Source organism: Pectinatus brassicae (genome assembly GCF_014201835.1).
Classification (GTDB): Bacteria; Bacillota; Negativicutes; order Selenomonadales; family Selenomonadaceae; genus Pectinatus; species Pectinatus brassicae.
Window position 1 is genome coordinate 1 of sequence record NZ_JACHFH010000005.1, and the last position, 57,671, is coordinate 57,671.

51 protein-coding genes, 2 other RNA genes and 2 riboswitches (1 of these 55 running past the window's edge) are annotated in these 57,671 nt (G+C 36.7%); of the genes, 36 read left to right on the forward strand and 17 right to left on the reverse strand.

Going from position 1 to position 57,671, the window contains the following annotated elements:
• Window positions 1-143: 143 nt before the first annotated feature.
• A complete protein-coding gene (locus HNR32_RS02690) occupies window positions 144-428 on the forward strand; it encodes a hypothetical protein (protein WP_183859416.1) in 285 nt (94 codons plus the stop codon).
• A gap of 44 nt (window positions 429-472) precedes the next feature.
• Here HNR32_RS02690 and trhA read toward each other — a convergent pair whose 3' ends face one another.
• On the reverse strand, window positions 473-1,114 hold the full coding sequence (trhA, locus tag HNR32_RS02695) for a PAQR family membrane homeostasis protein TrhA (RefSeq protein WP_183859418.1): 642 nt from the start codon (window positions 1,112-1,114) through the stop codon (window positions 473-475).
• Window positions 1,115-1,414: 300 nt separating this feature from the next.
• Here trhA and HNR32_RS02700 point away from each other — a divergent pair, with 300 nt between their 5' ends.
• The gene (locus HNR32_RS02700; RefSeq protein ID WP_183859420.1) at window positions 1,415-2,356 is read left to right on the forward strand and encodes an AEC family transporter; all 942 of its coding nucleotides are present in this window, start codon (window positions 1,415-1,417) and stop codon (window positions 2,354-2,356) included.
• Between the two features lie 60 nt (window positions 2,357-2,416).
• Entirely contained in the window at window positions 2,417-3,175 is a 759-nt protein-coding gene (locus HNR32_RS02705) for a tRNA threonylcarbamoyladenosine dehydratase (RefSeq protein WP_183859422.1), read from the forward strand.
• Window positions 3,176-3,250: 75 nt separating this feature from the next.
• Here the strand turns inward: HNR32_RS02705 and HNR32_RS02710 are convergent, their stop codons facing one another.
• From HNR32_RS02710 to HNR32_RS02725, 4 genes are read right to left on the reverse strand one after another with little or no spacing between them, the layout of a single operon-like run.
• Window positions 3,251-3,748, reverse strand: a complete 498-nt coding sequence (locus tag HNR32_RS02710; protein ID WP_183859424.1) for a cob(I)yrinic acid a,c-diamide adenosyltransferase — start codon at window positions 3,746-3,748, stop codon at window positions 3,251-3,253.
• A 14-nt stretch (window positions 3,749-3,762) separates the two neighbouring features.
• Window positions 3,763-4,191: a nucleoside-diphosphate kinase gene (gene ndk / locus HNR32_RS02715; RefSeq protein WP_183859426.1), complete on the reverse strand. Its 429-nt coding sequence runs from the start codon at window positions 4,189-4,191 to the stop codon at window positions 3,763-3,765.
• Window positions 4,184-4,717: a gamma carbonic anhydrase family protein gene (locus HNR32_RS02720; RefSeq protein ID WP_183859428.1), complete on the reverse strand. Its 534-nt coding sequence runs from the start codon at window positions 4,715-4,717 to the stop codon at window positions 4,184-4,186. The genes ndk and HNR32_RS02720 overlap by 8 nt, the downstream gene beginning before the upstream one ends.
• 12 nt (window positions 4,718-4,729) lie before the next feature.
• The gene (locus tag HNR32_RS02725; protein ID WP_183859430.1) at window positions 4,730-5,110 is read right to left on the reverse strand and encodes a universal stress protein; all 381 of its coding nucleotides are present in this window, start codon (window positions 5,108-5,110) and stop codon (window positions 4,730-4,732) included.
• Window positions 5,111-5,219: 109 nt separating this feature from the next.
• Between HNR32_RS02725 and HNR32_RS02730 the strand changes: the two genes are divergently transcribed.
• Complete coding sequence (locus HNR32_RS02730; RefSeq protein ID WP_183859432.1) at window positions 5,220-5,369, forward strand: hypothetical protein; 150 nt, start codon at window positions 5,220-5,222, stop codon at window positions 5,367-5,369.
• Window positions 5,370-5,445: 76 nt separating this feature from the next.
• Here the strand turns inward: HNR32_RS02730 and feoB are convergent, their stop codons facing one another.
• The 3 genes from feoB to recJ form a co-directional block, all read right to left on the reverse strand.
• On the reverse strand, window positions 5,446-7,335 hold the full coding sequence (gene feoB / locus HNR32_RS02735) for a ferrous iron transport protein B (protein ID WP_183859434.1): 1,890 nt from the start codon (window positions 7,333-7,335) through the stop codon (window positions 5,446-5,448).
• A gap of 41 nt (window positions 7,336-7,376) precedes the next feature.
• Entirely contained in the window at window positions 7,377-7,631 is a 255-nt protein-coding gene (locus HNR32_RS02740; protein ID WP_183859436.1) for a FeoA family protein, read from the reverse strand.
• Between the two features lie 131 nt (window positions 7,632-7,762).
• Window positions 7,763-9,733 (reverse strand): single-stranded-DNA-specific exonuclease RecJ, encoded by a 1,971-nt coding sequence (gene recJ, locus HNR32_RS02745; protein ID WP_183859438.1) that lies wholly within the window; start codon window positions 9,731-9,733, stop codon window positions 7,763-7,765.
• A 307-nt stretch (window positions 9,734-10,040) separates the two neighbouring features.
• Between recJ and HNR32_RS02750 the strand changes: the two genes are divergently transcribed.
• The 6 genes from HNR32_RS02750 (at window position 10,041) to ftsH (ending at window position 16,227) form a co-directional block, all read left to right on the forward strand.
• Window positions 10,041-11,162: an MGDG synthase family glycosyltransferase gene (locus HNR32_RS02750; protein ID WP_183859440.1), complete on the forward strand. Its 1,122-nt coding sequence runs from the start codon at window positions 10,041-10,043 to the stop codon at window positions 11,160-11,162.
• A 44-nt stretch (window positions 11,163-11,206) separates the two neighbouring features.
• Window positions 11,207-11,482: an FtsB family cell division protein gene (locus HNR32_RS02755; protein WP_183859442.1), complete on the forward strand. Its 276-nt coding sequence runs from the start codon at window positions 11,207-11,209 to the stop codon at window positions 11,480-11,482.
• A gap of 127 nt (window positions 11,483-11,609) precedes the next feature.
• Complete coding sequence (locus HNR32_RS02760) at window positions 11,610-12,068, forward strand: S1 RNA-binding domain-containing protein (RefSeq protein ID WP_183859444.1); 459 nt, start codon at window positions 11,610-11,612, stop codon at window positions 12,066-12,068.
• Between the two features lie 68 nt (window positions 12,069-12,136).
• Window positions 12,137-13,516, forward strand: a complete 1,380-nt coding sequence (gene tilS / locus HNR32_RS02765; RefSeq protein ID WP_183859446.1) for a tRNA lysidine(34) synthetase TilS — start codon at window positions 12,137-12,139, stop codon at window positions 13,514-13,516.
• A 113-nt stretch (window positions 13,517-13,629) separates the two neighbouring features.
• The gene (hpt, locus tag HNR32_RS02770; protein ID WP_183859449.1) at window positions 13,630-14,166 is read left to right on the forward strand and encodes a hypoxanthine phosphoribosyltransferase; all 537 of its coding nucleotides are present in this window, start codon (window positions 13,630-13,632) and stop codon (window positions 14,164-14,166) included.
• Window positions 14,167-14,253: 87 nt separating this feature from the next.
• The gene (ftsH, locus tag HNR32_RS02775) at window positions 14,254-16,227 is read left to right on the forward strand and encodes an ATP-dependent zinc metalloprotease FtsH (protein WP_183859451.1); all 1,974 of its coding nucleotides are present in this window, start codon (window positions 14,254-14,256) and stop codon (window positions 16,225-16,227) included.
• A 154-nt stretch (window positions 16,228-16,381) separates the two neighbouring features.
• On the opposite strand, the gene HNR32_RS02780 is transcribed toward ftsH, so the two are convergent.
• The 4 genes from HNR32_RS02780 to HNR32_RS02795 all read right to left on the reverse strand — a co-directional run bounded on the left by HNR32_RS02780 (window position 16,382) and on the right by HNR32_RS02795 (window position 21,072).
• The gene (locus HNR32_RS02780) at window positions 16,382-17,842 is read right to left on the reverse strand and encodes a pyruvate carboxylase subunit B (protein ID WP_183859453.1); all 1,461 of its coding nucleotides are present in this window, start codon (window positions 17,840-17,842) and stop codon (window positions 16,382-16,384) included.
• 230 nt (window positions 17,843-18,072) lie between these two features.
• On the reverse strand, window positions 18,073-18,657 hold the full coding sequence (locus HNR32_RS02785) for an ANTAR domain-containing response regulator (protein ID WP_183859455.1): 585 nt from the start codon (window positions 18,655-18,657) through the stop codon (window positions 18,073-18,075).
• A 4-nt stretch (window positions 18,658-18,661) separates the two neighbouring features.
• Window positions 18,662-20,083, reverse strand: a complete 1,422-nt coding sequence (locus HNR32_RS02790; RefSeq protein ID WP_183859458.1) for a sensor histidine kinase — start codon at window positions 20,081-20,083, stop codon at window positions 18,662-18,664.
• Window positions 20,084-20,409: 326 nt separating this feature from the next.
• Window positions 20,410-21,072, reverse strand: a complete 663-nt coding sequence (locus HNR32_RS02795) for a C40 family peptidase (protein WP_183859460.1) — start codon at window positions 21,070-21,072, stop codon at window positions 20,410-20,412.
• 13 nt (window positions 21,073-21,085) lie between these two features.
• Window positions 21,086-21,218, reverse strand: a riboswitch (cyclic di-AMP (ydaO/yuaA leader).
• A gap of 481 nt (window positions 21,219-21,699) precedes the next feature.
• On the opposite strand from HNR32_RS02795, the gene ileS reads away from it, so the two are divergent.
• Entirely contained in the window at window positions 21,700-24,810 is a 3,111-nt protein-coding gene (gene ileS / locus HNR32_RS02800; protein ID WP_183859462.1) for an isoleucine--tRNA ligase, read from the forward strand.
• A gap of 64 nt (window positions 24,811-24,874) precedes the next feature.
• Here ileS and HNR32_RS02805 read toward each other — a convergent pair whose 3' ends face one another.
• Complete coding sequence (locus HNR32_RS02805) at window positions 24,875-25,912, reverse strand: PocR ligand-binding domain-containing protein (protein WP_183859464.1); 1,038 nt, start codon at window positions 25,910-25,912, stop codon at window positions 24,875-24,877.
• 221 nt (window positions 25,913-26,133) lie between these two features.
• Between HNR32_RS02805 and HNR32_RS02810 the strand changes: the two genes are divergently transcribed.
• The 15 genes from HNR32_RS02810 to HNR32_RS02880 all read left to right on the forward strand — a co-directional run bounded on the left by HNR32_RS02810 (window position 26,134) and on the right by HNR32_RS02880 (window position 42,176).
• Window positions 26,134-26,589 carry a CtsR family transcriptional regulator gene (locus HNR32_RS02810; protein WP_183859466.1) on the forward strand — a complete coding sequence of 152 codons (456 nt, stop codon included), beginning with the start codon at window positions 26,134-26,136 and terminating at the stop codon, window positions 26,587-26,589.
• Window positions 26,590-26,591: 2 nt separating this feature from the next.
• Window positions 26,592-27,131, forward strand: coding sequence for a UvrB/UvrC motif-containing protein (locus HNR32_RS02815; RefSeq protein ID WP_183859468.1), 540 nt, complete (start codon window positions 26,592-26,594; stop codon window positions 27,129-27,131).
• A gap of 11 nt (window positions 27,132-27,142) precedes the next feature.
• On the forward strand, window positions 27,143-28,213 hold the full coding sequence (locus tag HNR32_RS02820; protein ID WP_183859470.1) for a protein arginine kinase: 1,071 nt from the start codon (window positions 27,143-27,145) through the stop codon (window positions 28,211-28,213).
• A gap of 5 nt (window positions 28,214-28,218) precedes the next feature.
• Window positions 28,219-30,744: an ATP-dependent Clp protease ATP-binding subunit gene (locus HNR32_RS02825; protein ID WP_183859473.1), complete on the forward strand. Its 2,526-nt coding sequence runs from the start codon at window positions 28,219-28,221 to the stop codon at window positions 30,742-30,744.
• Window positions 30,741-30,884 carry a hypothetical protein gene (locus HNR32_RS02830; protein WP_183859475.1) on the forward strand — a complete coding sequence of 48 codons (144 nt, stop codon included), beginning with the start codon at window positions 30,741-30,743 and terminating at the stop codon, window positions 30,882-30,884. Before HNR32_RS02825 ends, HNR32_RS02830 begins: the two co-directional genes overlap by 4 nt.
• Before the next feature lie 119 nt (window positions 30,885-31,003).
• Window positions 31,004-32,365, forward strand: a complete 1,362-nt coding sequence (radA, locus tag HNR32_RS02835) for a DNA repair protein RadA (RefSeq protein WP_231038229.1) — start codon at window positions 31,004-31,006, stop codon at window positions 32,363-32,365.
• A gap of 268 nt (window positions 32,366-32,633) precedes the next feature.
• Window positions 32,634-33,749 (forward strand): PIN/TRAM domain-containing protein, encoded by a 1,116-nt coding sequence (locus HNR32_RS02840; protein WP_183859479.1) that lies wholly within the window; start codon window positions 32,634-32,636, stop codon window positions 33,747-33,749.
• Between the two features lie 97 nt (window positions 33,750-33,846).
• Window positions 33,847-34,614 carry a 2-C-methyl-D-erythritol 4-phosphate cytidylyltransferase gene (ispD, locus tag HNR32_RS02845; RefSeq protein WP_183859481.1) on the forward strand — a complete coding sequence of 256 codons (768 nt, stop codon included), beginning with the start codon at window positions 33,847-33,849 and terminating at the stop codon, window positions 34,612-34,614.
• 2 nt (window positions 34,615-34,616) lie between these two features.
• Window positions 34,617-35,090, forward strand: coding sequence for a 2-C-methyl-D-erythritol 2,4-cyclodiphosphate synthase (gene ispF / locus HNR32_RS02850; protein WP_183859483.1), 474 nt, complete (start codon window positions 34,617-34,619; stop codon window positions 35,088-35,090).
• 69 nt (window positions 35,091-35,159) lie between these two features.
• Window positions 35,160-36,623: a glutamate--tRNA ligase gene (gene gltX, locus HNR32_RS02855; RefSeq protein ID WP_183859485.1), complete on the forward strand. Its 1,464-nt coding sequence runs from the start codon at window positions 35,160-35,162 to the stop codon at window positions 36,621-36,623.
• A gap of 81 nt (window positions 36,624-36,704) precedes the next feature.
• Entirely contained in the window at window positions 36,705-37,430 is a 726-nt protein-coding gene (gene cysE, locus HNR32_RS02860) for a serine O-acetyltransferase (protein WP_183859487.1), read from the forward strand.
• Window positions 37,431-37,434: 4 nt separating this feature from the next.
• Complete coding sequence (gene cysS, locus HNR32_RS02865; protein WP_183859489.1) at window positions 37,435-38,865, forward strand: cysteine--tRNA ligase; 1,431 nt, start codon at window positions 37,435-37,437, stop codon at window positions 38,863-38,865.
• Window positions 38,862-39,347, forward strand: a complete 486-nt coding sequence (locus HNR32_RS02870) for a Mini-ribonuclease 3 (protein ID WP_183859491.1) — start codon at window positions 38,862-38,864, stop codon at window positions 39,345-39,347. Before cysS ends, HNR32_RS02870 begins: the two co-directional genes overlap by 4 nt.
• Before the next feature lie 6 nt (window positions 39,348-39,353).
• Window positions 39,354-39,453, forward strand: a riboswitch (THF riboswitch).
• Between the two features lie 62 nt (window positions 39,454-39,515).
• Window positions 39,516-40,010 carry a folate family ECF transporter S component gene (locus tag HNR32_RS02875; protein WP_311636348.1) on the forward strand — a complete coding sequence of 165 codons (495 nt, stop codon included), beginning with the start codon at window positions 39,516-39,518 and terminating at the stop codon, window positions 40,008-40,010.
• A 138-nt stretch (window positions 40,011-40,148) separates the two neighbouring features.
• Complete coding sequence (locus HNR32_RS02880; RefSeq protein WP_183859493.1) at window positions 40,149-42,176, forward strand: methyl-accepting chemotaxis protein; 2,028 nt, start codon at window positions 40,149-40,151, stop codon at window positions 42,174-42,176.
• A gap of 165 nt (window positions 42,177-42,341) precedes the next feature.
• Here the strand turns inward: HNR32_RS02880 and ssrA are convergent.
• Window positions 42,342-42,694, reverse strand: a transfer-messenger RNA (tmRNA) gene (gene ssrA, locus HNR32_RS02885).
• A 445-nt stretch (window positions 42,695-43,139) separates the two neighbouring features.
• On the opposite strand from ssrA, the gene dhaL reads away from it, so the two are divergent.
• Both dhaL and HNR32_RS02895 read left to right on the forward strand, forming a co-directional pair.
• Complete coding sequence (dhaL, locus tag HNR32_RS02890) at window positions 43,140-43,760, forward strand: dihydroxyacetone kinase subunit DhaL (RefSeq protein WP_183859495.1); 621 nt, start codon at window positions 43,140-43,142, stop codon at window positions 43,758-43,760.
• 265 nt (window positions 43,761-44,025) lie between these two features.
• Entirely contained in the window at window positions 44,026-44,178 is a 153-nt protein-coding gene (locus HNR32_RS02895; protein ID WP_183859497.1) for a hypothetical protein, read from the forward strand.
• A 302-nt stretch (window positions 44,179-44,480) separates the two neighbouring features.
• On the opposite strand, the gene mdh is transcribed toward HNR32_RS02895, so the two are convergent.
• Window positions 44,481-45,413 (reverse strand): malate dehydrogenase, encoded by a 933-nt coding sequence (gene mdh / locus HNR32_RS02900; protein ID WP_183859499.1) that lies wholly within the window; start codon window positions 45,411-45,413, stop codon window positions 44,481-44,483.
• 216 nt (window positions 45,414-45,629) lie between these two features.
• Window positions 45,630-47,213, reverse strand: a complete 1,584-nt coding sequence (gene serA / locus HNR32_RS02905; protein WP_183859502.1) for a phosphoglycerate dehydrogenase — start codon at window positions 47,211-47,213, stop codon at window positions 45,630-45,632.
• A 333-nt stretch (window positions 47,214-47,546) separates the two neighbouring features.
• Here serA and HNR32_RS02910 point away from each other — a divergent pair, with 333 nt between their 5' ends.
• The 6 genes from HNR32_RS02910 (at window position 47,547) to HNR32_RS02935 (ending at window position 55,596) form a co-directional block, all read left to right on the forward strand.
• Window positions 47,547-48,839 carry a TolC family protein gene (locus tag HNR32_RS02910; RefSeq protein ID WP_231038228.1) on the forward strand — a complete coding sequence of 431 codons (1,293 nt, stop codon included), beginning with the start codon at window positions 47,547-47,549 and terminating at the stop codon, window positions 48,837-48,839.
• A complete protein-coding gene (locus HNR32_RS02915) occupies window positions 48,836-49,954 on the forward strand; it encodes an efflux RND transporter periplasmic adaptor subunit (protein WP_183859504.1) in 1,119 nt (372 codons plus the stop codon). Before HNR32_RS02910 ends, HNR32_RS02915 begins: the two co-directional genes overlap by 4 nt.
• A gap of 26 nt (window positions 49,955-49,980) precedes the next feature.
• Entirely contained in the window at window positions 49,981-50,679 is a 699-nt protein-coding gene (locus tag HNR32_RS02920; protein ID WP_183859505.1) for an ABC transporter ATP-binding protein, read from the forward strand.
• Window positions 50,669-51,886: an ABC transporter permease gene (locus HNR32_RS02925; protein ID WP_183859508.1), complete on the forward strand. Its 1,218-nt coding sequence runs from the start codon at window positions 50,669-50,671 to the stop codon at window positions 51,884-51,886. Before HNR32_RS02920 ends, HNR32_RS02925 begins: the two co-directional genes overlap by 11 nt.
• Before the next feature lie 122 nt (window positions 51,887-52,008).
• Window positions 52,009-53,934, forward strand: a complete 1,926-nt coding sequence (locus HNR32_RS02930; RefSeq protein ID WP_183859510.1) for a peptidase U32 family protein — start codon at window positions 52,009-52,011, stop codon at window positions 53,932-53,934.
• A 372-nt stretch (window positions 53,935-54,306) separates the two neighbouring features.
• Entirely contained in the window at window positions 54,307-55,596 is a 1,290-nt protein-coding gene (locus tag HNR32_RS02935; RefSeq protein ID WP_183859512.1) for an aspartate aminotransferase family protein, read from the forward strand.
• Window positions 55,597-55,633: 37 nt separating this feature from the next.
• Here HNR32_RS02935 and HNR32_RS02940 read toward each other — a convergent pair whose 3' ends face one another.
• A complete protein-coding gene (locus HNR32_RS02940; protein ID WP_183859514.1) occupies window positions 55,634-56,011 on the reverse strand; it encodes a methylglyoxal synthase in 378 nt (125 codons plus the stop codon).
• Between the two features lie 164 nt (window positions 56,012-56,175).
• Between HNR32_RS02940 and ffs the strand changes: the two genes are divergently transcribed.
• Together ffs and dnaX are read left to right on the forward strand one after the other, a co-directional pair.
• Window positions 56,176-56,382: signal recognition particle sRNA large type (ffs, locus tag HNR32_RS02945), an RNA gene on the forward strand.
• A gap of 25 nt (window positions 56,383-56,407) precedes the next feature.
• A protein-coding gene (gene dnaX / locus HNR32_RS02950; RefSeq protein ID WP_183859517.1) for a DNA polymerase III subunit gamma/tau crosses the window boundary here: on the forward strand, window positions 56,408-57,671 show its 5' portion. 527 nt of this gene lie beyond the right edge of the window; the window shows 1,264 of its 1,791 coding nt (coding positions 1-1,264); it begins with the start codon at window positions 56,408-56,410; its stop codon lies beyond the right edge, outside the window.

Here is a 57,671-nt window from a genome sequence, read left to right on the forward strand (position 1 = left end):
CTACGGGGATAGCCTGTGGAGATAATGTAAGACGTGTTTTTTGCGCAACTATCTATGAAGCAGGAACCCCGCGACTTTAGTCGTGGGAGGTTCAGTTTAATACAGCCTTTATAGACATTGATAAGAATATTTTTGCTAAGGCCATGGCGTGTTTTAAAAATCCAAAATCATTTTTTGAAAAAGGCGATAGCAAAATTATGGCTGATATTTTATTAGAACAGCTAAAAAAATTAGCTATGGATTATATTGAAGTCCAGCAAGAACGTCTTGACGAGTTTTATATTATGGCTATTAATAAAGCTGTAGATATGCTTAAGGAAAATATCAAAGAACAGTTTGCCGATTATTATGTAAGTCTGCTTACGGCATTAGAAGGAAATATTGATATTGCGGTATTGCTAAAAATAAAAGAAGAATTAAATAGTTAAAAATAAGGTGCTGTTTACGAAGTTATGTAAACAGCCCCTTTCCTTTATGATAATGGCAGAACATATTTAAAAATACTTATGAAATGTGATATACTGCCGCCTAGTACAAATAGATGCCAGACAGCATGATTATATGGTATCTTTTTATTAAGATAAAAGATGGTGCCAATAGTATATAAAATACCACCAGCAAGCAGCCAATAAATGGCGGCACTTGGCAATACGGCTAACAGTGGTTTTACCATGATGACAGCCAGCCAGCCCATTATTAAATAACAAATAGTTGAAAAAATTTTAAAGCGTTTAACAAAAAATACTTTAAAAACTATGCCGACAATGGCGATGCTCCAGACAATGGCAAATAATGTCCAGCCTAATGTGCCATGCAGTGATAATAGGGTGAAGGGAGTGTAATTACCGGCAATCAATATGTATATAGCTGAGTGATCAAATATTTTAAACAGTGATTTGATATGTTCTCTTTTAAAGCTATGATAAAGTGTTGAAGCTAAATACAAAAGTATTAGGGAGGTACCGTAGATAACAGCTGCGATCATATGCCAATGACCACCATAGATATAGGCACGGGCTATTAAGAATATTAAAGCTAAAACGGCTAACCCTGTACCGATGCCATGCGTGATGGCATTTAATTTTTCTTCTAACACTGTATTTATTTTAATCATATATATACCTTCTTTCTTAGTTATATCATAAAAAAAGTGAATAACATTCATTTTTATGCTATTATACCATATTTTAAGAGCTGCATTTGAATTTAGATAGCCCGAATAAAAAAATAAAACCGTAATAAAATGCTAAAATCAAACTATAATAATGATATTTGGCGATAATTTAGTTTTTTTCTAGTTTGACTTATTGCTGGTTTTAGAAAATATTGCAGCAGCTGTAAATGGAGAGTATAAATAAGCAGAAATTTGGTGTATAGTATTAATATAATAATGTAAAAGTGAGTGATGCGGGATATGGATAGTAATTTTGTCGTTGCGGTAGGAGCAGTAGTTCCCATTTTTTGTTTGATGTTTGTCGGTGTTATGGTAAAAAAATATCAGCTGTTAAATGCAGAAGAACTAGTGCATATTAATCGTATGGTATTTAAAGTGTTTTTTTCAATTATGATGTTTTATAATATTTACAATACGGATTTAGCGACAACATTTCAGCCTAATTTAATAATTTTTGCGGCAGTGGCATTGTTTGTTGTTTATATAATTGCTTTTTTAGGCATTGTGTATTGGGAAAAAAATGATAAGCGGCGTGGTGCGATGATTCAGGCTGTTTTTCGCAGTAATTTTGTACTATTAGGAATTCCACTTGTAGGCAATATTTTTGGTGATGATAAGATTGCTGTAACAACGATGATGATTGCTATAATTGTTCCATTATATAATATTTTAGGTGTTTTTACGTTGGAGACTTTTCGTGGCCATAAATTTTCTTTTTTACCGATTTTTATTCAGGTACTAAAAAATCCGATGATTGTTGGTGCTATTGTTGGGGCATTTTTTTTAATCGCAGGAATTCCTGTACCAAAAGCAGTATTAAAGCCTTTAGGTCAAATAACGGCAGCGACCAGTCCACTGGCACTTATAATACTTGGTGCTTCATTTCGTTTTGGCAGTACTAAAACACATCGTCCGCAGCTTATCTTTTGTATATTGGCAAGATTGATTATTGTGCCGGCAATTGTTTTGACAGCAGCTGTTTTTTGTGGTTTTCGCAGTGTGGAATTAGTAACGTTGGTCAGTATTTTTTGTACACCATGTGCCGTAGCATCATTTGCTATGGCGCAGCAAATGGATAGTGATGCAGAATTAGCGGGCAACTGTGTGGTGTTTACATCAGCCTTATCCTGTATAACAATTTTTGGCTGGATTTTATTATTAAAATCGTTAAATTTGTTCTAAATAAATCCAACTAGTGTTATAATGATTGAGTAAAATATAAAAGCAAAGGATAGTATAAATATGTTAAATCAGTTCTCCCGTACGGAATTATTATATGGGAAAGAAGTTTTGCAAAAACTTAGTAATAAAAAAATAGCTGTTTTTGGTGTTGGCGGTGTTGGTGGTTATATAATTGAAGCGTTAGCTAGAGCTGGCGTTGGTCAGCTTGATATCATTGATGATGATAAGATATGTCTGACTAATATTAATAGGCAGATATACGCTTTATATAATACTATTGGTCAATATAAGGTTGATGTGGCAAAAGAACGGGTTAGTCAGATAAACAAAAAATGCATTGTTAATGCAATAAAGATATTTTATTCGCCAGAAACATCTTCTCAGTTTGAGTTTACACAATATGATTATGTGGTTGATGCTATTGATAGTGTTACTGGCAAGATCGAACTTGTTGTGCAGGCACAACAAGCAGGCACTAAAATAATAAGTGCGATGGGAGCCGGTAATAAAACTAATCCGTTGTTATTTGAAGTAACGGATATTTATAAAACATCAGTTTGTCCTTTGGCTAAAGTTATGCGCAAGGAATTAAAAAAACGTAATATAGAACAGCTGAAGGTAGTTTATTCTCAGGAAAAACCAGCTGTGCCTATTGAAGATGACAGTAATAGTTGTAAAAATAATTGTGTTTGTCCGCCGGGCACGGCAAGAAAATGCACACATAAAAGACAGGTTCCGGCCAGTAATTCTTTTATACCACCAATTGTTGGGCTTATAATTGCCGGTGAAATAATAAATGAAATAGCAGATTGCAAATAATTATGAAAAAACTCCGCTGATGTATAGCGGAGTTTTTTCATAATTATTATAGCGTATATTAAAGCAGAGAATAGTTTAATTTAATTCTTCTAAGCGCATCAATAAAAAGCATAAATCTGACAAGCGATTTAAATATAAACGATTGCGGTCAAAGACCATTTCCTGCTGGGCTAGATCAAGAACACGCCGCTCAGCGCGTCTGGTAGCAGTTCTGGCTAGATCTAAAAATGAACCGCATAATGTTTGACCAGGAACAATAAAAGCGGTCAATGGAGGTAATACGGCCTCTATTTCGTCAATAAGATTTTCAATCATATCAATTTCTTTTTGCTGGATACGCGGCTGGGTATTTATGCTGGCTAAATCAGCCATTAAGGCCATGTTCATTTCTTGTAAAAATTTAATGTTTTCTTTTATTTTTTCTTTTTGTGATGAAGCGCGGGCTAAAGCTAAAGCAGAGTTAATTTCATCAACGCTGCCATATGCTTCTACGCGAGGGGAATTTTTATCTACTCTTTGGCCTGTATATAGACTTGTTTCACCTTTATCACCAGTTTTAGTACAAATTGACATAGTGACACTCCTTGTTAGTTATCAAAAATTTCTGCTTCCGAAAAGAATATGTGGATTTCTTTATTGGCAGTTTCAGGACAGTCAGAAGCGTGGACAACATTATGCGTCTTGTCAGTAGCAAAGAGCTGACGAATTGTACCAGCTTCAGCTTTACTAGGGTCAGTACAGCCATGCAGCTTTCTAACCCGGTTTATGATATCTTCGCCTTGCAATACAGCGGCGACTAAACGCCCTGAGGTCATAAAATCTACAAGACGGGTGTAAAATTCTTTACCAATGTGTTCTTCGTAATGTTTGGCGGCTAGTTTCTCGTTCATCCAAATCATTTTCATAGCTAAAATGTTAAAGTTGTTTTTTTCATACATTTCTAAAATTTTACCTATTTGAGAATTTTTAACGGCATCTGGTTTTATTAATATAAGTGTTTTTTCAGTATTATCCAATTGGCTGCATCTCCTGTTTTTGTAGTTGGTACATCTTAGCTAACGAATGATAGTTATGTGCTGATTGATGTATTGCTTCAATTTCATCTTCGTGCAATTTGCGGTCAATCTTATATGGTGATCCTGAAATTATGGAATTGGCAGGTAATTTCGCATTTAAAGGAATTAAGGTACCGGGCATAATAAGACTGTTTTCACCCAATGTTGACATTCCGAGCATTATTGAACCCATACCAATTATGCAATTATTGGCAATCTGGTCACAATGAAGAACCGTATTGTGGCCGATAGTGACATAATCACCAATTATTGTTGAACGATTTTTCATAACATGAATAGTAGTATTATCTTGAATGTTTGTATATTGACCAACAACAATAGAACTCATGTCTCCCCGTAATACGGCATTATACCAAATGCTGGAGTTGTCGCCAATGGTGACATCACCAATAATTACAGCTGTCTGAGCAATAAAAACATTTTTGCCGATTTTGGGTGTTTTGCCATCGAAAGAAATAATAGGCATATTAAACACTCCTTATTTGACAACCATTACTGGTATTTTAGAGATTTCTACTACTTTTTGGCTTTTGCTGCCAATGAGAGCACCTTTGAAAAGTCCTAGTCCACGACTGCCGATTACAATTAAGTCAGCTTGTTCCTTTTCGGCTAATTCGACAATTGTTTTATGCACAGAACCACTTTCAACATGTTTTACAGCTTTAATGCCTTCGGGTAATTTTTTCCAAATGGCATCAAAAATCAGGTCACTAGGGATGTCTTTATTGATATGGCTTGCGACATAAACAAAATCGATTTGAGCACGACTTTTTTCAGCTAATTCAATAGCTCTGTCAACTGCCTTACATCCATCTACTGAGCCATCAGCTGCAACTATTATTTTTTTTATTTTTTCCATAATGGCCCCTCCTATAATATATTTACTATTCTTATCTTCGTTAAAATATAGCAAAATCCTTTTAAATAATAAATTTATTTTATAATTTAATTAAGCTGGAAAAGAGAAAATGTCATCAGCAGGTTTGCTGATGACATTTTTGTTAATTTTTAGTTTTGCCTTGGTGGCAAGCACTGCAACCACCGCAGCTGCCATTACTGCTGCAGCAAGAGCTTTCACCCTTAAAAAAGTTGCAATAAATGTGATAGATTCCGTATAAAAATGCGGCTAGTAATATAGCGGCAATGATGTATGTGGCTATTGTTCCAGTAAGAGTCATAGTAAAATCCTCCTAATTAAAATCCTAACAGGCGACCTGCCTGATAGACAATAAGTGAAATAAACCAAGCAACAAGAGAGGTGTAGGCAAATGCAAACAGCATCCATTTCCATTTACCAGTTTCTTTTTTTATAGTACCAAGTGCTGTTACACATGGTGAATAAAGCTGGGTAAATACCATAAAAGAAAAAGCTGACAAGGCGGTGAATGAGCCGCCTAGAGCGGTCATCATCTGGTTGGCAGCAGCTGCTGTATCGTCAGCAACATCACCAATGTTATAGAGGATTCCCATTGTGGAGATAACGGCTTCCTTAGCAACAACACCGGTGATCACAGCTGAACCGGCCTGCCAGGAATCAAAGCCCTGTAATGCGAATAAATGTGATACACCAGCACCCAGATAAGCCAAAAAGCTTTGTGTCATTTCATCAGTGGGACCACTCATATTGTAATTGCTTAAAAACCAAATTAAAACTGACATAGCAAAGATAATTGTTCCAGCTTTGACCAGATAGCCTTTACCTTTATCCCATGTTTCCAGGAAAACGGTCTTCATATCGGGAATACGATATGGCGGCAATTCCAATAAAAAAGTACTTTGTTTATCCTTAAAGGTAGTAACATTTAAAACTTTAGCCATTGCTATAGCCATTACTATACCAATTATATACATAGAAAAAACTATATTGGAAGCATTGTTTGGGAAAAATACGGCAGCAAATAATGCCATTACTGGTAATTTTGCACCACAGGTTAAAAATGGTGTAACAAGAATAGAAATCATACGGTCTTTTTCTGAGTCAAGCGCGCGTGCGCCCATGATAGCAGGAACACCACAGCCAAAACCCATGATAAGAGGCATTACCCCTTTACCGGTAAGTCCGGCCCGGCGCATTACAGGATCCATAACAAAAGCAACACGTGCCATATAACCGGTACCATCAAGAAAGCTTAAGCAGAAAAATAAGGTAAAGATTAAAGGTACAAAGGTTAAAACACTGCCTACACCAGCAATAATACCGTCAACAATAAGTGACTGCAGCCAGCTGGCTACACCAATAGAGGCTAGGGTATTTGCGGCTACTCCGGAAAACCAGGTATTAAGCAGAAAATCAAGTTCATCAGCAATCGGCTGGCCTATCCAGGTGAAGGTGATTTCAAAAACACCATAGAGCATAAGAAGCAGTATGGGAAGTGCAATAAAACCGTTGGCTAATACACGGTCAATTTTTTCGGTTACACTGCTGCTGGCAACATTACTTGTATCAACTATTTGGGCAATTATTGTATCGATTAAATTATAGCGGAGGGCAATAATTTGTTCTTCACATTTATCAGGATCTAACTGATCTTGTTTGATTTTTTCCACGGCAGCAATATGATTATCAATAAGTTCGCTGTTTTTATAATTGTGCATGACCGTTGAAGTGAAAATACTCAATAATTTTTTGATGCTCTTGTTGCTGCGGCCTACCGTTTCTACAACAGGCATACCAATTATTTCGGATAATTTATTGGTAGAGATTTTTAGGCCGCGTTTATTTGCTTCGTCCATCATATTCAAATCAATCAATATGGGAATGTGGTGTTCTAATAATTGCAAAGTTAAAAATAAGTTACGTTCTATATTTGATGAATCGATAACATCGACTACGATATCAGGTCGTTCATTGAGAAGGTAATCAATAACGATTTGTTCTTCAGGTGAACGGGCATTTATACTGTATGTACCTGGTAAATCGACAATGGAAATTGCTCGATTATCATATTTGGCATAGCCAGTTTTTTTATCGACAGTAACGCCCGGCCAATTGCCTATTTTTTGGCGAATGCCGGTTAATTCATTGAATATCGTTGATTTTCCCGTGTTGGGATTACCAGTAAGTGCTACGGATAATGTTGACATTTTATTCCTCCAAATTAACTATAAATTATTTGAACTGGTAGTTATAAAGCAGCTGTTGAGACAATAATTTTTTGCGCATCAGCCAGGCGCAAAGATAAATTATATGAGCGAACACTTATGGCCATAGGATCACCTAACGGAGCACTGCGTAAAACTTTTAAGGCAGTGCCGGGAACCAAACCCATACTCATAAGACGCTCTTTTAATGGGGAGGGTTCCAGATATTCGATTTGTACGCGCTGTCCAGGTTTTATGGCAGCTAAAGTAATTTTTTCTGATGAAAGATTAGTGGACATAGTATCACTCCTAATATTGCTATTGATTTTAATTATCATTACAATAATATAATACAGATAATGATAATGATTGTCAATAGCGAAATAAAAAAGCCGCACTTAAAATATAAAGTGCAGCCTTCAGGATATAATTATTTATAGCGTTTAATAAAAGTGGGGGAAGAGTAAAGACTTTTTTTGCCGTTTAATTGCAGCGGAAGCGATATTGTATTATTGGCAGTATCAAATACTATAACGCCAATTTCTGTTAATACCTGTAAACAATATTGTATTAAGGAAATATCAATTGTCGGGGAAGACGTTTCGTGCTGGTAAATTTTTTGGAGATGTTCTATATTGGCTGAAATAATATTGTTGTTAGCTAGGAGAAATTTTTTTAAAAACAAATAAAAACTGCCAATAGTATCATGTTCAGGATATAGCGAAGTCAGCGGAGTGGTTTTTATATCTTTGACAATGAGCTGAATATATTCTTTATCGTTCCAAAGATTTATCTCAGGCTGAAAGACTAAATCCATTTTTTTGTTGGCAATAACAGCTGCATATTCAGCCATATTCCAAGCTAATACGGTATAATTTTTTTGTTTATCGTTAAAAATAAATTTGAGATGCTCTTCATTACGGCCAATTTGTTTAACTGATTGAGGAATGACCGAGGTGCAAAGAAATAATGGGGCAGGATTGCCCATACCAAAAGGCTCCAAAACAGCAATATCATCAATGAGTTTTTTGGTAATCATATTTGGTGAAATAACTTTAGTGATTTCAATAAGCGGCTGTAAATCTTCTGGCTGCAAATTTTTTTTGGCATAATTATTGAAGAGTTTACGGAAGTCATCTATAGCAGAAGGTTTTAGAGATAGACCAGCTGCCATGGTATGTCCGCCAAAGGCTAATAAATTTTCTCGACAGTTTTCCAGAGCAGCACAGATATCGAAGTTTTTGATGCTGCGACAGGATCCTTTGGCAATATCGCTATCAATACTTAAAACAATGGTCGGACGATAATATTTATCAACAATGCGTGAAGCTACAATACCGATGATACCAGGATGCCAGTTAGTACCACCAACAACAATGGCGGCATCGTCATGGTAATGCTGTTTTTCTATGATCGAAATTGCTTCATTAAATGTAGCTTCAACCATGTCCTGGCGCAGTTGATTTTCTTCGTCAAGTGTTATGGCTAAGGCGTGAGCCTGGTTTTTATTATTGGCTAAGAATAATTCGACGCCAAGGCGGGCATGCTTTAGCCGACCAGCAGCATTTAAGCGCGGACCAATTATAAAACCAATATGACCGGCTGAAATATTATCCTTATCGAGATTACATACATTGATTAATTCCAATAAACCTATATTAGTTATATTGGCAAGACCTTCCTGGACAAATTTGCGGTTCTCACCTAACAATGGAACAATATCAGCGACAGTGCCCAAGCTAACAATATCTAAATATTCACGATAAATTTCGTGATGAATAGATTGCCAAAGAGCCTGACATAATTTAAAGGCAACGCCCACACCGGCTAAATTAGTATCAGGATATTTGTTGTCAGAACGTTTGGGGTCGATAACAGCAATTGCTTTTGGTAAAATTTCGCCAGGAAGATGGTGGTCGGTGACGATAACATCCATATATTGACTGGCATATTCAAGTTCCTCGACTGAACGAATACCACAGTCAACAGTTATCAGCAGCTGAACTTTATCGATGAACTTATCAATAGCTTCTTTATGAACACCATAACCTTCAGTTTGCCTGTCAGGTAGATAATAAGAAACATTAGCGTTTAATTTTTTTAGTGTTTTGTATAATACGGTAGTTGCTGTTATACCATCAACATCATAGTCACCAAATATCATAATATGATCATTATTTTTGAGGGCTAATTGTATTCTGTCAGTACCTTGCTGCATATCCGGTAAAAGAAAGGCATCATGAAAGGGCTCTCGGCGGCTGTTTAAAAATGTGCGCGCTTGGTCTAGTGAAAAGCCTTTTTTTATAAAAACTGCTGCAATAATTGGTGATATATTTAATTGTTTGGCAAATGTCTCTTGTGCTTCTGGGTTTTCAGCTAATATCTGCCATCTTTTTTGCATAATAATAAGTCTCCCTGGAGTCAATAAATTTGTTCTGATATAGTATAACATAATATTTTATGATAAATTTATTTTACACAATTAAAATGATATGATAAAATACAAAATACATAACCTGTACTATGTCTAAAATGGCTTGATAGAATATGAGCCTATAATATAGTGTTTAGTAATAACCGCTGCCTTGAGCAAGCGGTTATTTATCGGTTTTAGGTTAGTCAATTTAAATTTATGGATAAAAGACATCATATACGTAGATATGTCAATTCTGCTTTTAAGTTAAAGCGGGTTGGAGGAAAAGTCAGATATGACACAGAAGAATATTCTTATTGTTACCGCATCTATTGGCTCAGGTCACAATAAAGCAGCAGCGGCAATAAGCAATGAATTAAAGACGAGATATCCTGAGGCACATATAAGTGTAGTTGATTTTATGTCTCCGGATACAGCATATTTAAATGATTTATTAAAAGAAATATATTTAAAGATGCTCGATTTTGTTCCTGGATTGTATAAATTTTTATATAGTTTTACAGCAGGACCGGTAAAAGGTACATCAGTTCAAACTTTGCTGGCACATTTTATGAAACATAATATGGCTTCGATAGTTAAAAAACATCAAGCTGATATTATAGTTTGTACGCATCCTTTTCCTTGTGCGGCAGCGGCATATTTAAAAAGTAAAAATGAATTGGAAGCAAAATTATTTACCGTGGTAACAGATTTTTGCCTGCATCAAATTTGGATATATAAAAATGTCGATATGTATTTTGTGGCCCATGAACAGTTGGCGCGCGAGCTTTATGCTAAGGGGCTTGATAAAAATCATGTGACAGTAACAGGGATTCCTATAAATAGGAATTTTACACAGGAATATGATAAAAAAATGCTTATCAAAAAGTTTGCATTGCAGGAAAATATGCCAATTATATTAATAATGGGCGGTGGTTTAGGTTTAGGTGGCGTGCAGACAGCACTAGAAGCTTTGGAAACATTGACTGTTCCCATGCAGATATTGGTAGTAACAGGTGCTAATGTGGCCCTGTGGTCGGAAGTTAATTCATATGTGGTTCATTCCCGCCATTCTATAAAAGTGTGGGGATATTCTCATAATATTAATGAGCTGATGGCGATTGCTTCACTGTTAATCAGCAAGCCGGGAGCACTTACAACCAGTGAGGCTATGGCAATGGAACTGCCGATGGTATTACAGACACCAATACCGGGACCGGAAGCAGAAAACGCTGATTATCTGGTTAATAATGGTGTGGCTGTTTTGATACAAAAGCAGGAACAAATAAGCGATATAGTAAAAAATGTCATAAATGATCCGGATCGACTTGCATGGATGAAAGAGAAGGCCCGAGAGTTGAAACGGCCAGATGCTGCACAGAAGATCGTTGACGTTATTGCTTACTATATGGAATAAACTGTTAGCAAACTATGATTAAAGGTTTTTAGGGAAGTGAAATTATGAAAAAACGACAATTGAATATTTTTACAGTCGTTTTTATTGCAATTATCGCTTATTTTTCTTACATTGCTATCAATCAACAAATGTATATAAGTAATGTTTCCAGCGAATATCAAATTGCTCAGCAAAAATATGATAAGGTAATGCAGGAAAATCAGAAACTAAAAGCCGAAAAAGATGCCTTGCAAAATCCTAAATATATTGAAAAGATAGCTCGTGATGAACTGGGGATGACTAAAAAAGGTGAAATTCCCTATGTGGCATCAGACAAGTAAAAGGATATTTTGTTATATAATTGAATAAAAACAGGTATATTTGTCTTTTGTTATCTTGACACTATTAATAAACAAAGGGTATAATACCATTAAAATGGCTTAATTTTAAGGAGGATTTAGTAAATTTATGTCAATTGAAGTTGGCAGTGTACTTGAAGGTACAGTAACGGGAATTACAAATTTTGGTGCGTTTGTTGAATTACCCGAAGGAAAAGTAGGTCTGATTCATATATCTGAGGTTGCTGATGTATATGTTAAAGACGTAAAAGATTTTCTCAAAGAAAAAGATAAAGTTAAGGTTAAGGTTTTAACTGTAGATGGTAATAAAATCGGATTATCGATAAAGCAACTTCAAGAAAAAAAGCCTCCTCAACCGGTTGCACAGAAAAGTAGCGCTGCTCCAGCCAAATTTGCGCCGCGTAAACCTTTTAAAAATGATTTTCGTCGGTCAAATAATTATCCAGGCACTACCACTTTTGAAGATAAGCTTTCTCAATTTTTAAAAGATAGCGATGAAAAATTGACGGATTTGCGGAAAAAGACAGATTCCAAACGTGGTGGCCGCGGTTCACGCCATTATGAATAAGTTATGATTTTTCAAAAGCACTCTTACAAGGGTGCTTTTTGTATGTTGATGGATATATAGGAGTTTATATGCTTAAGCAGGTCGTGGAATTTTGTCAAAAACATAGGCTTTTTTTGGCTGGTGATAATATTTTATTGGCATGCTCTGGGGGACCGGATTCCTTGTGTATGGTTCATCTGTTTATAGAAATTGCTGCCCGGCATAATCTGATGTTGTTTGTAGCGCATATTGAACATGGTATAAGGGGCAAAGAATCACTTGCAGATGCACGTTTTGTGGAACGATTCTGCCTTGATAATAATATTGATTGTTATCTGCGCACTGTAGATGCTCAAATGTATGCACAAAAGAATAAAATTTCCTTGGAAATGGCGGCGCGTGATTTACGCTATGCACAGCTTAGGGCTTTGGCAAAAAAATTAAATTGTCAGCATATAGCAGTGGCACATCATCGCAAGGATCAGGCTGAGACAGTATTGATGCATATGCTGCGTGGTTCGGGTAGTAAGGGACTTGCCGGCATGCAGCCAAGTGCTAATGGTATTATCAGGCCTTTGCTTAATTGCAGCCGTGAACAGATAGAAGATTACTGCCAGCGGTACAGTCTTGTGCCGCGTATTGACAGTACCAATTATGAAACAGATTATACACGCAATGATATTCGCTGGAATTTATTGCCCCAATTAAAAAAATTTAATCCCAATATTGAGGCGGCTTTATGTCGTACAGCCTCATTATTGGCAGAAGAAAATGATTTTATTCTTACATATACACAGGAAGTCTTTAGGCAAATTGCCGAAAAACTGGCAGCCGGATATGTTTTTTCATTGCCCCAATTTGTAGGAGAACATAGGGCAGTACAGCGGCAGCTTATAAGAACAGCAATATATTTTGTGAAAAAAAATATAAATAATATAAATAATGTACATATTGATGATATATTAATATTGGCTAAAAAAGCTGTTACTGGAACACAACTTGATTTACCAGAAGGATTAAAGGCAGTAATTCAATATCAAAAACTTTTTATAGGACTTGATAACACTTTGAGTGCAGAAGAAGTTTCTAATATATACTTACAGATCCCAGGACGCACTAAGATTAATAAGTCGTTGGGGGAGATTGACAGTGAAGTAATATATTCCTTTGAAAATATAAAGGCGCGGGAAATTTGTTATATTGATGCAGCAAAAATTACTGGCAAATTAATGCTTCGCTCTCGCCAGGACGGTGATATTTTTTATCCCAAAGGTTTAACTGGCCATAAAAAAATAAAAAAACTTTTTATTGATTATAAAATTCCTCGTCAGCAGCGTCAGCAAATTCCTATTTTATGTGATGATAAGGGAATTGTTTGGGTGGTTGGTTTGCAACAGGACAGACGGTATCTGCCGACACAAGACACGGAAAAAATCATTAAATTAGTCTTTACTAAAAATATCAAATAAATTTCTTGTTTTTAGCAGAACTCACTAAAAATAAGAAATTACTATTTCAAATGATTATTATATGAATAAGCATTTGTGATAAATAGATTACATAATTGAAAGGCGGCTCTTGCATGCATAAAGATTTAGAAAAAGTTGTATTTACTGAGGAACAAATAAAAAAACGCGTTAAAGAATTGGGTGAAGAAATTACCAGGGATTATGATGGCAAAGAAATTGTAGCTGTAGGTATATTAAAGGGTGCAATTGTTTTTTTTGCTGATTTGATTCGTGAAATAAAAGTACCTGTTAAATTTGACTTTATGGCGGCATCAAGTTATGGTTCCAGTACAAAAACTAGTGGAACAGTAAGAATTTTGAAGGATATTGATACTGACATCGAGAATAAACATGTAATAATTATAGAAGATATTATCGATTCGGGACTGACTTTAAAATATTTAAAGGAGAACTTTGAGCATAGGAAAGCAGCCAGTGTAAAATTATGTGCAATGCTTAATAAGCCAGAGGGACGTCGCACTGATATAAAAGGGGATTATGTCGGTTTTGATGTACCAGATGAATTTATTGTAGGCTATGGACTTGATTATGCTAGTGTCTATCGTAATATTCCATATATTGGTATATTGAAAAAAGAAATTTACTCTTGATATACCAATTGAGAATTTAATTAAATAATGCTATAATTATAAACTATAAGCCTTATAAAATAAGATGCTTTTAAGGAGGATTAAAGATTGAATAAGTTTCTGCGAAATGCCGGTTTTTATGTACTAATAATCTTGATCGCATTTTCCTTAATAGATTATTTTCATAGTAATTCATCGAAGAAACCAGAAATTAATTATACACAATTTCTGCAGCAAGTGAATGAAAAGAAAGTGTCGAAAATAACTATTGTCGAAAATACTATCAGCGGCACTTTATCTGATGGAACAGAATTTACTACTATTGCCCCTACTTACCCCAATAGTGATAACTCATTATTGGCGAACCTGCAAGCTAACGGCGTAGAAATAAAAGCACAAAATCCACCTGATCCACCTTGGTGGACGACGATATTTACGTCTATACTGCCAATCCTTTTATTAATTGGTGTTTGGTTTTTTATTATGCAACAGTCGCAAGGCGGCGGCAACCGTGTTATGTCTTTTGGCAAAAGCCGCGCTAAAATGAATAATAATAAGGTTAAGGTTACATTTAAGGATGTAGCTGGTGCTGACGAAGCCAAACAAGATTTAGAAGAAGTTGTAGAATTTTTAAAACATCCGAAGAAATTTAATGATTTGGGTGCCCGTATACCAAAAGGTGTTTTATTATTTGGGCCTCCGGGAACAGGAAAAACACTTTTGGCAAAAGCTGTAGCTGGCGAAGCGGGTGTGCCTTTCTTCACGATAAGCGGTTCAGATTTTGTTGAAATGTTTGTTGGTGTTGGTGCATCGCGTGTACGTGATTTGTTTGATCAGGCCAAGAAAAATGCGCCATGTATCGTTTTTATCGATGAAATTGATGCTGTTGGACGTCAGCGTGGAGCCGGTTTAGGCGGTGGACATGATGAACGTGAACAGACACTCAATCAGCTGCTCGTTGAAATGGATGGTTTTGCTGTTAATGAAGGTATAATAATAATAGCAGCTACTAATCGACCAGACATATTAGATCCGGCGTTATTGCGTCCAGGTCGTTTTGATCGTCAGATTGTAGTTGATCGACCTGACATTAAAGGAAGAACAGCTATTTTAAAAGTTCATTCCAGAAACAAACCTTTAGAAGAAACCGTTGATTTGGGGATTCTTGCTCGTCAAACCCCGGGTTTCACTGGTGCCGATTTGAGCAATCTCATAAATGAAGGTGCGTTGCTTTCAGCACGACGTAACAAGAAAACTATTGGTATGAATGAATTGGAAGAATCAATTGAACGAGTTATGGTTGGACCAGAAAGAAAATCAAAAGTGATAAGTGATGAGGATAAACGTCTCACAGCATATCATGAAGGTGGGCATGCGTTAGTAGGACTTTTGCTGCCGCACTCTGATCCTGTGCACAAGGTAACGATCATTCCGCGTGGTCGTGCTGGTGGTTATACATTGAGTTTACCAAAGGAAGACCGTTCCTATCATACGCGCAGTGAATTAATCGATCAGCTGAAAGTGACATTAGGTGGACGAGTTGCTGAAGAGGTTGTATTAAAAGAAATAAGTACTGGTGCACAAAATGATATAAAACAGGCTTCACGTATAGTTCGCGGTATGATTATGGAATATGGCATGAGTGATGTGTTAGGGCCTATTTCCTTTGGTGAAGGTAATGACCATCAAGTATTCCTTGGTCGTGATTTAAATAATCAGCGTAATTACAGTGAAGAAGTGGCCTGTGAAATTGATAAGGAAGTTCGACGCTATATAGAAGAAGCTTATGAGGAATGTCGTACATTATTAGTAGATAATCTTGATAAATTGCATCTTTTAGCGGACAAACTTATTAAACATGAAACATTATCGGCAGCTCAATTAAAAGAGCTTATGGAAACAGGTGATTTAACAGAAGATAGTAATGATAACAATGACGATTCGTCTTCTGATAACGGTGTGACTGATACTGAGGAAACAGTAAAGACTGATGCTGCTGTTGAAACGGTTGAGGGAGAAGAAAAGGCCGAAGAACCTGAGGAAAAATCAGAGCCTAATTATAATTTAACTGTCAATAAATAGTATATTTAGATGTCCTATTACATAATCTAAAATACTAAAGCCGCTGTACATTGTCGATAAACGCGTGTACAGCGGCTTTTTATTTTAATAGTGGTTTTAATTTTAGCAACTAAAAAAGAGTGCTGCATTTCGCAGCACTCTTTTTGTTTTTATATCAACCTTTGAAGAACTTTTCGGCAACTTTTGGATTGAGGTTATAAAGAAGAACATCTTCATCGCTGGCATTGGCACGGCCAATTTCAGCTAGTTTTTTAACAGTACGTTTTTTGAAGAATTCTTCAGCAACTTGTGGGAATAATGCATAAGATAATACATCTTCTTCACTAGCAAATGGGTAACCTTTATCAGCAAGTTCTGTTTTAAAGTTTTCCATACCTGGTTTAAGATGATCAGCAGGACGATCAGTAATGAGTTCGTCTTTTTTAATGCCGATTTTATCAAGAACTTCCTGACTGACAGGGGCAGGAGTACGACCAAATTTACCGCGAACAAGGTCTTTAAATTCGTTAGGAACCATTTTATAACGTTCGCCAGTCATGACATTCATTGTAGCCATTGTGCCAACAATCTGGCTGGATGGGGTAACGAGTGGAGGATAGCCGGCATCAGCACGAACACGTGGCATTTCATCAAGAAGATCCTGATATTTATCTTCCATACCTTGTTCTTTAAGCTGATTTACAAGATTGGAGAGCATACCGCCTGGAATCTGGAAATCAAGAACGTTAGGATTAACATCAAAATAGCCTTTAAGACCAAATTCACTGATAAGTTGATTTTTAACACCAAGGAAGTGTTTAGCGATAGGAGTCATAGCCTGACGGTCAAGACCAGTATCGTATTCAGTTCCTTCTAATGTAGCAACAAATGTTTCGGTACAAGGCTGGGATGTATCACCGGAAAATGGTGATAATGCACAGTCGATAACATCAACGCCAGCTTCAATAGCTTTCAAGTATGTCATGAATCCAAAACCGCTGGTGCAGTGAGTATGTAACTGAATAGGTAATTTAGTAGCTTTTTTAAGTTTGGTAACGAGTTCTTCAGCTACGAAAGGTTTTAAAAGACCTGACATATCTTTAATACAGATGCTGTCAACACCCATTTTTTCCAAGGCAGCAGCTAATGTAGCAAATTCATCAGTAGTATGAGGTCCGCCAACAGTATAAACAAGGCAGCCTTGAACTTCTACAGAATGTTTAACTTCTTTTTTTGCTTCTTTAGCAGCATCAATAGCTGTTTTTAAATTGCGTGTATCGTTCAATGCATCAAAAATACGGAATACACCGATACCATGCTGAGCAGCTTTTTTTACGAAAGCACGAACAACATCATCTGGATAATGATTGTAGCCTAAGAGATTTTGACCGCGTAACAGCATCTGGATAGGAGTTTTCAGATGTGCTTTTAAAGTGTCAAGACGTTCCCAAGGATCTTCATCCAAGAAACGAAGACAACTGTCAAATGTTGCGCCACCCCATGCTTCTAAAGATTTATAGCCAATAGCATCGAGAGCTTCTAACTGAGGAAGCATTTGGGAAAGATGCATACGAGTAGCTAATAGAGACTGATGACCATCGCGTAATACTGTTTCAGTAATCTTAACTTTTGCCATAATTAATAAAACAACTCCTTTTATATTATACAATTAATTGTAGTGAGCATACTTATTTGTTCGTAAATAATATGACTTATATTTAAAGATATCGTTACGAACTAACATAATACAGTATAAAATTTATTATTTCTATTGTCAATTGGTTAATGTGATTTTTTTAACAATATTTATGAATGTGATAAATGTTGTTTATAGTATAAAAACAAAGCATAAAACATCATTTATAGTTATGCTTTGTTTTTTAAAGCTGAACGGATTATTGCCTCAGCAACTTCTTTTATTGTCTTTCGCTTGGCCATGCTATATTGCTGGATGCGGCGATAGGCTTCTGATTCATTTAGATTATAGGCATCCATTAATATTCCTTTGGCACGGTCAAGTGTTTTGCGCATTTCCAAAGAATTTTTGACATCATTTAGTTCTAATTCTAATGATTGTATTTCCTTAAAACGAGTTAGGGCTATTTCTATTGCTGGGAATAAATTATCTTCGCGCACAGGTTTTACAAGATAGGCTAAAACACCAGAATGTTTGGCTTTTTCTACTATGTCTGCTTGACTGAATGCCGTTAATAAAAGCACAGGTGCTATATTTTCGTCATCTATTATTTTAGCGGCGGTAATGCCATCCATTTCAGGCATTTTTATATCCATGATCACGAGGTCAGGATGATATTTGCGTGCTAATTCTACAGCACGTTTTCCATTTATAGCCTCGCCAACCACGTTATGACCAGCTTCCTCAAGTATTTCCTTTAAATCCATTCGAATAATTGATTCATTGTCAGCTATAACTATTTTTAATTTATCCATTAATTTATTCACCTCTAATATCACGCGGAATGGTTATTTTAGCATGAGTTCCATTATTGTTATATAGTTCAAACTTTCCTTCCATATCATCTTCAATAAGTGTTCTGATTATTTGCAGACCCAATGACTTGGAACGTTTTTTCTCAAAACCGATTGGAAGTCCAGGTCCATCATCATACAGATCAAGAATATATTTATCGGCAGTATGGGAAATTTTTAGGCCGATAGTTCCCGAATCGGTTTCAGCAAAGGCGTGCTCAATAGAGTTTAAGATGAGCTCATTAACTATAAGGGCCAAATTGCTGGCTTGCTGCGAGGGCAGAACAATTGTTCCCCCAGAAAATTCTGTAGTGAGATTAAAATCAGGCCGCAGCATATTTTGAGCAATAAGATTTAAAATATTGCGGGTAACTTTAGTTACATCAATCATTTCTTCTTGCTGCTGTGATAAAAATTCATGGACAACAGAAATGCTTAAAATACGATTGACGCTTTCCTTTAAAGCGTCTTTTACTTCTGTTGAGTCACTGCGTCTTGCCTGCAGGCGCAATAAACTGGCAATCGTTTGCAGATTGTTTTTTACCCGATGGTGTATTTCCTGAATAACAGCGGATTTTATGAGAATTTCTTTGTCTTTTTTACGAACCTCGGTAACATCAGAAATCACTACAATTTGGCAAAGTAAGTTGCCACCTTGTTTAATAGGAATATCACGGCGGACGATTGTTATACTGTCAGAAGATAATTCTTTTTCATAAGGCTTGTCATTGGAAATAGTTTCTTTAATAATGCGACGAGACAACTGATGCTCAAACAAATGGTGTCCGATTAAATTTATAACACCAAGAATATTATAAATGCGTAGTGCGGCAGCATTGGCAAAGACAATACGGTTGTTTTTATCGGCAATTATAATACCATCGCTGGGGGTCATTGTTTTAAACATGTTAATGTCAAGTTCACGATGGGCATAGGCGATTAAGGAACAGGCGGTATGGTATAAATAAGAGTAGCCGTCTATTTTAGCCACAGATGGTTCCATTTCAAAGCTGACAACGGCAACAACGCCAAATGAATCCAAGATAGCTTCTGTGTGCATTTCAACAAATTTTCCCCAGCTCCATTCACGTTTACCGCTCATGCTTTTGCCGGTATCCATAGTATATTTTATTAAAGGCTCTTCCTGAATAGGCTGAATGGCACCACGGTTGCTGTGATAAAATGGCGTATAAGCAGTATGGGGTTTTATATAATCAACAATTAAAAACGAGTTGTTTTTTTTAGCGTATACATATAAACCAATATTAGCCATAACCAAGTCAGCGATAAAGGGAAGTGTTGTGTTTATTCGCTGTAGGAGATTTATCTGCATAGCTGATAAATTGGTTTCATTGCGGCAAAGTTCTAAAAAATTATTATCTGTCATATTAACTAATATCAACTCCCGTCAGTATTTTCATTTGCTCAAGACTATAAAGATAAGCTTTATTATCGAAACTGACTATATTGTTTTTGTAGACGGTTTCAACCTTGTTCACCACAGGAAAGTATACCTTGTTCATCGATGAAATCATTTAACATATCGATTACTAACAAAGCTTTCAAAAATATCACTCCCAAGTAACTTTTATTATAAAAATTAAGTATGCGAATTATTTATTTAACATATTATAACAAATTATAGCAAAAAAATCATACAATTAGCAAATAAAAAAAGAGGAAACTAATGTTTCCTCTCTACCATAAACGGTATTATATAATTCTGCGGGCACCTATGTAATGAGCACTCCAGTAGCTACTGTTTAAGCTAGCTATAGAAACGCCACGACTACTCGATGCATTGATAAATTGGCCATCTCCCATATATATACCAACATGGGAAGCCCCGTAAGTATACGTGGAGAAAAATACCAAATCACCAGCGATTAAATCATCATAAGCAATTGGTGTACCAACTTCATATTGGGCATCTGCTGTGCGCGGTAATGATATGCCAGCGTTAGCAAACACATAGCGGGTAAAACCTGAACAATCAAAACCGCCAGGTGTTGTTCCGCCAAATACATAGGGAACACCGATGTATTGCAACGATGTTTGAACTATTCGGCGTGCATAATAATTAGAACCACGACTTACTTGTGGCATGGAGCGTCCCATTAGCGCCTGATAAGTCTGTGGACCGACTACTCCATCGGCAGTGAGGCCGTTGGCAGCCTGAAATTCTTTTATTGCTTCTTTAGTAGCTGGACCAAAATCTCCGTCAGCAACAACATCGTAACCTAAATTTGCAAGTTCACCTTGAAGTTCTGCTACCTGTGTTCCTTGATCACCTGTTTGAAATGCATCCGCACTAGCAACAGAAAACCAGCACATAAATAGCAGGGAAAGTGCCATCAAGCGTATTATCTTACTCAAAAGGTCACTCCTCTCTTTTGTTTTTTTTTACCTGCGAGGTTAGCTGTCGGATTAGGGACAGAAGAAGAAACCGGCCCTTGCAAAAAACAACATTCACCCCTAGAATGGTTCCCCCGCTCCTGAGTTGGATTCGGTTTATAATTTACTCATAAGCTATATTTTACTCGCAAAAGAGAAAAAAAGCAAGAAAAATCGATAAATAAATTCATTAGTCTGATAATTCCAATTTATATCAAGGCTGAATACTAATATAAAAATGTTTATATAATTTTTATTTTTAATAATACTTTGTTTGAATTTATCAAGATTTTGTGCTATTATATCAAACATAATAATATAATGGCATTGATGGAGACCGTCAAAATAATAGAAAATTTCAGCGAGCCAATGATAGTGTAAGATTGGTATTAGTATATGTTTTGAGAAATCACTCCTGAGCTGCTGGCTGAACAATATAGTAAGCTAAGCCGGTTCCCACCGTTATACGGGTTGCATATGTTGGTATGTGAAATAGGTGGTATATGATAAGTCAAAGCTTTCATCCTGTTTTAGGATGAGGGCTTTTTTATTTGTTTATTTCAGTTAAAACCAGCATGATAATATTTCTTTATTGGAGGAATTATATTTATGTACGAAAAAGTCGAGACTAGTCTTAAATTTGTCGAACGTGAAAAAAATATGGAAAAATTTTGGCAGGACAATAAAATTTTTCAAAAGAGCATTGATCAGCGTGATAGTGAGGATGTATTTACTTTTTATGACGGACCGCCTACTGCTAATGGTAAACCACATATCGGTCATGTGCTGACTCGTGTAATAAAGGATATGATACCACGCTTCCAGGCCATGAAAGGACATAAAACTGTACGCAAGGCTGGCTGGGATACACATGGTTTGCCAGTAGAGCTTGAAGTAGAAAAATTATTAGGACTTGACGGCAAAGAACAAATTGAAAATTATGGTATTGAACCATTTGTTAAAAAGTGTAAGGAAAGTGTCTGGCAATATAAAGGTATGTGGGAAGAATTTTCCCGTACGGTAGGGTATTGGGCCGATATGGATGATCCATATGTTACCTATGATAATAAATATATCGAATCAGTATGGTGGGCATTAAAAACTATTTGGGAAAAGAAACTTCTATATAAAGGCCATAAAATCGTGCCTTACTGTCCGCGCTGTGGTACACCTTTATCATCACATGAAGTGGCGCAGGGCTATAAAGACGTTAAAGAACGTTCAGCAGTTGTTCGTTTTAAGGTAAAGGGAGAAGAAGCATACTTTTTAGCTTGGACGACAACACCATGGACATTGCCATCAAATTTGGCATTATGTGTAAATCCTGAGGTTACTTATGCAAAAGTAAAACATGAAAATTATACTTATTACATGGCTGAGGATTTAGTTGGCAAGGTATTAGGTGAAGAAGCTTCTATATTAGAACGTTTTCCTGGTAAAGCTTTGGAATATAAAGAATATGAACCATTATATCCATATGCCGTTGGTAAAATAAAGAAAAAATCATTTTATGTTACCTGTGATGATTATGTAACCACTGCTGATGGTACCGGTATTGTTCATATGGCGCCGGCTTTTGGGGAAGATGATTCCCGTGTCTGCCATAAATATGATATTGATTTTGTACAGTTTGTTGATGCTAAAGGCTGCATGACAGCGGAAACTGATTGGGAAGGTGTATTCGTTAAAAAAGCTGATCCGCTTATTTTAAAAGATTTAGAGGAAAAAGGCTTATTATTTGATGCACCGAATTTTGAGCATAGTTATCCTCATTGCTGGCGCTGCGATACGCCGCTTATCTATTATGCGCGTGAATCATGGTTTATAAAAATGACAGCTGTTCGCGAAAAATTAATTGAAAATAATAATAAGGTAAATTGGATACCGAAAACCATCGGTAAAGGTCGTTTCGGTGATTGGATAGAACATGTGCAAGATTGGGGTATCAGCCGTAATCGTTATTGGGGAACCCCTCTTAATATTTGGGAATGTGAATGTGGTCATCAGCATTCCATTGGATCCATTGACGAATTAAAACAAATGTCTGACAATTGTCCGGTTGATGTCGAATTACATCGTCCTTTCCTTGATGACATAACCATAAAATGCCCGCATTGTGGCAAACAGATGCATCGTGTACCGGAAGTAATTGACTGTTGGTTTGATTCTGGAGCAATGCCATTTGCTCAGTGGCACTATCCGTTTGAAAATAAAGACGTATTTGAAAAAACTTTCCCAGCTGATTTTATTTCAGAAGCAGTTGATCAGACGCGCGGCTGGTTTTATTCCTTGATAGCAATATCAACATTGTTATTTGATAAGCCGGCTTATAAAAACGTAATAGTGTTAGGGCATGTTCAAGATAAAAATGGTCAGAAAATGAGTAAATCCAAGGGAAATGCTGTTGAACCGATGGAAGCACTGCAGCAACATGGTGCTGATGCTATTCGCTGGTATTTTTATGAAAATAGTGCACCTTGGCTGCCTAATCGCTTCCATGACGATGCTGTGCAGGAAGGTCAGCGTAAATTTATGGGAACATTATGGAATACATATGCTTTCTATATTTTATATGCGAATATTGATAAGTTTAATCCTGCTGAATATCAATTGGATTATGCTAAACTTTCGATAATGGATAAATGGGTGTTGTCCCGTCTTAATACCTTGATTAAAACAGTGGACAGTAATTTGTCTGATTATCGCGTAACAGAAACGGCCAAGGCTTTACAGGAATTTATCGATGAATTGTCTAACTGGTATGTTCGTCGCAGCCGTGAACGTTTCTGGGGCAAAGAAATGACTCAGGATAAGATAAATGCTTATATGACTTTATATACAGCACTTGAAACATTTATTAAATTAGCAGCGCCAATGATACCATTTATTACGGATACTATTTATCAAAACCTTGTCAGAAACTCTTATGCGGAGGCTAAGGAAAGTGTTCATTTATGTGATTATCCTGTAGCCAATGAAGCATATATTGATGCTGAACTGGAAAAAAATATGGAATTGATATTGGAAATTGTAGCGCTGGGAAGAGCGGCCCGCAATACGGCTAATATCAAAAATCGTCAACCTATCGGTCAGATGTTTGTAAAAGCCCCATTCGTGTTAAATGATTTTTATAAAGCAATTGTTGCTGATGAACTTAATATAAAAAATGTCGATTTTAAAGATGATATGGAACAGTATTTATCATACAGCTTTAAGCCGCAATTTAAAGTATTAGGGCCAAAGGCTGGTCGCTATATCAATGAAATTAAAAATTCTTTGGCAGCGTTAAATGGTCATGCTGCTAAAGAAGAGCTTGATAAAACTGGTACAATAAAGATAAATATATCTACCGGAGAATTCACGCTTACACGTGAAGATGTTGATGTAGCTGTTACTCAGACTGATGGATTTGCTACTGAAAGCTATAATAAAGTAACAGTAGCATTAGAAACAACACTTTCGCAGGAACTTATTGAAGAAGGTTTTGTGCGTGAAATAATCAGTAAAATCCAGACAATGCGTAAGGAAAATGGTTTTGAAGTAACTGACAGAATAACAGTCTATGTTGAAGGCAATGATAAGCTTGCTGCAATAGTCAAAGCAAATAGTTCTGAAATAGAAAAAATTGTTCTTGCCGATAGTATTGAAACTGGCAAAACAGATGGTTTTTCTAAAGACTGGAACATAAATGGTGAAAAAGTAGTATTGGCAATTAAATAATATTAAAAATAAATGTCCCAGGCAGCTATGAGCTGTCTGGGACATTTTATAAGAAATGAAATTATTATTTTTGATGGGCTAATTCATATAATTTGGAAGCTGTTTCAGATAGGCCGGTTAAATCATTAGCAGATTCTTCAATAGCTGAGGATTGCTGGCTTACTATTTGTGATGTTGCTTCACCTTTGGATACGGTTTCATTAACGGAATGATTTATCATGCCGGTAAATTCGCGGATTTTTTCAACTGTTTCTTTGGAATTATCGGCTAGTTTACGAATTTCTTCAGCAACTACGCCGAAACCTGCACCGGAAGTGCCGGCACGGGCAGCTTCAATAGAGGCATTTAAGCCTAAAAGCTGTGTTTGCGTAGCAATATCTTTTATTAAATTAGTAAATTCATTTATTTTGCCGGAAACTTCATCAACATGCTGGATTTCTTTGTTGAGTGCTTTTTGATTTTCATCAACATCATTAGCCGAAGCAGCAAGTTCTTCCATAGAAGCGGAAACATGCATAACAGTATCATTGATGGATTCAGAAATTTTACGCAGCTGGTATTGATAATAACCTATTTTGGAAAAAGTATTAGCCATTAAGAATAGAACCTGAGCAGCATGTTCTAAGTTTTCTTTAGGAACATATTTAATTTTTTTTACTTCTTCTACGTATTTATCGGGATCAGCACCAATTTCAGCAGCAATGCGGCGGAATTTATCTTCATCAACTTCACCGATAACAGCCTGGCCGCCAAGGATGGAGCCAATCTGCTGACCGTTGAGTAAGATTGGAGCAGCAAAATCCATAAGACCGGCATGACATTCATAAACGGCAGGTTTACCGCTTTTGGCAGCACGTTCCCCGCCTAGACGGTCACATTCCTGGCAACGTTGGTTGCCAAGTGTTGTTCCACGAGTATATTCCATGCAGAATTTAGTCCAGTCAGTAGGGTGTGTTATTGGAGTGCCAGTCAAATCTACAGTTACGGCTGTTATACCAAGACTTCTGGCAAAATGATCCTGGAATTCCTGCAAAAAATCCATATCAAAAATATCTTGGACCTTTAAATTAGCGAGCTCATTTGAATTGTTTAATTCGTCCATAAAAACCTTCCTTTTAATAAAATAATCACAATAGAGTGTAAATAAAAATAATAGCATTATAATTCGGATATAAAAGCACTTCTATTATAGCAAAAATAATGGTGATACGCAAAATAAAAGACGAATATTTTATTGAGATTACTAGCTTAAAATAAAATACTTGCGAAAAGTCAAAAAGTCAAATATAATAGAAGAAAAGTAAGATATGAAGGTGATTTATTATGAGCAATATAGCAGATTTAATAGAAAGCTATATATTACAGCGATTAGCAGCCCAACAAAATCGTAATATAATTTTAAAACGTGCTGATATTGCCAATGCAATAGAATGTGCTCCGTCGCAAATCAGTTATGTTTTAAATACCAGATTTACTTCTGATAAGGGATTTGTGGTTGAATCACGCCGAGGCTTAGGTGGGTTTATAAAAATAGCACGCCTTCCTTTGCAGGATTTAGTCTATAGTAATCTAATAGATAAGATAGATGAAAATACCACAGTGGATGACTTGCATCATATGTTAAGTTATATGCTGCGCAACGGAATGATTGAAAACCGTGAAGCAGCGCTTTTATTCCAGACCTTTAATAATATTTATAATAAAATTTCACCATCAGACAGGGCTGAGTTACTCAAAGCTTTATTTATAACTCTGGCTGATTTTGCCGAGGAGGAGTAAACATGTTATGTGATAATTGTAAAAAAAATGAAGCTTGTATCCATATTACTCAAATAAACGGTAATAAAAAAATCGACAGATATCTTTGTGAGGATTGTGCAGCTAATTATGGTGAGTTTATAATGCAGGAAAATTCAGAAGATCAGCCAGAAGTATTTTCTATAAATGATTTTTTATCAGGTATTTTTCATAACACTCCGCAGGCAGAAGAGACTGCCGAGCCAGTAAAAAGTGAGGAATACACTTGCCCAGCTTGCGGAATGACTTATATGGATTTTACCCGCTCAGGAAAAATTGGCTGCAGCAAATGTTATGATACATTTCGGTCAAAATTAGAACCATTGCTGCGTCGGATTCATGGTGCCAGCAAGCATAACGGCAAAATACCGCAGCGCGCTGGGAAAATGCTTAATATACAGCAGGAGCTGGCCTTACTGCGTAAACAAATTCAAGAATATATAACTAAAGAAGAATACGAAAAAGCTGCTCAGGTACGGGACTGCATTCGTCGACTGGAAAACGACATTGAGTCTAAGGAGTAGGGGGTATAATAATGTTATTAGAAAATATGTTTACTGATGATAATTTGGTTTGGATGGATGGACAAGGTCACGATAATGATATAGTTTTATCAAGCCAGGTGCGTTTGGCACGTAATTTTAAAGAAATACCATTTCCTAACAGAGCTTCGGTAACACAATTGACAGAAGCCAAGATGAGGATATTAAATATTACGTCTGACTTTTCTAATATTACTAAAGAAAATTATACCAGCATTGATATGGATAAACTTACGAATCTGCAAAAAAATGTTTTAGTGGAAAAACATATAATCAGCAGTAATTTTCTTAAAAATACTGAGGCCAGAACGTTAATTATCAGTATAAACAGTGATATTGCGATAATGTTAAATGAAGACGATCATTTGCGTATACAATGTATGCAAAGTGGCTTGGATATAAAAAAAGCTCTGGAAAAAGCCTTTATAATTGATGATGCTGTTGAAAAGAAATATGATATGGCTTTTGATGATGCTATGGGGTATTTAACAGCCTGTCCCACCAATTTAGGTACAGGATTAAGAGCTTCGGTAATTCTCCATTTGCCAGGCCTGGTGGCAACAAATCAGGTAGGTAAGATTATAAATGTTTCGCCACAGTTGGGACTTGCAGTGCGTGGGTTATTTGGCAATACGGCCCATGGTCACTTATTCCAGATTTCTAATCAATTATCATTAGGCTTTGAAGAAAATGAATTAGTTGATAATTTGACCCATACGGTGGAAGAAATAGTTTCCCACGAAAGAGAAGCTCGCAAAGCACTTCTATCGTATGCTGAGGAGAAGGTTTGCGACCAAGCATGGCGGGCGTTGGGAGTATTAAAATATGCGCGCAGTCTTTCCGATAAGGAATTATTGCAGCTAGCAAGCAATGTACGTTTAGGTATTGATGAAAAAATAATTACAGGAATTAATGAAAATGTATTTAATAAATTAATTATAGCCGGTCGAACAAATTACCTTACTAATTTACAAGATAAGGAAAGCATGTCCCAACGGGAAGTGGATAAAATAAGAGCTGATGTTACCCGTAGGATAATTGCCAGCAGCTCTGTAAAGGAGTGATTTTTATGAATAATAATAAATTGACGTTTAGCGCAGAAAAGGTATTAGAACTTGCCAGCTATGAAGCAAATAAACAAAAATGCGGCTATATTGGGACAGAACATATTTTATTGGGGCTTACTAAAGAGCATAAAGGTGTTGCGGCTAAAGTTTTAGCAGCATTAGGAATCACTCGTGATATGGTTAAAGGCCGTCTAAACAATATAATTATTATTCCACCGATTATGAGCAGCGCATCGCTCACGTATACTCCTTTAGCAAAGATGGTAATGAGTTTTGCCGAAGATGAGGCACAGGATTTGGGGCATGATTATATTGGCACAGAGCATATTTTATTGGGCATAGTGCGCCAGGAAGATGCCATTGCGGCTAAAGTGCTTGTTTCATTAGGAGCTGATCTTGATGTTGTGCGTACGACAATAATGGACATGATCGGTGATGGTTTTCAGGATTCATCGACTGATGATAATACATCGGCAGATATGGATGAATTGGCAAAAAGAACGCCATTTATAAACCGCTATTGCCGTGATTTGAAAGATTTAGTACTAAAAGATAAAATTGATCCAGTTATTGGCAGAACTAAGGAAATAGAACGTGTTATCCAGATTTTGCTGCGCCGCACCAAGAATAATCCGGTATTAATAGGTGAGCCAGGCGTAGGTAAAACGGCGGTGGCCGAAGGTTTAGCCCGACGCATGGCTGAGGGGGTTATGCCCAAATTGCTTGCCAATAAAAGAATTATGAGCCTTAGTATGACTTCGTTAGTAGCTGGAGCCAAATATCGCGGTGAATTTGAGGAACGGTTAAAAAATATTATTGACGAAATAACACAGGTTGAAAATATAATTTTATTCATTGATGAATTGCACACTTTAATTGGTGCTGGTGCTGCGGAAGGCTCAATTGATGCAGCAAATATTTTAAAGCCGGCTTTATCACGTGGTGAAATACAGGTTATTGGAGCTACTACCTTAAATGAATATAAAAAATATATTGAAAAAGATTCAGCACTTGAGAGACGTTTTCAGCCGATATTGCTTGATGAGCCCAATGAAGAAGACGCTGTGGCAATATTGATGGGAATTCGCAGCAAATATGAAGAATTCCATCAGGCCAAGATAACTGACGCAGCTGTACGAGCAGCAGTTAAATTATCTGCTCGTTATATTAATGATAGATTTTTGCCTGATAAGGCAATTGACCTCATGGATGAGGCCGCATCAAAAGTAAGATTGGCTACAATTGCTTATCCTAGCGAGCTCAAAGAGTTAAAAGATAAGCTGGAACAATTAAATGGCAATAAACAGGCAGCTATTGAGGCCCAGAATTTTGAGAGCGCAGCACAAATTCGCGATGAAGAAAGCAAGATAAAAGAATCGCTGCAAATGGCTGATGAAGAGTTAAAGAAAAAAGAAGAACGAGAAATAATCGTTGATGAAGATGATATAGCTGATGTTCTTGCTTCCTGGACAGGGATCCCTGCAAGACGACTGGCTGATAAAGAAGCAAAGCGGCTGCTGCATATGGAGGAAAACCTTCATGAACGAGTTGTGGGACAAGATGACGCAGTTATAGCTGTAGCTAAAGCTATCAGACGAGCCAGGGCTGGTCTGAAAGATGAAAAGCGCCCAATTGGTTCATTTATGTTCTTGGGACCGACTGGTGTTGGTAAAACAGAATTGGCACGATCATTGGCAGAAATATTATTTGGCGATGAAAATGCCATGATACGTTTTGATATGTCTGAATACATGGAAAGGCATACAGTGTCACGTATGGTAGGTGCCCCTCCTGGTTATGTAGGCTATGAAGAAGGTGGACAACTTACCGATGTTGTCAGAAGAAAGCCTTATTCAGTAATACTGCTCGATGAAATAGAAAAGGCACATCCGGATGTGTTTAATTTATTGCTGCAGATACTCGAAGATGGTAGACTTACTGATGGACAGGGACGTACGGTTGATTTTAAAAATACAGTTATAATAATGACCTCTAATGTGGGGGCTAATCTTTTGCAAAAAAGTAATGTGGCAATGGGCTTTAATACCAGCACGGATAGTAAGGCTGATTTTGCTGCTACCTCACAAAAAATAATGGAAGAGGTAAAGCGTGTATTTAAACCGGAATTTTTAAATCGCATTGATGATATAATCGTATTTAAATCCTTGGATAAGGAAAGCTTATTAAAGATTATTGATATTTTATTAATAGATGTGGAAAAACGCATTAAAAATGTCGATATGGAGCTTGTTATCAGTGCTAAGGCTAAAGAATATTTACTTGATAAAGGTACTGATATTAAATTTGGTGCACGTCCATTAAAAAGGGCTATCCAAAAATATCTTGAAGATGAGCTGGCAGAAAAAATTTTAGATAAAAAATTTGCTGCTGGTGATAAGATTCTTGTATCATATAAGAGTAAAGATGATAAGCTGTCATTTAGCTGCAAAAAAGAAAATCTGCCTGATGAAGAAAATAATTCTGAAAATAAGGAAGAAACATTGGCGGATAATCAGGCCGTAAAATGACGAGAAAACAAAAAAATGTTTTAAATCAAAATTGTTCTATAAAAAGACGGATTACAAATTTTATCATGAATTTTTTTCTGGCACTAGTTTGGCTTATACGCTCGATGATAAAATTGCTGGGAAAATATTTACGTGATTAATAGCAGGTATTCAGCCGCGCTTATTTTCTGGGAGGGATTTAAGGTTTTATAAGCAGAAAATTAGTGCGGTTGAATTGTGTATAGGAACTTATTATATAATTTAGAAAATGGTGAGATTTTTGCCGAAGAAAAAAAGTGTTTATGTCTGTCAGGAATGTGGTTATGATACTCCCAAATGGGTAGGGAGATGTCCTGGTTGTGGCGCATGGAATTCAATGGTGGAAGAGACAGCTAAGACCAATATAGCACATGGATTATCATTAGGCTTGGGGAGTGCTAAAGTACAAAAACCACAGCTGTTGTCAGAGATATCTATTGCCAAGATGCCGCGATTTACTACGGGATCAGTTGAGCTTGACCGTGTACTTGGCGGCGGTATTATTCCAGGCAGTATGGTACTGATGGTAGGAGATCCGGGCGTTGGTAAGTCTAGTTTGAATTTGCGCATTTGTGCCTATACAGCTAATATGAAAAAAGTACTGTATATTACGGGGGAGGAAAGCCTACAGCAAATTCGTATGCGTGCTGAACGAATAGATGCCTTGTCTGATAAAATGTTGGTTCTAAGTGAAACAAATATGGAACTTATAAATGAACATGTTGAAAAACAGCAGCCAGACTTATTAGTAGTGGATTCTATTCAGACGATTTTTCGTCCTGATGTGCAAAGTGCACCGGGCAGTGTAAGCCAAGTGCGTGAATGTGCAGTGGAATTGCTACGACTGGCAAAATCCAAGGCAATAGCCGTGTTTATAATTGGGCATGTGACTAAAGATGGGACATTGGCCGGCCCCAGAGTGCTGGAGCATATTGTCGATACAGTACTTTATTTTGAAGGGGAAAGAAATGCACAATATCGTATTTTGCGGGCAGTAAAAAATCGTTTTGGCAGTACTAATGAGATAGGTTTATTTGAGATGCGTGATATAGGTTTGGTGGATGTACCAGATGCCTCAAAGTTATTTCTGTCGGAAACGGTACATGATTCAGGCGTTATAATAACACCCACTATAGAAGGCACCAGGCCTTTATTAGTTGAGATTCAGGCATTGGTGGCGCCAACTCCGTATATCCCGCCGCGTCGTACTTCGGATTTAGTTGACATCAAAAAAATACAGTTGTTACTGGCTGTATTGGAGAAGAGAGTAAATTTAGCTTTGGGAGCCTGTGATGTTTATGTTAAGATTGCCGGAGGAATTAAAATCGATGAGCCGGCCTGTGATTTAGCTTTATGTGTAGCATTGGCATCAAGCTTTACCAATAAAGTAGTAAAGGAAAAAACTGTAGTTTTTGGCGAGGTTGGTCTGTCCGGTGAAGTACGTGCTGTAAATGGTGCTGATATAAGAATAAAGGAAGCTTGCAAACTGGGATTTACAAATATAATTATTCCGCAAAAAAATCTTAATACAGTGGGAAAAATAACTGGGGTAAATATTATCGGAGCAGCCAATATAAAGGAAGCTCTACAGGCAGTTTTCTAAGGTAATATCAGGAAAAATAACAATACAATTGAAGCTGATAGTTGTACAGCATTAATTGCCTGAATATTTATTTTTTGACAAAATACGCCCTATTTAGTATTATAGCTGTATGCATTTATTAAATAAAATGCATCAATAATTCCTTATAAATAAATTGATGCAGATGATTAATGGACTTATTTTAATTTTAGGCATAGGGGTATGGAGTTAGTTTAATTTAGTAACGATGTTTGAAATATCATATATTATATTATTTGGAGATGAGTCTGTGTTAGAGAAAATAGTACGTGTTTCTATAGTGGTTCTTGCTGCTATATTTGGATTGGCTACATTTCAATTCATGTTCCAATTCATCGCACCGTTAATTGCAACTGAATATCTTAATATTAATTTAAATATTTTTGGGATAACGTTGGCCCGTCTGATAAGCGGACTGATGGGAATATTGGTGGGGGGAATTGTAGGTTATATAATTTCACCGTATTTAATAAGATTATTAAGAAAATTTTCTATGTGGGTAGAAAACCAGCTTAATAAAATGAAAATACATGATGTTATTGCTGGTGTATGTGGGCTAGCAATAGGTCTTATTATTGCCAATTTATGGGGCGTAGCCTTTTTAGGTGTGCCAATTGTTGGCAGTTATCTGCCAATCGTATTTAGCATTGTCTTAGGATATTTAGGTATACACATTACGATAAAAAAACGTGATGAAATAGTTGCTCTTTTTCCGCGATTGTTTAGAGATCAGCCGAAGGATAAAAAAGGTTCAGCAGAGAAGAATGCGGTGAAAAAAGCTTATAAGCTTTTAGATACCAGTGTTATAATTGATGGACGCATTGCCGATATTTGTGGAAGTGGATTTGTTGAAGGAACATTATTGATCCCGGTTTTTGTGTTGGAAGAATTACAACATATAGCCGATTCAGCTGATTTATTGAAACGCACAAGAGGTCGTCGTGGTCTTGATGTTTTAAAACGTATTCAAACAGATTTTGATATGTTTGTTGAGATTGATGAAACTGACTTTGAGGATATTGCAGAAGTTGATTCCAAACTTATAAAATTGGCTCAAGCTGTTGGTGGTAAAATTGTTACCAATGATTATAATTTAAATAAAGTTGCTGATTTGCAGGGAATTACAGTTTTAAATATCAATGAATTAGCAAATGCGGTTAAGCCTGTGGTAATCCCAGGCGAAGATATGACAGTAACTATCGTTAAGGATGGCAAGGAACAAGGGCAGGGGGTGGCCTATCTTGATGATGGGACGATGATTGTTGTTGAAGGTGGTAGAAAGTTTATAAATACTACACTGCCTGTTACAGTGACATCTGTATTACAGACGGCTGCCGGGCGCATGATTTTTGCGAAGCCTAAATAAAGTATTTGTTTATATAAGATTTGTTATTTAATAGTATAGAAAAATGCTGCGGGTTTAACCGTGGCATTTTTTAAAGAGTATAAAGGGTGGTAATAAGGTGATTACGGCTATTTTTCCAGCTGCTGGAAAAGGCAAACGTATGGGTGCTTCATTTAATAAAATATTTGCGGGGTTGTCAGATAAACCGATATTGATTCATACTTTAATTAGTTTTTCACGCTGTAATTTAGTTGATAATTTTGTGGTGGTTGCAGCTAAAGAGGAAGTGGAATCAATCAGCCGAGTATTAAACTCAATGCCGGGAATAAAGCCATGTAAAGTTGTAGCTGGCGGCTCAGAACGGCAATATTCTGTCTATAATGGTTTGTTGGCCGTGCCCAAAGAAACTGATATTGTATTAGTGCATGATGCGGCTCGACCACTAATAACTGCCAAAGTAATTGAGAATGTAATTGATGAAGTAAAATCATCGGGAGCTGCTGTTGCTGCAGTACCTGTTACTAGTACAATAAAAGTAGTTGATGATAATAATGTAGTAACACATACGCCGAAACGTGAAACACTCTGGACAATTCAAACACCACAGGGATTTCGCAAAGACATATTGTTAGAAGCTAATGAAAAAGCTCGTCAGGAAAATTTTCTAGGGACAGATGATGCCAGTATTGTAGAGAACATGGGCTATTCAGTAAAAGTCGTTATGGGAGATTATAAAAATATAAAAATAACATCGCCAGAAGATTTAATTTTTGCTGAAGCTGTTTTAGGGAAAAAAGCCGTTAAAAAGGTAAAAAATCATGTATCATCAGCACTGTATAATGCTTTTGATGATATGAAGGCAAAAATATTAAAGACGAGGTTATAAACATGAGAATAGGTTTTGGTTACGATGTACATAAATTGGTAACTGATCGTAAACTGATTATCGGTGGCGTTGATATCCCTTATGAAAAGGGGTTGCTGGGTCATTCTGATGCTGATGTGTTATTGCATGCAATTTCCGATGCACTGCTGGGCGCTGCAGCACTAGGGGATATTGGCCGGCATTTTCCAGATACCGATGAAAAATATAAAGGAATATCAAGCATAATATTATTACAGCATGTTAATAAATTATTGCAGGAACATAAATATAAAATAGGCAATATTGATGCGACAATCATCGCACAGCAGCCTAAGATGGCAGGTTATATTGCTATGATGCGCCAAAATATAGCCGATGCGCTGTTAATTGACATTGACCAGGTTAATGTCAAAGCTACAACAGAGGAAAAATTGGGCTTTACCGGGAAAGGCGAGGGAATAGCTGCTAATGCGGCCGTTCTTATTGAAAATTGCTAAAATGATTGTTAAAAAGATTCATTTCTGTTAAAATATACTTTACAAGTATTATTTGGAGGTAATTGTTAAATGTCAGAACAAATCAGGGTTCGTTTTGCTCCAAGTCCAACCGGTCCTTTTCATATCGGTGGAGCACGTAGTGCACTTTTTAATTGGCTGCTTGCCAGAAAATATCCTAATGGAAAACTTATTTTACGTGTTGAGGATACTGATCAGGCAAGATCCACAAAAGAGTCAGAGGAAAACATTAAAGAATCACTGAAATGGCTTGGACTTACATGGGATGAAGGTGTTGATGCCGGCGGCGACTATGGTCCGTATCGTCAGATGGAACGCCTTGATATTTATAAAAAATATGCGCAAAAACTTATTGATGAGGGAAAAGCATATTATTGCTATTGCACTGAAGAGGAAATTGTTAAAGAGCGCGAAGCTTTAATGAAAGAAAATAAAATGCCTATTTATCAGGGACATTGCCGCAATTTAACACAAGAACAAATTGCGCAGTATGAAGCTGAGGGCAGAAAACCGACTATACGTTTTCGTACACCGGAAAATCAAGCTGTTGAATTTGAAGATCTTGTGCGCGGGCATATGAATTTTGATTCCAATGGGGTTGGTGATTTTGTTATAGTCAAGGCTGATGGAATACCAGTGTATAATTTTGCTGTAGTTATTGATGATGCCTTGATGAAAATTTCACATGTTATTCGCGCTGAAGAACATCTATCAAATACACCGCGTCAAGTAGTTCTCTATGAAGCATTGGATTTTGCTGTGCCGAAGTTTGCCCATATATCACTGATTTTAGGTAAAGATCATTCTAAAATGAGTAAGCGTCATGGCGCAACTTCAGTTGAACAATATAAAAATCTTGGCTATTTGCCGGAAGCACTTGTTAATTTTCTGGCACTTTTAGGCTGGGCACCGCAGGATGAGCAGGAAATTTTTACGATTGATGAACTAATTAAAGCTTTTTCCATGGACCATGTAGCTAAAAATCCAGCTGTTTTTGATATAGATAAGCTTAATTGGCTTAATGCGCAGTATATGAAAAAGTTGAGTGCAGAAAAAATTACGATGATGGCTATTCCTCATTTGGTGGAAAAAGGCTATTTAAAAGAAGCTGTTTCTACTGATGAAATGGCAAAATTGGTACGTTTCACAGAAATTATTCGTGACCATTTAAGCTATGGTGCGCAATACTTGGAATTTGCTGATTTATATTTTAAAGATGATATAGTAGTGGAAGATGATGAAGCTAAACAGGTTCTTCTTGATGAAACAGCCAATGATGTTATGGCACTGTTCCAACAAAAATTAGCAGCTTTGGAAGAATTTGATGCGGCTCATATTCAGCCGATATTTAAACAGGTTATAAAAGAATTAAAAGTGGGCGGCAAGAAGGTTTATATGCCATTGCGCGTTGCAATAACAGGACAGATGCATGGACCTGATTTAGCAGGAATAATTGAAGTACTTGGCTATGATAAAATGCTGAGTCGCATGCAAAACACTATGTCAGCATTTTGAATTTATAAGGCATAGCAGCAAAGGTGTGTTGAAAACAGTAATAATGTTTTTGGGCACACCTTTTTCTATAGGAGGAAAACTATGAAATTTTTACATATGTTAAAAAAGGATATCAGGGTAGTTTTTGAACGTGATCCAGCGGCAAGAAGTTATTTGGAAGTTGTTTTATGCTATCCCGGCCTTCATGCTATTTGGTTATATCGGATTGCCCATTGGTTTTATAAACGTAAATTTGTTTTGATTCCAAGATTGATATCAAATTTAGCAAGATTTCTCACAGGAATTGAAATCCATCCGGGGGCAACAATCGGACCAGGATTATTTATTGATCATGGAACGGGAATTGTAATAGGTGAAACAGCTGAATTGGGACGCAATGTTACCTTATATCAAGGTGTAACTTTAGGCGGAACCGGCAAGGAAAAAGGAAAAAGACATCCAACTATTGGCAATAATGTTGTTGTATCGTCAGGAGCTAAAATATTAGGCTCATTTTCTGTTGGCGATCATGCTAAAATTGGTGCTGGTTCGGTAGTGCTGAAAGAAGTGCCGGCATATGCTACCGTGGTTGGTATTCCAGGCAGGGTTGTCCTAATGAAAGGGAAAAGAGTTTCTCCTATCACTATGCCGGAAGAAGAATTAAAAAACAAGGCCATATCAGAGGCTTTAAAAAGAGAATTAGCTGAAGAATTAGATGTTGATTTAGCGCATGACAAATTACCTGATCCAGAACTTGATATGATAAAAGGATTGCTGGAGAAAATTAAAGTACTTGAAGATAAAGTGGCAAATTTAGAAAAGAAGTGAAAAAATGCTAAAAGTATATAATAGTATGACCAAAACAAAAGAAGAGTTTAAACCAGTTGTTCCAGGACAAGTAAGCATTTATGTTTGCGGAATAACACCGTATAATGACCCGCATATTGGCAATGCCAGACCATTTGTGACCTGGGACGTTATCAAGCGTTTTTTGCGGCAGCAGGGGTATAAAGTAAAACATGTACAAAATTTTACGGATGTTGATGATAAAATAATACGCACGGCTAATCAAAATAATGTAACATGGAAAGATATTTCTGATAAATATATTGCTGGATATTTTGAAGTAATGGACAAATTAAATATTGAACATGCAGATGTTTATCCACGTGTATCAGAAACAATGGCAGATATAATAAATATGGTAAAAGGTCTTATCGACAAGGGGTTTGCCTATTGTGTTGATGGTGATGTATATTTCAGCGTAGAAAAGTTTAATGGCTATGGAAAACTCAGTGGACGCAAGCTGGAAGATATGCAGGCTGGGGCCAGAATAGAAGTAGATACACGTAAACATCATCCGATGGATTTTGCTTTATGGAAAAGTGCTAAACCAGATGAACCGTCATGGGATAGCCCTTGGGGAAAAGGTCGTCCTGGCTGGCATATTGAATGCTCGACGATGTCGTTAAAATATTTGGGAGAAAACTTTGATTTTCATGGCGGTGGCAGTGATCTTATATTTCCGCATCATGAAAATGAAATAGCTCAGTCACAGGCCTATTGCTGCAATGAACATTCATTTGCCAAATACTGGCTGCACAATGGTTTTATAACTATTAATCAGGAAAAAATGAGCAAATCATTAAATAACTTTTTTACTGTAAAAGATATATTAAAAACATATCCGGCAGAGACACTGCGGTATTTCTTGGTAGCAACACATTATCGCAGTCCGCTTGATTTTAGTGATGAACGCTTAAAAGAGGCTCAAGCAAGTCTTGGCCGCTTAAAAAATGCTCAGGATAGTTTGAATGAGTTACTGGCTATGAAATCAGATGCGAATGATAGTGCTAAAGATGTTTTATCATTTGCTGTTGCTGCTAAAGATGGTTTTTATGAAGCAATGAATGATGATTTTAATACGGCGTTGGCACTTGCCAATATGTTTGATCTGACGAAAAAAATAAATATATATCATCAGTCTGTATTAGCTGGAGAAGTGAGCGCAGACAAAGAAAATATTGCCAAAATATTAGATATCTATAATGAAATGGTCGATATTTTAGGGATTTTGCAGGGGAATGAAGAAAATATTCAGGATGATAAATTAGTTGATGATCTAATGAATATAATAATAAACTTGCGTCAGGATGCCCGTAAAAATAAAGATTGGACTACTGCTGATAAAATTCGCGATGCCTTAAATGAAATAGGCGTAGTTATTGAGGATTCACCTACCGGTCCAAGGTGGAAGAAATGAAGTTTGCCCAATACCAATTTCTATGTCAGCGAATGTTTGCTCAGGATGAAAATGGCACTATAAAACAGCATTATGATGAAATAAAACCGCAGCAATTATCACCACTTGCACTGGCTTATATTGGTGATGCTTATTTTCATCTATTTGTAAGAACAAAATTACTGTATTATGAGCAAAATAAAGTACGTGTTTTAAACGATTTTGGTGCTAAAATTGTTTCAGCGACATATCAGGCTTATGCTTATAAAGAATTGCAAAATGAATATACAGAAGAAGAGCAGAAAATTTTTCGGCGGGCCTACAATGCCAAATCACATGCACCACGCGTGGCCAGTGTGATTGATTATCATCTCAGTACAGGTTTTGAGGCAGTGCTGGGACATTTGCAGCTTAGTGGTCGGCAGGCACGACTGGAGGAAATCTGTCAAAAGTCATTTGAAGTAATAATAAAGGATATTTCTGATAAACAAAATAAAAATTAAATATTTAGCAGAGTAAGTGATTGCGCGTTAAGTGCCAGATGGACGGGGAGTTGACATCTGGACGAAAAACTAAATGTTTGCGGTACAATCATTGCATCCCGCTGCTGCATTATAGAGAATATCTCCTTATGTGGCAACGTAACAGCTAATATAGGGAGATGTTTTTTTGTGCAAAAAAGTTCAGTTAGCTTCATTATTTTAAGTGGTATATTTATGGCATTAACGATTATCTTTACGCATATTTTTGCTATACAAACTCCTTTTATGCGTTTTAGTTTTGGCTTTTTGCCAATAGCAGTTTATGCAATTAATGCTGGTTCGTTTAAAACCGCCATTATGGCAGGTTTAGCAGATATATTAGGCTGTTTATTATTTGAGCCGGGTCTGTACTACCCTGGTTTTACTATTAGCAGTATTATAACAGGATTAATTTATGGCTATTTTTTTAGCAGGAAAAATATTACTTTACCAGTAATGGGTGGTTGTTTTTTATTGACATTTTTGCTGGTCGACTTATTTTTAAATACTTTTTGGTTGACGCAGCTTTACCATAAGGCGGCAACAGTATTCTTATATGGGCGTTTTATTAAGGGGATTGTATTATTACCAATACATATCTGGCTGTTTTATATAATATATAAAGTAATCATAAAATATAAATAATTGAATGGCAGGTATTTAATAGAGAAACCTAGAAAATAATATAAAATAATTGCGGAATTTTTTCTAGGTTTCAAGTTAAGTAGGCAACTCTGTTAAAACCTGAATATTTGGAAAAAAATAATAAAAGGAGTTGAGGGAATGTCAAGAAAAAGCGTGAAATTTAAAATATTAGCAGGGCTTATACCAGTATTTGTTTTCTTTTTAGCGGTATTATCATTATCTAGCTATTATTTTGCTAAAAAAACATTGCAGCAAAGTATCAATGAAACAGCAGTATCAATAGGTGAAGATTATGCTACTCGTATTGAAAACTACCTTAATGTTTATGTAACACAGCTCGATGGGCTGGCTGCGCAGCCGGCTATTACCGATGGCAAAAATACGGCACAAATTATGCAGTTATTAAATGCCCAAGAGCAGGAAAAGAAAAGTTTTGATGTGTTGTTTTATATTGATGCCGCAACTGGCAAAGGTTATACGAGTGCGATGAAGGAAAATGATTATCAGGGCAGAGCATATTTAAAGGATTGTTTGGAAAAAAAGATGCCGGTAATGTCTGAACCCTTGATTTCCAAGACTACAGGAAAATTATCCGTGGTCATAGTGGTGCCGGTAAAAAATAATGGGCAGATAACTGGCGTCATGGGTGGAACAATGTCTCTGGAATATTTAAGCACTATGCTGAAAAAATTAAAATTCCTCGATACCGGTTATGGTCAGATATCAGATGAAAATGGTGTTATTATAGCTCATCCGACAAAGGCTAATCTTGTTGGTAAATTGAATTTGTCAAAAACCGAGGTTGATCCGGCTCTCAATATACCAAATAATAAATTAGATGAAAAATTGGTAGAGCTTGTAAAAACTGCGCAAAATGGCAAACAGGCCATTGGCACCTATAATCATAATGGTGAACGAATTGCAGTTATGACACCGATAAATATTCCTGGCGGTAAACGCTGGGTTATGTCAGTAGCAGCACCGCTTAGTGAAGCAACTGACAAGGTGGTAACCTTAGGCTGGTTGATGTTGGGACTTTCAATTCTTTGCATTATATTGTCAGTAGTGGCAATTATAATATTTGCAAAAAAATTTATTGCACCGATAATAAAACTGAGTGATGAAAGTCTGCTTTTAGCACAAGGTGATTTAGCAGATCGTGATATAGACATTGATTCTGAAGATGAAATCGGGCAATTGGCACAAAGCTTCCAAAAAATGAAACAACAAATAAAAGCTTTAATATCAAATGTCAGAGATCAATCTTCGCAATTAGCTGCTTCAAGTGAAGAGCTGACAGCACAGTCACATCAATCCTCACAGGCGGTAAATCAGGTAGCCGATTCGATTACCAATGTTTCTGACAAAGCTAATGAACAATTAAACGTTGCCAATACAGCATCTGGGCTTATGCAAAAAGTATCAGACCAAGTTGATATTGCAGCAAGGATTGGTGAAGATGTGGCCAATAAGTCACGTCAGTCCTCAGAAAAAGCGACACAGGGCAGCATAGCCATCCAAAAAGCAATAAAACAAATGGAACAAATCCAGATTACTGTAGGTGAGTCTGCTCGTGTGGTAGAGGATTTAGGCAATAGTTCAACTGAAATTGGTAAAATTATCGAAACTATAGCCGGGATTGCTGGTCAGACTAACTTATTGGCACTTAATGCGGCTATTGAAGCAGCTCGTGCTGGCGAAAGTGGTAAAGGTTTTGCTGTAGTAGCAGAAGAGGTCAGAAAACTAGCAGAACAGTCACAAGATGCGACAGAACAGATAAGTTCATTGATTACCAAGATACAAAATGAAACGCAAAATGCTGTTGTAGCAATGAATACAGGCAATCAGGAGGTAGAACTTGGAACTAAGGTAATCCAGACAGCCGGGCAGTCATTCGAAGAAATTGTTGGCTTAATAAAAACAATTTCTGAACAGGTACAGCAAAATACTGCAGCTATCAGGATAATGCACGAGAGCAGCCAACAGGCCCTTAGAAGTGTATTATCGATTGACGAGCTCAGTCGTGATACAGCGGAAGAAACCCATACTGTATCGGCAGCAACAGAGGAACAATCAGCAATTATGGAAGAAATTGCCACCGCCAGTCAGACCTTGGCAGAGTTGGCTACTGAACTGCAAAATGGTATTCACAAATTTAAATTATAAAATTTGAATTTATATTATAATAGGGATGCTGTATCTTAAATAAAAATGCAGTATTCCTGTTATTTTTATTTTCAGTATATAAATTTATGCAAAACAAAAACCACAATACAGCTGTTGTATTGTGGTTTTATATAATATTATCCTTAAGTACGTTAAGGTCATTGTTGGTGGAGACGAGGAGAATCGAACTCCTGTCCGAAAACATTGCTGCACAAGTTTCTCCGAGCGCATTTTGTGTTTTAATTTTAGTTAATAAAGCTACACAAACAAACCCTTGTTAACCTATCTCGATAAAATTCCTTTATAATTTCCGAGAATTAATTATAAAGTATCCCGCTATTGTCCTCTTTTTGCTTCATGCGGGAAAAGAAACAAAAGAGGTTAGCATTAAGCTGCTAAAGCGTAATTTTCGTTAGCTTTTATATTTATAAAAGTTAGTTTCACCTTACTGACGGGTTGATGACCCCCCGGCTCGCTTCTCATGCATCAGCTGCCCCCGTCGAAACCATTACGTCCCCGTGAGTTACTAGTGCTAAAAGCATTAAGCTAACAAAATAAATTACTACGATATTTATTATATATATATATAATAATAAAGTCAATAGGTCAAATATTTATGACAACTAAACATAGATAAAAGTAAACGTTTAATTATATAAATTATTTGAATTTTTTAGAACTAAATGATATAATAACAAATAATGATAATGAATATTAGTAATAAATAGTTATAATAAGTATGCATTATCCAATTTTTGTTAATATAGGATACAGTATTATAAATTAACCTATTGAAATTTATGATTATATATACTATAATTTCTTTTATTGCTATACGATGATTTGTGAGAAAATTTCAATATAGTATATTATAAAAATATATAAAAAAACTTTTAATTATATTTATTTATAATTGGATTATATGTTATAATAAATACGATTATATTTTTGGGGGAATTAGTGTTGACAAGATTGAAAGATGCGCTTGACCATATTGCGGAAGCAGTTATTAAACAGCGCGATTTATTAGACAGACTAGATTCTATTGGAGATAGTGACCATGGTACTAATATGGCACGTGGTTTTACCGCTGCAATGGAAGAATTGGAACGCTTAAATGATTTAAGCAGTACAAAAGTAGTTTTTGAAACAGTAGGAACGGCTTTTGCTGAAAGTATTGGCGGAGCATCAGGTCCTTTATACGCAACGGCCTTTTTGCGAGCAGCAGCAGCGTGTGATGAAAATACGACTTTTAATGTTGAAAATGTTGAAAAATTATTGAACGCAGCAGTTGAAGGTGTAAAAAGACGTGGTCATTCTGATGCAGGCGAAAAAACAATGCTGGATGTTTTGATACCAGTGCATAAATGTTTTACGCCGGAAGAAGCAAAAGATAAAACGTTATATCAATGTATTGAAGCAGCTGTAAAAGCAGCTAAGGATGGCTTAGATTATACAAAGACTATTCCGGCTAAGAAAGGACGCGCTTCTTATATTGGGGAACGCAGCATAGGACATGAGGATCCAGGGGCGATGTCATCTTTAATCATGGTTCGTGAATTGTTCAACTTCTTAAAATATTAAGAGGTTGGACTATATCTAAATTTTAGATATAGTCCAGTATATGTCTGAAAATTTTAAATAAAAATATATTTCTATATTGATAAATTATTATCATTATGTTATACTAAAGGTAGAAAAGATGGACCAATTGATTTGATGATTGGTGTTATCTTTTCGGTCCTAAGAAACAGAAGAAATATTGATCAATATTAAGAAATGTTTTTGTGGACGAAGGGGAGTGACAAATTATAATAAAAAGTATAATTTTGTTGTCTGGTGATAATTTTTGCTAAAGTGTACAGGCTATGAAGTTGCCAAAATGCTTGCTTCGGAGAATGAAAATAGACACAATGGTGTAAAAGTTGGTCATGAGACAGAGTTCTACAGTATAATGCGCATTAGATTTGTTAATATGGATGATTGCTCCAATGCTATATAAATTATCCATAGTAAGAATAACGAAGATAACGCGTCGTTACTAATAGCCGGCTATGTATTATAAAGTGTATATTTATTTCGCGGATAGATATATACAAAGAACAATGGCCTAAGAAAGAATGAAGGGCTAGAGAGAATTGAGCTTCAAAAACAAAAAAAGAATAAAGAGGTATGAATGTTGGAATCTAGGTAAGGGCAGCTTGTTCGATAAATAATATCAGCAAGCTGCTTTTTAATGTCCAAAAATTTTATATAACAAAAATGGACCTAACCATATGGTTAGGTCCATTTTTGTTATAAAGATTATTTTAATGCTTCTTTTAATTGAGCATTGGTATCTTTAGCGCTATTAACACTTTTTTGGAACATATCTTTTTCTTTATCGTTAAGGGCAATTTCAAGAACTTTTTCAATACCGTTTTTGCCAAGAACAACAGGAACACCAGCGCAAACGTCTTTTTCGCCGTATTCACCGTCTAATAAAGCAATACAGGATAATGTTTTGCCAGTGTTTTTAGCAATAGCTTCTGCCATTGTAGCTGCAGTTGTACCAGGAGCATACCAAGCAGAGGTTCCAAGTAATGAAGTGAGGGTACCACCGCCAACCTGGGTAGCATGTTCAATTTCAGCAAGTTTTTCTTCGGACAGATATTCGCTGACAGGAACACCTTTATAAGTAGCCATGCGTGTAAGAGGAACCATAAGGTCACCATGAGCACCGATAACCATAGCATCGATATCACCTACAGGGCAGCCGATAGCTTGTGCTAAATAATATTCAAAACGGCTTCCATCTAAAAGACCGCTCATACCAATTACGCGTTCACGAGGTAATCCACTATCTTTAAGTGCAAGATATGTAAGAGTATCAACAGGATTGGAGATGATAAGGAATATAGCGTCAGGAGAATGTTTCAAAGCTTCATCCATAACTGATTTTACGATTTTGGAGTTAACACCAATAAGGTCAGTACGGCTCATGCCAGGTTTACGAGGCATACCGGAAGTGATGATAACGATATTGGAGCCTTCAGTTTTAGAATAGTCATTGGTTATGCCGACGATTTTTGTATCAATATGCATCATTTTAGCAGTTTGCATCATATCCATAGCTTTGCCTTCAGCAACGCCATCTTTAATATCGAGCAATACTACTTCATCAGCAAAGTTTTTTAAAGCCAATACGTTGGCAGCAGTAGCGCCTACGTTACCAGCGCCAATAACAGAAATTTTCATGTTAAGAATCCTCCTTAAAATATTGGATTATAAAATCCAGCTTTAATTAAAAGTATAATACAATCATAGTTATAAGTAAAGCGTTTGTTTATCAAATAATAAAAATAATATATACATATAATATGGTGAATAATTATAATTTTTGGCAAATACTAGGAAAAAACTAAAAAAATAATAAAAAACAGCCGCCATAGGGGCCAACTGTTTTTAGCTTAATTACATTGCATAAAAATTGACTAGTTTAGCGTCAAAAATACCATCAATTTTTAAAACTTCATTAATAATATCCTGTGAGATATCATCATCGATAGTTAAAACCATCATGCTGGTACCGGCAATTGCTGTTTTACCAACCTGCATACCAGAAATATTGATAGAAAATTTACCAAGGATAGAACCGACCAGCCCAATCATACCGGGGCGGTTGATATGCGGGCAGATAAGAATGCGGGCATGGGGGTCGACATCAACACGATGCTGGTTTATGCTGACAATGCGGCCTTCTGTGCCAAATAGTGCACCTTGCACGGATTGCTCACCTTTTGGTGTTATTACACTTACCGTTATAAGATTAGCAAAGTTACTGACATCTTTATTTTTTATTTCTTCAATTTTTATATTGCGTTGTTTAGCTATTGACGGAGCGTTTACATAATTTACTGAGGTTTGCAGTATTGGATTTAGTAAACCTTTAATAATAGCAATGGAAATCATCTTTGTGTCTATTGCCGCGATTTCACCATTATAGCGAATGGTAAGATCTTTTATAGGACCGTCAGAGAGTGATTGGGCGGTGCAGCCGAGTCTTTCGGCCAAAGTAAGATATGGACGGATTTTAGCCATGGTATCAGCGGATACAGGTGCCATATTGACAGCTGTTGATACTGGCTCACCTTTTAATGCTGCAGCTACACCATGGGAAGCGTCAATAGCAACACCAATTTGAGCTTCGACGGTAGATGCGCCAAGATGTGGAGTAAGTACAATGTTATCAATATTACGTAATGGGTTATCCTCAGCCAATGGTTCAGAGGTGAACACATCGATAGCAGCACCGGCGACTTGGCCGGATTTCACAGCATCAGCTAAATCCTGCTCATTAATGATACCGCCGCGGGCACAGTTTATTAAGCGCACGCCTTTTTTCATTTTGCCAAGATTATCTTTATTAATCATGTTTTTGGTTTGCGGGGTAAGAGGCATATGTACAGTGATGAAGTCGGCTTTTTCTACAACGTCATCCAACGAACCAATAGTCACACCCAAGGCATCAGCACGTTCTTCATTTAAATAAGGGTCATAAGCAATAATATTCATGTCAAAGGACATAGCACGTTTGGCAACACCAGAGCCAATGCGACCCAAACCAATAACGCCAAGTGTCTTGCCGCGCAATTCAACACCAACATATTTTTTGCGGTTCCATTCACCTTTTTGTAGGGTTTCATTAGCAATAGGAATCATACGGCTCATAGAAAGCATCATAGCCATGGTATGTTCGGTTGCGGCAATAGTATTTCCTTCTGGAGCATTTAATACGATGATACCGCGCTCGGTTGCAGCAGAAATATCAATATTGTCAGTACCAACACCGGCACGACCAATGACTTTTAAATTATCAGCTTTGGCGATAACTTCTTTGGTTATTTTAGAAGCACTGCGTACAATAATACCATCATACTGCGGAATTATTTCTAATAATTCTTCGGCAGATAATTTATCCTTAACAACTATATCAAAATCTTTTTCTAAAATATTGACGGCTTTTTTTGATACGCCATCAGCCACTAAAACTTTCATTATATTATTCAATCTCCCTCTTATTATATACATAGATAATGTGATTTATATATTATCTTTCGTAATATTGTAGTTTATCAATGTTATATACGTCAAGTACTATAGTCGAATTAAATGTAAAATGAGAATAGAAAAAAGTACAAATTTTTCTATAAGTTACATGAATTGTTGATTATAAAGTAAATAGTAATCTATTATAAGATAAGGTATAATGATATACTGTATTAATAGAAATAAGGGGACACTGCTGTAGGAAACGGCAGTGGCACAAGGAAGAATTAGGCGGCACAACTATTTTGCATTTTGATTTACCTATGGAAAGGAGAATTTTATATGCATTTTAGCATAATAAAAAAAATAATGTTGGGAGCTGTTTTGTTATTTTCATTACAGCAAGCGACAGGTTATTGTGCTTCGTTATCAATTAATGAAGCAGTACAAATGGCGCTGCAAAATAATCTTGATATAAAAATAGCAGCTAAGGATGAGGCTAAGGCCAAGGCTGAATTGGAAGCAACTAAAGCGAAAGACGGTATGACGATTTCCCTTAAAAGCAGTTTATCCGTAGCTGATGGTGTTACTGACGGTGTAAAAAAAGATTTTGAGCGTGATAATGACAATAGTATTGCAGTCAGCAAGTCAATTTATTCAGCAGGGAAAAATAAACTTAATGTACAGATAAAGGAAGATAGTTTACGGCAAAGTGGGTTAAATATTGAGCGTACTGCTGAAAATATCGAATATAATACGGTAAAAGCCTATTATGATATATTGCAGGCAAAAAAAACCATTATTGTAGATAAAGAATCGGTGGCTAATTATGAAAAACATTTAACTAATGTCCGCAATTTATATCTAGGCGGCAGTGTGCCTAAATCAGATTTGCTGCGTTCGGAGGTGGAACTGTCCAATGCCAGGCAAACTTTGATAAAAGCTGTTAATGATTATGATATAGCAGTAATTACATTTAAAAACATTGTTAAAATGCAGCATGATGAAGAACTGATATTAACTGATGATTTCAAATATATTCCGTTTGAAAAATCACTTATCAGCTGCTTGGGTTATGCTGATGATAATAGGAAGGACTTACAGCAGGCACAGATTGATTGTGCTATCGAGGAGAAGAATCTCAAACTGGCCAAGGCCGGTTATAAGCCTACTGTTGACAGTTCATTAAGTGTGGGCTGGAATAAACAGCCAGCACCATCTAAAAATGATTATAATTATACGGTGGGGATTTCTGCCAGCTGGGATATTTTTGACAATGGTATTACTAGAGCGAACGTTGATGCAGCAAAGGCCGCCTGGGAATCAGCACAACTGACTTTGCTGCAGAAAAAGGATGATGTTGATTTGGCGGTGCGTCAGGCTTATCTTAATATGCGTGAGGCGGAAAAAAGGGTTAATACAAGTGAAACTGCGGTAGAACAGGCGCAGGAAGACTTATTTATCGCTCAGGAAAAATATCGTGTTGGTGCAGGTATCATATTGGATATAATTGATGCTCAATTAGCGTTATCAACAGCCAGTCTTGATAGAATAAGTGCCCAATATGATTATGCCCGTTATATGGCGCAATTGGAAAACGTTATGGGTAAAAAAGCGGGGGAACTTGATATATGAAAAAATTTTTAAATAAGAAAATAATCATAGCTGTAATAGTTATATTATGTTTGGCTGCGGGCGGCTATAAATATTGGCAGGTTCAGCAGGCAGCCCAAAACAGCAAGCTGCCGAGTGAAATGTACACTGTAAAGAAAATGAACTTAAAATCGACAGTATCGGCAACAGGTACGATAAAACCAGTGGAATCAGTTGAAGTCAGTTCTAAAATAACTGCAAGAATAAAGCAGGTATTAGTAAAAGAAAATGATACTGTAACGCAGGGACAGACTGTAGCTGTTTTGGATGGTAAGGATTTAGAAAATGAATTGGTAAAAGCAAAAGAAACAGTGAATAATACACTGTCTAAATATAACCGTATGCAGTATTTATACAATATTGGAGCTAAATCAAAAGAAGACTTAGAAGATGCTCAGTATAATTATGCGACAGCTAAAAGTGATATGGAAGTTACTAAATCAGACCTTGATGAAACCGTTATTACAGCACCGATAAGCGGCGTAGTAGTAGGTGAGCCTAAAACACCGGGGACAATGGCGGTGCAGGGAACAAGCAATCCTACGGTTATAATGCGAATTGCGGACTTATCAAAAAAACAAATATTAGCCAAAATTGATGAAACGGATATTGGCAAGATAAAAGTTGGACAATCAGCGACATTTACGGTTGATGCCTATAATAATAAAAATTTTACAGCAAAAGTAATTAAGATATCGCAGACTGATACAAGTAATACCTGGGATGTTTCGTCAGACAGCACGAGCTCATCGTCATCGTCGTCAGTAATTTATTACTATGTAACGTTAGATGTTGCTGATGATGATAATTTATTAAAACCAGCAATGACGGCAAGGGTAGAAATAAATACTGCTGACAAAAAAGATGCTGTGGCAGTACCTTTATCAGCATTAAAAACAGACAGTAAAGGCTCATATGTAGTAATTATAGAAAATCAAGGAACTGTTAACAAATATGTAAAAACAGGTATTTACAGCGATGACTATGTGGAAATAACCAGCGGATTAAATGTCGGTGATAAAATATCGCTTGATTATACAGCCAGTAAAACTAAAACGTCAACAACGTCAACACGTCATGGCGGGCCGCCGTTTTAATAATAGGACAAAAAAGCAGGTGTAAAATGACTATTGAACTTAAAGATATAAAAAAGATTTATCAGGTAGGAACGCAGCAGGTAGCTGCGTTAAACGGTATTGACTTAAATATAAAAAAAGGGGAATTTGCAGCCCTTATGGGGCCATCAGGCTCAGGTAAATCAACTTTGATGAATATCTTGGGCTGCTTGGACAGACCAACCGAAGGCTCTTATAAGCTGGACGGTGCAGAAGTAGCCCATTTGGGTGATGATGAACTGGCCAAAACGCGCAATAAAAAGATTGGTTTTGTCTTTCAAAATTTTAATTTATTATCGCGCATAAGTGCCTTAGAAAATGTTGCTTTGCCATTAGTATATGCTGGAGTTGGCTATAAGGAACGGCATGAGCGGGCCCATTATTTTTTGCGGGCAGTAGGCCTTGATGATAGGGCAGAACATCAGCCTAATGAACTATCAGGTGGGCAAAGACAAAGAGTAGCAATCGCCAGAGCACTTGTAAATGATCCCAGCATAATTATGGCTGATGAACCTACGGGCAATCTCGACACAAAATCCACCAGGGAAATAATGAATATATTTATGGATCTGCATGAGCAGGGGAAAACTGTTATTTTAGTTACGCATGAGCCGGAAATAGCAGAATGCGCGTCACGACAATTATTGGTGCGGGATGGAAAAATTACCAAAGATGTCGGAAAGGGGGTCAAAATGGATGTTGTTTAGAGAAAGTGTAATTATTGCCATAAAGGCACTTTTCGCGAATAAAATGCGCTCAATTCTTACAATGCTGGGTATAATAATTGGCGTTGGCGCTGTTATTGCAATGGTTTCTGTTGGAATGGGCGTCAGAAAACAGGTTCAAGACTCCATAGCAAGTCTTGGCAGTAATATGCTTATTGTTACTGCTGGCGCGCCTAGGGTCAATGGGGTGCGTCAGGCAGCTGGCAGTGGTGAAAAACTAAAATTAGATGATGCTGATGCAATTAAGAAAAAGATAAAAAATATTGATTATGTTGCCCCTAATGTGCAAAAATCATATCAGGTTGTAAATGGCAACCAAAATTGGAATACCACAGTATATGGTATCACTTCAGAATATATGATGATACGCTCACTGACCGTAAAAAGCGGTTCGTTTATTACCACAAATGATATGAATACACGAAATCGTGTGGCCGTTATTGGCGCAACTGTAGCATCAAATTTATTTGGTGAGAGTAACCCGGTAGGTAAAAATATTCGTATTAATAATGATCCGTATAAGGTCATAGGTGTACTTGCTAGCAAGGGTCAGTCCTCAATGGGACAGGATCAGGATGACTGTGTATTGATACCAATAACAACAGCGATGGAAAGATTAATGGCGTTGACAAGTATACGTACTATAAATATACAAGTATCTTCAGCGGATAAAATAGATATGGTGCAGGAGCAAGTAGAAACATTACTAAGGCAGCGCCATCGTATAAAAAAACCGGCTGATGATGATTTTGAGGTGCGTAATTTAACCAGTATAATGGAAACAATGACTAATACTACTACGATGATTACACTGCTGTTAGGCAGTATTGCGGCAATTTCATTGCTGGTAGGCGGCATTGGCATAATGAATATTATGATGGTATCGGTCACCGAACGCACCAGGGAAATCGGCATAAGAAAAGCATTAGGAGCAACTTTTAAAGATATAATGCTGCAATTTTTGATTGAGTCGATAGTTGTGAGTGTAATTGGCGGGGTCATTGGTATTGGGGTTGGTTGTGGGGCCGCTATGGCAATATCACAGGTTGGTAGTTTTACTACCGTTATAACAATTGAGCCCATACTGTTGTCATTTTTATTTTCTGTTGGAATTGGCTTGTTCTTTGGTATATATCCGGCACGAAAGGCAGCTAAATTGGATCCGATAGAAGCATTGCGTTATGAATAATAGAAAAACATGTAAACTTTGACACAATATTGTATAATGTATTATTATCAAATAAATAACTTATTTGAAGTTATAGTTTATAAAGTATAAATTTTTTTAGTAAGGATGGTATCGAGTAGTTTATGTTAGTCAATAAAAAAACAGTTGAACTTTTGGCCCCGGTTGGTCAATGGAGTACATTAGTAGCTGCGGTAGAAGCTGGCGCTGATGCAGTTTATATGGGCGGTAAAGCCTTTAACATGAGAAGGTTTCGTGATGATTTTAACTTCGATAATAAAGAACTAAAAAAAGCGGTAGAATATGCCCATGCTCATGGAGTAAGTTTATATATAACGCTGAATAATCTTATAAGTGATGAGGAAATTCCAGCGTTGGAAGAATATCTGACTTGCCTTAGCAATGATGTCCATCCTGATGCACTTATAGTACAGGATTTTGCTGTTGTAGAAATAGTGAAGCGTTTGGGACTCGATTTGACCTTACATTCATCAATAATGATGAATACGCATAATGCCCAAATGATAGAAAAATTTCAGCAGTTTGGTATTACCCGTATTGTAGCCAGCCGAGAAATGAGTTTGGCCGACATACGCCTAATGAAAAATGAAACTAATATGGAAATAGAATTTTTTGTGCATGGTGATATGTGCATTGCTGAGGGCGGTCAGTGTATACATTCCGGTGTGGTATTCGGTCATAGCAGTAATCGTGGTTTATGCATGAAACCTTGTCGTTGGCAGTATAAATTTGCCGAAGAAAAAAACATTAATGATGCTGATTATATGGCACAGAAAAAATCTGAATATAAAATGGCTCTTAAAGATATGTGTATGTATCAGGCTTTGCCGGAACTTATTCAGTCAGGTGTATATTCTTTTAAAATTGAGGGACGTATGCGTGATGCGGAATTTGTCAGCAATATAGTTGGTACATATCGTCGTGCTATTGACAGATATGTAGCTGATCCTACCGGCTACAGCATGGATAAAAAAGATTGGCAGATTTTAAAGGATAATGAAGTTCGTGGCTATTCTACATGTTTTGCTGTTGCTAAACCGACCTATGATGAGATTGGTTTATCAGGAGAAGGTGAACCACGCTTTTTCAGCAAGGCTGTTAAAGAAGCAGATTTAACAATAAAAACAGAATTTAAAACAGTTTCCAGCGAAAATAAGCCAGTGCTGGCAGTTCGCTGTGCTTCACTAGAGCATTTAAAAGAAGCTTGCGCCAATGGTGCTGATGTTGTATATGCTGGTGGCGATGTTTACCGTCCACTTACACCATGGACATTAGCAGATTTTAAAGAAGCCCGTATTATTACAGAAAAAGCCAATTGTAAGCTGGTGATTGCGACACCGCGCATAACGAGAAGACTGGAAATCAGTGAGCTGGAACAATTATTTACACAGCTTAATATTATAAAACCAGATGGTATTCTCGTACATAATATAGGAACACTTAATATGGCTAAAAAATTGACTGCTATCCCTGTGCAGTGCGGTGTATCCTTTAGTTTATTTAATGCTAAGGCAGCAGCATTGCTGCAAAATGAAGGGGCAGTAATGGGAACTGCTTCTTTAGAACTTGGCTGTAAACAGGTACAAACCTTGATAGAAAAAAGCTCATTGCCGATTGAAGTTATCGTGCATGGTGCAATAGAAGCGATGATTTGCGATTTTGACTTTATCGAACAGGAAACTGGTAAAAAACAAATTACTAATCCAGAAGTATTTGATAAGCACTATGCCTTTATAGATACTGCTGATGAAATTCATAGTGTTCGCCGCACGCAGTATAATAGAAATAATGTATTGTTTGCTCATGATTTATGCCTGTTGCCATATTTGGATAAATTAAATACAGCAGCATCATTTTGCATTGAAGCACAGGATTATACAGCAGCCTATACAGGTAGTCTTGTGAACATTTATCGCCAGGTCATTGATGATTTTGCTGCTTATAATATTGATGAACTCATTGAAGAAATAAAAGTAGATGCACCACGTGCCTTTGGCAATGGTGTATATCGTTATGAAGCATCGAGATAATCAGCTTATTTAAAAAGAAAAAATGTTGCACTAATTTATTAGTTGGTACAACATAATATCGATATTATTTGTATTGTGTTAGTTAATAAACTAGTATGTCCTTTAAGCCGTCCCTGCACGGTGTGTACTGTATTTCTAAAGTGTTAAAGCACTAAGAACTACAGCATAGGGAAGGTGGCTTGACGAAGTCAAGTCGGAAGGGTTAACCCCTCAGGCAGCTTTGCTGCCAGCTCCGCACGCGGTGTGTACTATATTTCTAAGCGCTAAAGCGCAAAGAACTATAGCATATAGGGGAGCCTTTCATGCACCTAAAATACAACTAGTATAATGCGACGATATTGTATATTGTGATTTTCAGGAAAGGGAGTACTTATGAAACAATATATTGGACCGGAAAAAATACTGGAAAAAAAGAAAAAATACATTATGCCTTGTCTGGGACATTTTTATCAGGAACCACCGGAAATGGTTAAAGGTAATATGCAGTATTTGTTCGACCATACGGGAAAAAAATATACGGATTTTTTTGCCGGTGTTTCAGTAATGAACTGCGGGCACTGTAATCCTCAAATAACCAAGGCTGTTTGCGATCAGGTAAATGAACTGCAGCATGTCTGTAATATATATCTTACGGAAAATTTTGTTAATTTGGCAGAAAAATTGGCACAGGTTACGCCCGGTAATCTGCAAAAATCATTCTTTTGCTCAACTGGAACGGAAGCTAATGAAGGTGCATTACTTTTGGCTCAGCTATATACTAATAACAGTGAGTATATCAGCCTGCGTCATGGCTTACATGGCCGTACCAAGCTCACGATGAGCCTTACGGGAATAAGTATGTGGCGTACTGATCCTAATCCAGTAGGCGGTATTCATTTTGCGCCTAATCCTAATTGTTATCGCTGTCCGCTGAAAAAACGCTATCCGGAATGCGATATGGAATGCGCTAATATGATTGAAGATATTATCGGCTATGCTACTTCTGATAAAATTGCTGCCTATATTGCTGAGCCAATACAGGGAAATGGTGGGATAGTGGTTCCACCTAAAAACTATTTTAAACGCGTAAAAGAAATTCTCGATAAGCATAAGATATTATTTATTGCTGATGAAGTCCAGACGGGATTTGCCAGAACAGGCAAAATGTTTGCTATTGAAAATTTTGACGTCGTGCCCGATATTATGACTATGGCAAAGGCTCTTGGCAATGGTGCTCCGATAAGTGCGTTTATTGCTAAACCAGAAGTAGCAGATATATATACTAAGCCTGGGGCGTCAACACTGGGCGGTAATCCAGTCTCAACGGCAGCAGGTATAGCTGTGCTTAACTATATAGAAGAAGCTGATTTAATTGAATGTGCAAAAGAACGTGGAGCTCAGCTTAAAGCAGGACTGGCAGAAATACAAAATCGTCATAGCATTATCGGGGATATACGTGGTCTTGGCCTTATGGTTGGAGCGGAATTGGTAGATAAGGACAATAGTCCGGCACCAGAAAAAGCAGATTTAATTGTTGAAGAAATGAAAAATAATGGTTTTATAATTGGTAAAAATGGTATAGCCAGAAATGTTTTGGCTTTTCAGCCGCCGCTTGTAATAACTAAAGAAGATATTAATAATATGCTTGATGCTTTGGAAAAAGCTATTAGTAAATATGAATAAACAAAAAGCACCGCCAGCTGGCGGTGCTTTTTGTTTATTAGTCCATTTTATTGGAAACATATTTGAGGATGATATGAGCACTTTTGCGATTAGTAGCTAATGGAATGTTATGTACATCACAAATGCGCAGTAAAGCGTTAATATCAGGTTCATGCGGCTGTGAAGTCAAAGGGTCACGTAAAAAAATTACATAATCGACTTTTTCAGTAGCAATCATAGCACCTATTTGTTGGTCACCGCCTAGTGGACCTGACATCATTGTTTCGACATCAAGCTGATAATTCTTATTTATAAGTGTACCGGTAGTACGAGTTGCAACAAGATGAAAATTTTTTAATAAATCTTTGTGATTATTGACGAAATCGAGCATTTCATCCTTTTTGGCATCATGAGCTATAAGAGCGATTGTTTGCATAAATACACCGACTTTCTAAAATTATATGTAATGATTAAAAAATATAAAATATTTATATCTAATATAATCTTTTTTAAAATCTGATAATACCAGATAGTATAAATATATTATTAATTATAATTTAGTATAGACTATTTCAGCAAATTCGTAAATATATATCTTTTTCTTGCAAGATAATACATCATGTGTTAAAATAGTTAAGCAAAAGCAGTTTCCCAGGTGAGACTGCGGCGCTTGGGTCTCACGCAATGAAGACTCATGAACCCCGTCAGATCCGGAAGGAAGCAGCGGTAAGTGATCACCTTTATGTGCCGTGAGGGTGCCTGAGCGTCGTAGTCTGACTTGAGAAGCTGTTTTTTTAGTTCGCAAAATTATGTAGTAAAAAGGTGGTTTATTATGGCATATGTAGCACTGTATCGCAAATGGCGTCCTAAAGATTTTGCTGATTTAGTGGGGCAGGATCATATTAGCCATACTTTGGCACAAGCCATAAAGACGGGTAAAATAGGTCATGCTTATTTGTTTTCTGGGCCGCGTGGGACAGGCAAGACAAGTACCGCTAAAATTTTGGCAAAAGCATTAAATTGTGAGCATGGACCTACAGCTAAGCCTTGTAATAAATGCAGCAACTGCTCAAAAATAAATAATAATACCTTTATGGATGTATATGAAATAGATGCTGCCTCCAACCGTGGTATTGATGAAATACGCGATTTGCGTGAGACGGTAAAATATGCACCAGTTGATGGTAAATATAAAGTATATATAATCGATGAAGTTCATATGCTGACATCGGAAGCATTTAATGCTTTACTTAAAACATTGGAAGAGCCACCTTCGAATGTTGTTTTTATTTTAGCAACAACTGAAGTACATAAAGTTCCTACTACGATACAATCACGTTGTCAGCGGTATGATTTTAAACGAATAACCAAAAAAGATATCCAAAAACAGTTAGAAAAAATAACAAGTAGTATTGGTGTTGTATGTGAAGATGAAGCACTAGAGACAATAGCAGTACATGCTGATGGCGGCATGCGCGATGCCTTAAGCCTGCTCGATCAATGTACGGCACAATCAGATGAAAAGCTGACAAAAGAAAAAGTAACAGAAATTTTGGGGATTATTGCCCATGAATCATTGTGGAAGATTACTGATGCGATAGCCGCTCATGATATACAGAGTATTTTGCAGGAAATAGCTGATATATTGAACACTGGTAAATCAATCAGTCAATTATTGACTGAGCTTAGCTGGCATTGGCGTTCTCTTATGGTTTATAAAGCGGCGCAAACCTTGACGCTTGATATGTATAAGGAAGATTTTGCGGTAATAAAAAGACAGTCTGACAGTTTTACACATGAACAACTTACAACTATGATAAAAACTGTCTACGAAGCACTCGGACAAACTCGTTGGTCACCGCAGCCGCGCGTAACTGTGGAAATGGCATTAATGAAATTATGTTATCCCTATGAAAATAGGGAAGCAACAGTTCCAACTAATGAAAAAATAAATATGCTGGAAGCAAAAATAATGCATTTGGAAAAATTACTGTCCAATATCGGACAGCAGGCAGCAAATGCACCAGTAATGCAGACAAAGATTTCTGTAAAAGCTACTGGACCTGGACAGGTAGAAAATGTTAAAAAATCACTGC

Coding starts and splice junctions, on each gene's coding strand:
- HNR32_RS02780 (WP_183859453.1), bottom strand. CDS start 17,842: ATGGCAAAAGTTAAGATTACTGAAACAGTATTACGCGATGGTCATCAG.
- HNR32_RS02710 (WP_183859424.1), bottom strand. CDS start 3,748: ATGTCAATTTGTACTAAAACTGGTGATAAAGGTGAAACAAGTCTATAT.
- tilS (WP_183859446.1), top strand. CDS start 12,137: ATGCTTAAGCAGGTCGTGGAATTTTGTCAAAAACATAGGCTTTTTTTG.
- HNR32_RS02910 (WP_231038228.1), top strand. CDS start 47,547: ATGCATTTTAGCATAATAAAAAAAATAATGTTGGGAGCTGTTTTGTTA.
- hpt (WP_183859449.1), top strand. CDS start 13,630: ATGCATAAAGATTTAGAAAAAGTTGTATTTACTGAGGAACAAATAAAA.
- HNR32_RS02915 (WP_183859504.1), top strand. CDS start 48,836: ATGAAAAAATTTTTAAATAAGAAAATAATCATAGCTGTAATAGTTATA.
- mdh (WP_183859499.1), bottom strand. CDS start 45,413: ATGAAAATTTCTGTTATTGGCGCTGGTAACGTAGGCGCTACTGCTGCC.
- HNR32_RS02880 (WP_183859493.1), top strand. CDS start 40,149: ATGTCAAGAAAAAGCGTGAAATTTAAAATATTAGCAGGGCTTATACCA.
- gltX (WP_183859485.1), top strand. CDS start 35,160: ATGTCAGAACAAATCAGGGTTCGTTTTGCTCCAAGTCCAACCGGTCCT.
- HNR32_RS02805 (WP_183859464.1), bottom strand. CDS start 25,912: ATGGACGAATTAAACAATTCAAATGAGCTCGCTAATTTAAAGGTCCAA.
- HNR32_RS02705 (WP_183859422.1), top strand. CDS start 2,417: ATGTTAAATCAGTTCTCCCGTACGGAATTATTATATGGGAAAGAAGTT.
- HNR32_RS02820 (WP_183859470.1), top strand. CDS start 27,143: ATGTTATTAGAAAATATGTTTACTGATGATAATTTGGTTTGGATGGAT.
- HNR32_RS02785 (WP_183859455.1), bottom strand. CDS start 18,657: ATGGATAAATTAAAAATAGTTATAGCTGACAATGAATCAATTATTCGA.
- feoB (WP_183859434.1), bottom strand. CDS start 7,335: ATGTCAACATTATCCGTAGCACTTACTGGTAATCCCAACACGGGAAAA.
- HNR32_RS02925 (WP_183859508.1), top strand. CDS start 50,669: ATGTTGTTTAGAGAAAGTGTAATTATTGCCATAAAGGCACTTTTCGCG.
- HNR32_RS02740 (WP_183859436.1), bottom strand. CDS start 7,631: ATGTCCACTAATCTTTCATCAGAAAAAATTACTTTAGCTGCCATAAAA.
- HNR32_RS02700 (WP_183859420.1), top strand. CDS start 1,415: ATGGATAGTAATTTTGTCGTTGCGGTAGGAGCAGTAGTTCCCATTTTT.
- ileS (WP_183859462.1), top strand. CDS start 21,700: ATGTACGAAAAAGTCGAGACTAGTCTTAAATTTGTCGAACGTGAAAAA.
- HNR32_RS02935 (WP_183859512.1), top strand. CDS start 54,307: ATGAAACAATATATTGGACCGGAAAAAATACTGGAAAAAAAGAAAAAA.
- HNR32_RS02760 (WP_183859444.1), top strand. CDS start 11,610: ATGTCAATTGAAGTTGGCAGTGTACTTGAAGGTACAGTAACGGGAATT.
- HNR32_RS02930 (WP_183859510.1), top strand. CDS start 52,009: ATGTTAGTCAATAAAAAAACAGTTGAACTTTTGGCCCCGGTTGGTCAA.
- cysE (WP_183859487.1), top strand. CDS start 36,705: ATGAAATTTTTACATATGTTAAAAAAGGATATCAGGGTAGTTTTTGAA.
- serA (WP_183859502.1), bottom strand. CDS start 47,213: ATGAAAGTTTTAGTGGCTGATGGCGTATCAAAAAAAGCCGTCAATATT.
- trhA (WP_183859418.1), bottom strand. CDS start 1,114: ATGATTAAAATAAATACAGTGTTAGAAGAAAAATTAAATGCCATCACG.
- HNR32_RS02870 (WP_183859491.1), top strand. CDS start 38,862: ATGAAGTTTGCCCAATACCAATTTCTATGTCAGCGAATGTTTGCTCAG.
- cysS (WP_183859489.1), top strand. CDS start 37,435: ATGCTAAAAGTATATAATAGTATGACCAAAACAAAAGAAGAGTTTAAA.
- recJ (WP_183859438.1), bottom strand. CDS start 9,733: ATGCAAAAAAGATGGCAGATATTAGCTGAAAACCCAGAAGCACAAGAG.
- HNR32_RS02720 (WP_183859428.1), bottom strand. CDS start 4,717: ATGCCTATTATTTCTTTCGATGGCAAAACACCCAAAATCGGCAAAAAT.
- HNR32_RS02920 (WP_183859505.1), top strand. CDS start 49,981: ATGACTATTGAACTTAAAGATATAAAAAAGATTTATCAGGTAGGAACG.
- HNR32_RS02815 (WP_183859468.1), top strand. CDS start 26,592: ATGTTATGTGATAATTGTAAAAAAAATGAAGCTTGTATCCATATTACT.
- HNR32_RS02725 (WP_183859430.1), bottom strand. CDS start 5,110: ATGGAAAAAATAAAAAAAATAATAGTTGCAGCTGATGGCTCAGTAGAT.
- HNR32_RS02940 (WP_183859514.1), bottom strand. CDS start 56,011: ATGCAAACAATCGCTCTTATAGCTCATGATGCCAAAAAGGATGAAATG.
- HNR32_RS02790 (WP_183859458.1), bottom strand. CDS start 20,083: ATGACAGATAATAATTTTTTAGAACTTTGCCGCAATGAAACCAATTTA.
- HNR32_RS02825 (WP_183859473.1), top strand. CDS start 28,219: ATGAATAATAATAAATTGACGTTTAGCGCAGAAAAGGTATTAGAACTT.
- HNR32_RS02730 (WP_183859432.1), top strand. CDS start 5,220: ATGTCATCAGCAGGTTTGCTGATGACATTTTTGTTAATTTTTAGTTTT.
- HNR32_RS02830 (WP_183859475.1), top strand. CDS start 30,741: ATGACGAGAAAACAAAAAAATGTTTTAAATCAAAATTGTTCTATAAAA.
- HNR32_RS02755 (WP_183859442.1), top strand. CDS start 11,207: ATGAAAAAACGACAATTGAATATTTTTACAGTCGTTTTTATTGCAATT.
- HNR32_RS02750 (WP_183859440.1), top strand. CDS start 10,041: ATGACACAGAAGAATATTCTTATTGTTACCGCATCTATTGGCTCAGGT.
- HNR32_RS02810 (WP_183859466.1), top strand. CDS start 26,134: ATGAGCAATATAGCAGATTTAATAGAAAGCTATATATTACAGCGATTA.
- HNR32_RS02690 (WP_183859416.1), top strand. CDS start 144: ATGGCGTGTTTTAAAAATCCAAAATCATTTTTTGAAAAAGGCGATAGC.
- ispF (WP_183859483.1), top strand. CDS start 34,617: ATGAGAATAGGTTTTGGTTACGATGTACATAAATTGGTAACTGATCGT.